This is a genomic window from Pseudomonas sp. Irchel s3a18 (genome assembly GCF_900187535.1).
Taxonomy (GTDB): domain Bacteria; phylum Pseudomonadota; class Gammaproteobacteria; order Pseudomonadales; family Pseudomonadaceae; genus Aquipseudomonas.
The window spans coordinates 55,209-107,687 of sequence record NZ_FYDV01000018.1; the positions used below are offsets into that span (position 1 = coordinate 55,209).

Annotated in this window: 48 protein-coding genes (1 of these 48 cut by a window edge); 24 read left to right on the top strand and 24 right to left on the bottom strand. The window is 60.3% G+C overall.

What is annotated here, in order from left to right:
- Both CKW29_RS21035 and pdxH read left to right on the top strand, forming a co-directional pair.
- Positions 1–419 carry the 3' portion of an OmpA family protein gene (locus tag CKW29_RS21035; RefSeq protein ID WP_095146791.1) on the top strand. 790 nt of this gene lie to the left of the window's left edge, so 419 of the gene's 1,209 nt are visible here — the last part of the coding sequence; the start codon falls outside the window, past its left edge; its stop codon occupies positions 417–419.
- 40 nt (positions 420–459) lie between these two features.
- Positions 460–1,107: a pyridoxamine 5'-phosphate oxidase gene (pdxH, locus tag CKW29_RS21040; RefSeq protein WP_095146792.1), complete on the top strand. Its 648-nt coding sequence runs from the start codon at positions 460–462 to the stop codon at positions 1,105–1,107.
- A gap of 5 nt (positions 1,108–1,112) precedes the next feature.
- Here the strand turns inward: pdxH and CKW29_RS21045 are convergent, their stop codons facing one another.
- Positions 1,113–1,349, bottom strand: a complete 237-nt coding sequence (locus CKW29_RS21045) for a hypothetical protein (protein WP_095077402.1) — start codon at positions 1,347–1,349, stop codon at positions 1,113–1,115.
- Between the two features lie 169 nt (positions 1,350–1,518).
- On the opposite strand from CKW29_RS21045, the gene CKW29_RS21050 reads away from it, so the two are divergent.
- The gene (locus CKW29_RS21050) at positions 1,519–1,983 is read left to right on the top strand and encodes a glycine zipper 2TM domain-containing protein (RefSeq protein WP_095146793.1); all 465 of its coding nucleotides are present in this window, start codon (positions 1,519–1,521) and stop codon (positions 1,981–1,983) included.
- 80 nt (positions 1,984–2,063) lie between these two features.
- On the opposite strand, the gene nhaA is transcribed toward CKW29_RS21050, so the two are convergent.
- Positions 2,064–3,251: a Na+/H+ antiporter NhaA gene (nhaA, locus tag CKW29_RS21055; protein WP_095146794.1), complete on the bottom strand. Its 1,188-nt coding sequence runs from the start codon at positions 3,249–3,251 to the stop codon at positions 2,064–2,066.
- A gap of 273 nt (positions 3,252–3,524) precedes the next feature.
- On the opposite strand from nhaA, the gene CKW29_RS21060 reads away from it, so the two are divergent.
- Positions 3,525–4,619, top strand: coding sequence for a PLP-dependent cysteine synthase family protein (locus tag CKW29_RS21060; RefSeq protein ID WP_095149040.1), 1,095 nt, complete (start codon positions 3,525–3,527; stop codon positions 4,617–4,619).
- A gap of 97 nt (positions 4,620–4,716) precedes the next feature.
- On the opposite strand, the gene CKW29_RS21065 is transcribed toward CKW29_RS21060, so the two are convergent.
- Positions 4,717–6,330 (bottom strand): NAD(P)/FAD-dependent oxidoreductase, encoded by a 1,614-nt coding sequence (locus tag CKW29_RS21065; RefSeq protein ID WP_095146796.1) that lies wholly within the window; start codon positions 6,328–6,330, stop codon positions 4,717–4,719.
- A 108-nt stretch (positions 6,331–6,438) separates the two neighbouring features.
- Positions 6,439–7,113, bottom strand: a complete 675-nt coding sequence (locus CKW29_RS21070) for a COG3650 family protein (protein WP_095146797.1) — start codon at positions 7,111–7,113, stop codon at positions 6,439–6,441.
- 183 nt (positions 7,114–7,296) lie between these two features.
- On the opposite strand from CKW29_RS21070, the gene CKW29_RS21075 reads away from it, so the two are divergent.
- Positions 7,297–7,644, top strand: a complete 348-nt coding sequence (locus CKW29_RS21075) for a hypothetical protein (RefSeq protein ID WP_256584929.1) — start codon at positions 7,297–7,299, stop codon at positions 7,642–7,644.
- 12 nt (positions 7,645–7,656) lie between these two features.
- Here CKW29_RS21075 and CKW29_RS21080 read toward each other — a convergent pair whose 3' ends face one another.
- On the bottom strand, positions 7,657–8,256 hold the full coding sequence (locus CKW29_RS21080; protein WP_095149042.1) for a short chain dehydrogenase: 600 nt from the start codon (positions 8,254–8,256) through the stop codon (positions 7,657–7,659).
- A 105-nt stretch (positions 8,257–8,361) separates the two neighbouring features.
- On the opposite strand from CKW29_RS21080, the gene CKW29_RS21085 reads away from it, so the two are divergent.
- Entirely contained in the window at positions 8,362–9,276 is a 915-nt protein-coding gene (locus tag CKW29_RS21085; protein ID WP_095149043.1) for a LysR family transcriptional regulator, read from the top strand.
- Here the strand turns inward: CKW29_RS21085 and CKW29_RS21090 are convergent.
- From CKW29_RS21090 to CKW29_RS21130, 9 genes are all read right to left on the bottom strand, one after another.
- Positions 9,267–9,770: a DoxX family protein gene (locus CKW29_RS21090; protein ID WP_095149044.1), complete on the bottom strand. Its 504-nt coding sequence runs from the start codon at positions 9,768–9,770 to the stop codon at positions 9,267–9,269. The two genes, CKW29_RS21085 and CKW29_RS21090, sit on opposite strands and share 10 nt — an antisense overlap.
- On the bottom strand, positions 9,767–10,543 hold the full coding sequence (locus CKW29_RS21095) for a DUF2063 domain-containing protein (RefSeq protein WP_095146802.1): 777 nt from the start codon (positions 10,541–10,543) through the stop codon (positions 9,767–9,769). The genes CKW29_RS21090 and CKW29_RS21095 overlap by 4 nt, the downstream gene beginning before the upstream one ends.
- Positions 10,540–11,433: a DUF692 domain-containing protein gene (locus CKW29_RS21100; RefSeq protein WP_371850801.1), complete on the bottom strand. Its 894-nt coding sequence runs from the start codon at positions 11,431–11,433 to the stop codon at positions 10,540–10,542. The genes CKW29_RS21095 and CKW29_RS21100 overlap by 4 nt, the downstream gene beginning before the upstream one ends.
- Positions 11,434–11,456: 23 nt before the next feature.
- On the bottom strand, positions 11,457–11,762 hold the full coding sequence (locus tag CKW29_RS21105) for a DUF2282 domain-containing protein (protein WP_095149045.1): 306 nt from the start codon (positions 11,760–11,762) through the stop codon (positions 11,457–11,459).
- 137 nt (positions 11,763–11,899) lie between these two features.
- On the bottom strand, positions 11,900–12,601 hold the full coding sequence (locus CKW29_RS21110; RefSeq protein ID WP_095146804.1) for an ABC transporter ATP-binding protein: 702 nt from the start codon (positions 12,599–12,601) through the stop codon (positions 11,900–11,902).
- On the bottom strand, positions 12,602–13,369 hold the full coding sequence (gene livG / locus CKW29_RS21115; RefSeq protein ID WP_095146805.1) for a high-affinity branched-chain amino acid ABC transporter ATP-binding protein LivG: 768 nt from the start codon (positions 13,367–13,369) through the stop codon (positions 12,602–12,604). It lies immediately after the preceding gene.
- Positions 13,366–14,622 carry a high-affinity branched-chain amino acid ABC transporter permease LivM gene (locus tag CKW29_RS21120; RefSeq protein WP_095146806.1) on the bottom strand — a complete coding sequence of 419 codons (1,257 nt, stop codon included), beginning with the start codon at positions 14,620–14,622 and terminating at the stop codon, positions 13,366–13,368. Before CKW29_RS21120 ends, livG begins: the two co-directional genes overlap by 4 nt.
- Positions 14,619–15,542: a high-affinity branched-chain amino acid ABC transporter permease LivH gene (livH, locus tag CKW29_RS21125; protein WP_095077387.1), complete on the bottom strand. Its 924-nt coding sequence runs from the start codon at positions 15,540–15,542 to the stop codon at positions 14,619–14,621. The genes CKW29_RS21120 and livH overlap by 4 nt, the downstream gene beginning before the upstream one ends.
- 230 nt (positions 15,543–15,772) lie before the next feature.
- Positions 15,773–16,900, bottom strand: a complete 1,128-nt coding sequence (locus CKW29_RS21130; protein WP_095146807.1) for a branched-chain amino acid ABC transporter substrate-binding protein — start codon at positions 16,898–16,900, stop codon at positions 15,773–15,775.
- 348 nt (positions 16,901–17,248) lie between these two features.
- Between CKW29_RS21130 and CKW29_RS21135 the strand changes: the two genes are divergently transcribed.
- Positions 17,249–17,554: a DUF2288 domain-containing protein gene (locus CKW29_RS21135; RefSeq protein WP_095146808.1), complete on the top strand. Its 306-nt coding sequence runs from the start codon at positions 17,249–17,251 to the stop codon at positions 17,552–17,554.
- Positions 17,555–17,805: 251 nt separating this feature from the next.
- Here the strand turns inward: CKW29_RS21135 and CKW29_RS21140 are convergent, their stop codons facing one another.
- Entirely contained in the window at positions 17,806–19,983 is a 2,178-nt protein-coding gene (locus tag CKW29_RS21140) for a hypothetical protein (RefSeq protein ID WP_095149046.1), read from the bottom strand.
- Between the two features lie 193 nt (positions 19,984–20,176).
- Between CKW29_RS21140 and CKW29_RS21145 the strand changes: the two genes are divergently transcribed.
- On the top strand, positions 20,177–21,073 hold the full coding sequence (locus CKW29_RS21145) for an NAD(P)-dependent oxidoreductase (protein ID WP_095146810.1): 897 nt from the start codon (positions 20,177–20,179) through the stop codon (positions 21,071–21,073).
- On the opposite strand, the gene CKW29_RS21150 is transcribed toward CKW29_RS21145, so the two are convergent.
- Positions 20,964–23,249 carry a bifunctional diguanylate cyclase/phosphodiesterase gene (locus tag CKW29_RS21150; protein ID WP_095146811.1) on the bottom strand — a complete coding sequence of 762 codons (2,286 nt, stop codon included), beginning with the start codon at positions 23,247–23,249 and terminating at the stop codon, positions 20,964–20,966. The two genes, CKW29_RS21145 and CKW29_RS21150, sit on opposite strands and share 110 nt — an antisense overlap.
- Positions 23,250–23,542: 293 nt before the next feature.
- On the opposite strand from CKW29_RS21150, the gene CKW29_RS21155 reads away from it, so the two are divergent.
- Positions 23,543–24,892 carry an MFS transporter gene (locus CKW29_RS21155; protein WP_095149047.1) on the top strand — a complete coding sequence of 450 codons (1,350 nt, stop codon included), beginning with the start codon at positions 23,543–23,545 and terminating at the stop codon, positions 24,890–24,892.
- Positions 24,893–25,013: 121 nt separating this feature from the next.
- Here the strand turns inward: CKW29_RS21155 and rapA are convergent, their stop codons facing one another.
- The gene (rapA, locus tag CKW29_RS21160; RefSeq protein ID WP_095146812.1) at positions 25,014–27,860 is read right to left on the bottom strand and encodes an RNA polymerase-associated protein RapA; all 2,847 of its coding nucleotides are present in this window, start codon (positions 27,858–27,860) and stop codon (positions 25,014–25,016) included.
- Positions 27,861–28,066: 206 nt separating this feature from the next.
- Here rapA and CKW29_RS21165 point away from each other — a divergent pair, with 206 nt between their 5' ends.
- The 3 genes from CKW29_RS21165 (at position 28,067) to ccoM (ending at position 28,971) form a co-directional block, all read left to right on the top strand.
- Positions 28,067–28,408, top strand: a complete 342-nt coding sequence (locus CKW29_RS21165) for an aspartate-semialdehyde dehydrogenase (protein WP_095146813.1) — start codon at positions 28,067–28,069, stop codon at positions 28,406–28,408.
- Between the two features lie 141 nt (positions 28,409–28,549).
- Positions 28,550–28,711: a hypothetical protein gene (locus CKW29_RS25805; RefSeq protein WP_007959203.1), complete on the top strand. Its 162-nt coding sequence runs from the start codon at positions 28,550–28,552 to the stop codon at positions 28,709–28,711.
- A gap of 143 nt (positions 28,712–28,854) precedes the next feature.
- The gene (ccoM, locus tag CKW29_RS26205) at positions 28,855–28,971 is read left to right on the top strand and encodes a cytochrome c oxidase subunit CcoM (protein WP_007926603.1); all 117 of its coding nucleotides are present in this window, start codon (positions 28,855–28,857) and stop codon (positions 28,969–28,971) included.
- A 594-nt stretch (positions 28,972–29,565) separates the two neighbouring features.
- Here ccoM and CKW29_RS21175 read toward each other — a convergent pair.
- Both CKW29_RS21175 and CKW29_RS21180 read right to left on the bottom strand, forming a co-directional pair.
- Entirely contained in the window at positions 29,566–31,041 is a 1,476-nt protein-coding gene (locus tag CKW29_RS21175; RefSeq protein WP_095146814.1) for an inorganic phosphate transporter, read from the bottom strand.
- Between the two features lie 377 nt (positions 31,042–31,418).
- The gene (locus CKW29_RS21180) at positions 31,419–31,619 is read right to left on the bottom strand and encodes a hypothetical protein (protein WP_095082718.1); all 201 of its coding nucleotides are present in this window, start codon (positions 31,617–31,619) and stop codon (positions 31,419–31,421) included.
- A gap of 715 nt (positions 31,620–32,334) precedes the next feature.
- On the opposite strand from CKW29_RS21180, the gene pcaR reads away from it, so the two are divergent.
- From pcaR to pcaC, 10 genes are all read left to right on the top strand, one after another.
- Positions 32,335–33,177 carry a pca regulon transcriptional regulator PcaR gene (gene pcaR, locus CKW29_RS21190; RefSeq protein ID WP_095082720.1) on the top strand — a complete coding sequence of 281 codons (843 nt, stop codon included), beginning with the start codon at positions 32,335–32,337 and terminating at the stop codon, positions 33,175–33,177.
- Positions 33,178–33,464: 287 nt separating this feature from the next.
- The gene (locus CKW29_RS21195) at positions 33,465–34,811 is read left to right on the top strand and encodes an MFS transporter (protein ID WP_095146816.1); all 1,347 of its coding nucleotides are present in this window, start codon (positions 33,465–33,467) and stop codon (positions 34,809–34,811) included.
- A gap of 214 nt (positions 34,812–35,025) precedes the next feature.
- On the top strand, positions 35,026–35,883 hold the full coding sequence (locus tag CKW29_RS21200; protein ID WP_095146817.1) for a CoA transferase subunit A: 858 nt from the start codon (positions 35,026–35,028) through the stop codon (positions 35,881–35,883).
- The gene (locus CKW29_RS21205) at positions 35,880–36,662 is read left to right on the top strand and encodes a CoA-transferase subunit beta (RefSeq protein WP_177452459.1); all 783 of its coding nucleotides are present in this window, start codon (positions 35,880–35,882) and stop codon (positions 36,660–36,662) included. Before CKW29_RS21200 ends, CKW29_RS21205 begins: the two co-directional genes overlap by 4 nt.
- On the top strand, positions 36,659–37,864 hold the full coding sequence (gene pcaF, locus CKW29_RS21210; protein ID WP_176465351.1) for a 3-oxoadipyl-CoA thiolase: 1,206 nt from the start codon (positions 36,659–36,661) through the stop codon (positions 37,862–37,864). Before CKW29_RS21205 ends, pcaF begins: the two co-directional genes overlap by 4 nt.
- Positions 37,865–37,903: 39 nt before the next feature.
- A complete protein-coding gene (gene pcaH, locus CKW29_RS21215) occupies positions 37,904–38,608 on the top strand; it encodes a protocatechuate 3,4-dioxygenase subunit beta (RefSeq protein WP_095146820.1) in 705 nt (234 codons plus the stop codon).
- Position 38,609: 1 nt separating this feature from the next.
- Positions 38,610–39,176, top strand: coding sequence for a protocatechuate 3,4-dioxygenase subunit alpha (gene pcaG, locus CKW29_RS21220; protein ID WP_095146821.1), 567 nt, complete (start codon positions 38,610–38,612; stop codon positions 39,174–39,176).
- A gap of 161 nt (positions 39,177–39,337) precedes the next feature.
- The gene (locus CKW29_RS21225) at positions 39,338–40,699 is read left to right on the top strand and encodes a 3-carboxy-cis,cis-muconate cycloisomerase (RefSeq protein ID WP_095146822.1); all 1,362 of its coding nucleotides are present in this window, start codon (positions 39,338–39,340) and stop codon (positions 40,697–40,699) included.
- A 12-nt stretch (positions 40,700–40,711) separates the two neighbouring features.
- On the top strand, positions 40,712–41,503 hold the full coding sequence (gene pcaD / locus CKW29_RS21230) for a 3-oxoadipate enol-lactonase (RefSeq protein ID WP_095146823.1): 792 nt from the start codon (positions 40,712–40,714) through the stop codon (positions 41,501–41,503).
- A 10-nt stretch (positions 41,504–41,513) separates the two neighbouring features.
- Positions 41,514–41,906: a 4-carboxymuconolactone decarboxylase gene (gene pcaC / locus CKW29_RS21235; RefSeq protein ID WP_095146824.1), complete on the top strand. Its 393-nt coding sequence runs from the start codon at positions 41,514–41,516 to the stop codon at positions 41,904–41,906.
- Between the two features lie 12 nt (positions 41,907–41,918).
- Here pcaC and CKW29_RS21240 read toward each other — a convergent pair whose 3' ends face one another.
- The 5 genes from CKW29_RS21240 to emhA form a co-directional block, all read right to left on the bottom strand.
- Positions 41,919–42,818 carry a polysaccharide deacetylase family protein gene (locus CKW29_RS21240; RefSeq protein ID WP_095146825.1) on the bottom strand — a complete coding sequence of 300 codons (900 nt, stop codon included), beginning with the start codon at positions 42,816–42,818 and terminating at the stop codon, positions 41,919–41,921.
- Positions 42,819–42,968: 150 nt separating this feature from the next.
- The gene (locus tag CKW29_RS21245; RefSeq protein ID WP_095149049.1) at positions 42,969–44,228 is read right to left on the bottom strand and encodes an OprD family porin; all 1,260 of its coding nucleotides are present in this window, start codon (positions 44,226–44,228) and stop codon (positions 42,969–42,971) included.
- Between the two features lie 348 nt (positions 44,229–44,576).
- The gene (gene adeC / locus CKW29_RS21250) at positions 44,577–46,037 is read right to left on the bottom strand and encodes an AdeC/AdeK/OprM family multidrug efflux complex outer membrane factor (RefSeq protein WP_095146827.1); all 1,461 of its coding nucleotides are present in this window, start codon (positions 46,035–46,037) and stop codon (positions 44,577–44,579) included.
- On the bottom strand, positions 46,034–49,201 hold the full coding sequence (gene emhB / locus CKW29_RS21255; RefSeq protein ID WP_095149050.1) for an efflux RND transporter permease subunit EmhB: 3,168 nt from the start codon (positions 49,199–49,201) through the stop codon (positions 46,034–46,036). The genes adeC and emhB overlap by 4 nt, the downstream gene beginning before the upstream one ends.
- A 3-nt stretch (positions 49,202–49,204) precedes the next feature.
- Positions 49,205–50,362, bottom strand: coding sequence for an efflux RND transporter periplasmic adaptor subunit EmhA (gene emhA / locus CKW29_RS21260; RefSeq protein WP_095082744.1), 1,158 nt, complete (start codon positions 50,360–50,362; stop codon positions 49,205–49,207).
- Positions 50,363–50,628: 266 nt separating this feature from the next.
- Between emhA and emhR the strand changes: the two genes are divergently transcribed.
- Together emhR and CKW29_RS21270 are read left to right on the top strand one after the other, a co-directional pair.
- Positions 50,629–51,279: an efflux system transcriptional repressor EmhR gene (gene emhR, locus CKW29_RS21265; protein ID WP_095146829.1), complete on the top strand. Its 651-nt coding sequence runs from the start codon at positions 50,629–50,631 to the stop codon at positions 51,277–51,279.
- 141 nt (positions 51,280–51,420) lie between these two features.
- Positions 51,421–52,305 carry a DMT family transporter gene (locus CKW29_RS21270; protein ID WP_095146830.1) on the top strand — a complete coding sequence of 295 codons (885 nt, stop codon included), beginning with the start codon at positions 51,421–51,423 and terminating at the stop codon, positions 52,303–52,305.
- Positions 52,306–52,479: the final 174 nt, after the last annotated feature.

Sequence of the window (52,479 nt, forward strand, 5' to 3'; positions counted from 1 at the left end):
GTGCGACCTCCGTGGCGTCGATCTTCAGCCTCGGCGGCTTGAAGCGTGATCGCCTGATGTTGCGTGGCATGGGTGACCTGATGCCGCGTGCCGCCAATGACAGTGCTCAGGGTCGTGCCTTGAACCGTCGCGTGGAAATCGTGCTGACCCAACGCACCACCATGTTGGCGTTGCTGAGCAAGTACAGCCAGCCGACCCCGCCAGCCGCTGAAATGGTTGCGACACAGAGCGCGAAGCCTGCGACCGCAGCGGTAACTGAGAAGAAAGCCGCACCCGTGAAGAAAACCGCTGCGACTAAAAAGGCTCCGGCCAAAAAAGCCGCACCTGCCAAGAAGCAGCCGGCCAAGACCACCACTGCGGCGAAAAAGCCGGTGACGCCGACGGCTGATGCAACGGCAAAGAAAGCCAGCGGCCAGTAATCAGGCCAGGCACTGATTGATCAAGCACAAGGAAAATGCGATGACCCGGGCTCTGGCGGATATGCGCCGCGACTACACCCGCGATGGTTTGACCGAGGCTCAGGCCCCGACCGAACCCTTCGCGTTGTTTCATCAGTGGTTTGCCGAGGCGGTGAAGACCGAGCAACCTCCGGTCGAGGCCAACGCCATGACCCTGGCCACTGTTGATGCGCAAGGTCGCCCGCATTGCCGGATCCTGCTGCTCAAGGGGCTTGATGATCAGGGTTTTACCTTTTTCACCAACTACGACAGTGCCAAGGGTCAACAACTGGCGGTCAACCCGTTTGCCGCCATGACCTTCTTCTGGCCGACCCTGGAGCGCCAGGTACGGATTGAAGGGCGTGTGGTGAAGGTGACGCCTCAGGAGTCCGATGCCTATTATCAGGTGCGGCCAATGGGCAGTCGCCTGGGCGCCTGGGCATCTCCTCAGAGCGAGGTGATCGCTGATCGCGCCGAACTGGAAGAGCTGCTCAAGGTTACCGAGCAGCGCTTCACTGATACTCAACCGCATTGTCCGGAACACTGGGGCGGCTATCGTTTGCTGCCTGAGCGTATCGAGTTCTGGCAAGGCCGTCCGAGCCGTCTGCACGACCGTTTGAACTACCGACTGCAAGACGGCGGCTGGGGCCGTGAGCGTCTGGCCCCCTGAATCCTCTACCGGGCTGGGTAGGTGGCTGCGGCCGCCTCCAGCCACTTCGGCAGGTCCCTGCGTTTGATCTTCTGCTGCCGGGCGTTGTCCAATTGTTGCAGCATGAAGACTTTTTTCTGTTCGTCGTTGCCCGCCAGCGCCAGTGCCAGGTCGCGGTCCATCCAGCGTTTGATCCGCACATACAGCCACCCGTGGAAGTACAGGCCGGCAACGGTGGTGACGACAATGATGAAGTAGTCCATGAAAGTCCTTGGGTATTGCGGCGCAGGTTCTGAAAATGACCGCTACTGTATGAGGCGTTCTCGGGTGCGGCTGTACGGGGCCTGAATGAAACCACTTTTATCCGGGCGGCGTCGTGACAGGCGTCAAGCTGCGGAGTTTAATGAATACTGATCCTTTGGAGTTGATGCTATGCGTAAGTCTGTTCTGTTGGTTGCTTCCTTTTCCACGATGGCGATGTTGCTCACGGGCTGCCAGTCCAGCCTGACGGGTGATTCCTATTCCCGTGACGAGGCACGTCGGGTGCAGACAATTCGCATGGGGACCATCGAAGCCCTGCGTCCAGTGAAAATCGAAGGCACCAAGACCCCAATCGGCAGCCTTGCCGGTGCGGCCGTTGGTGGCGTCGGCGCCAGTTCCATTGGTCAGGGCAATGGCAGCATTGTGGCCGGAATCATCGGCGCGGTCGCAGGCGGCTTGATCGGTTCGGCTACCGAAGAAGGCCTGACCCGTACCCAGGGTGTGGAAATCACCGTGCGTGAAGACGACGGCAGCATGCGTGCCTATGTGCAGCAGGTTCAGGAGAACGAAGTGTTCCGTGTCGGCGAGCGCGTACGTATTGCCAGTGTCGATGGCACCAGCCGCGTATCGCACTGAGTTCCTGGCGCTCAAAACAAAACCCCGATCAGGTGACTGGTCGGGGTTTTGTGTTTTCAGTTGCTTGCAACGCTAGCGGCTTACGAGGAAATCGCCGGGCTCTTGCGACTGGCCATGGCTGTTACCGTGTAACCGATCAGTGCGGCGAGGATCGAGCCGGTCAGGATGCCCATGCGGTCCATGCCAGCGTATTCGCTGCTGCCCGGCACGAAAGCCAGCGAGCCGACGAACAGGCTCATGGTGAAGCCGATACCGCAGAGAATCGCGACGCCCAGTACCTGACCCCAGTTGGCGCCGGCTGGCAGGGCGGCGATGCCGGTTTTCACGGCCAGCCAGGTCAGGCCGAACACACCGACGGTCTTGCCCAGCAGCAAGCCGATGGCGATACCCATTGGCACGAAGTGGGTGAAGCTTTCAACCGTGACGCCCGCCAGCGGCAGGCCGGCGTTGGCGAATGCGAATAGCGGCAGGATGCCATACGCGACCCATGGGTGCAGCGCGTGCTCCAGGCCCAACAGCGGTGATGGCTCGGCATTCCTGGTGCGCAACGGTATGCAGAATGCCAGGGTCACGCCGGCCAGCGTGGCGTGGACACCGCTCTTGAGCACGCAGACCCACAGGATCAGGCCTATGATCATGTACGGCCCCAGCTTGACCACCCCGAGGCGGTTCATCGCCACCAGCGCGGCAATACAGGCGGCGGCCAGCATCAACGACAGTGTCGAGAGGGCGCCTGAGTAGAAGATCGCAATGATGATGATCGCACCCAGGTCATCGATGATGGCCAGGGTCATCAGGAACAGCTTCAGCGACACCGGTACACGTTTGCCCAGCAGGGCGAGCACGCCCAGGGCGAAGGCGATATCGGTGGCGGTTGGAATCGCCCAGCCATCAAGGGCAGGAGGATTGTCCTTGTTGAGGAACCAGTAGATCAGTGCGGGTACGAGCATGCCACCAACGGCGGCGGCTCCCGGCAGTACGATCTGCGAGGGCTTGGACAAATGCCCTTCAAGGACTTCGCGCTTGACCTCAAGGCCGATCAGCAGGAAGAACAGCGCCATCAGCCCGTCGTTGATCCATAACAACAGGGGCTTGGCGATTTTCAAGGCGCCGATCTGGGCGACCACGGGGGTCTCCAGCAGGCCGTTGTAGAGCCAGGACAGGGGTGAGTTGTTGATGATCAAGGCAAGAACTGCAGCGGCAATCAATAACAGACCGCTGGCAGCTTCCAACTGAAAGAAACGCGTGAAAGTGCTACGCAGAGGCAAGGTCGCTCTCCATCTATAGATTCAAAAGGTGGAACACCCTAACCCGTACGGTTAGTTGTTAAAACAAAAGTTATATTCTTTTTTGTTATATACCGTTACAACAGTGCCTCGACAGAGCCTAGCAGTTGCCTGGTGTATTGAACCCCAGCTGTACCTGTGCGTTATGTAGGTTTTTTCCTAAGCTTGTGGGCTGAGCCCTTTGACGAGGCCAGACCGTGCCTGTTGTCACCGCCAGGTTTCCCTACGGCCAACCGATTCAACGAGAAAAAGACCATGAGCGACAACCGACAGTGGGCCCGCGAAGCCATCCGGATCATCGAAGCCGACTTCCAGCGCAGCGCCGACACGCATTTGATCCCCTTGCCGCTGCCAGGCCTGTCGGGGATCGAGTTGTACTTCAAGGACGAGTCCAGCCACCCCACGGGCAGCCTCAAGCATCGGCTGGCGCGTTCGCTGTTTCTGTATGCGCTGTGTAATGGCTGGCTCAAGCCGGGCGCGCCGGTGATTGAAGCGTCCAGTGGTTCGACGGCGATTTCCGAGGCTTACTTCGCGCGATTGCTGGGCCTGCCGTTCATTGCGGTGATGCCGGCAACGACGTCCCCGGAAAAGATTGCACAGATCGAGTTCTATGGCGGCAAAAGCCATCTGGTACAGGACCCGACACAGATCTACGCCGAGTCCGAGCGTCTGGCGCGCGAGCATGACGGGCACTTCATTGACCAGTTCACCTATGCCGAGCGTGCCACTGACTGGCGAGCCAACAACAACATTGCTGAGTCGATCTTTCAGCAGATGCGCTTCGAGCGTTATCCGGAGCCGAGCTGGCTGATTTCCAGTCCCGGTACGGGCGGCACCACGGCAACCCTGGGGCGTTATGTGCGTTATCGCCAGCACCGCACCCGTGTGTTGTGTGCCGATGCCGAGCGCTCAGTGTTCTTCGATTACTACCAGAGCGGCGATGCGAGCTTGCGCCTGGATTGCGGTTCGCGCATCGAAGGTATTGGCCGGCCACGGGTGGAAGCCTCGTTTATGCCGAAGGTGATCGATGCGATGGTCAAGGTGCCGGATGCCTTGTCGCTGGCGGCCATGCATTACCTGGCGCAGCGCCTGGGGCGGCATGTGGGCGGCTCCAGCGGGACCAACCTGATTGGTGCCCTGATGGCAGCGCAGCAGATGACGGAGGCAGGGGAGAGTGGTTCGATCGTGGCGATTCTGTGTGACAGCGGTGAACGCTATGCCACCACCTACTACGATCAGGACTGGTTGAAAGCGCAGGGGTACGAGTTGAGCGGTTTGATCGCGGCCGTTGCGGCCAGTGTCGAACGTGGCGAGCCGTTACCGACTTCAGTCCTGCGCGCCAATATCTGACAGCTCAACCGCCTACTCCTTGTGGGAGCAGGCTTGCCAGCGAAGAAGGATCACGCGGGTGATGGCTTCGCCAGCAAGCTTGCTCTTACAGGGAGGGTCAGGCTTCGATTCCGAGAATATCCCGCGCCACCGCTTCGGCGATGCGAATCCCGTCCACGCCTGCCGACAGAATCCCACCGGCGTAACCGGCGCCTTCACCGGCCGGGAACAGGCCTTTGACGTTCAGGCTCTGCATCGTTTCGTTGCGGGTGATGCGTAGCGGTGACGAGGTGCGGGTTTCGATCCCGGTCAGCACGGCGTCGTGCAGCGAGTAGCCGCGAATCTGCTTCTCGAACGCTGGCAAGGCTTCACGAATGGCTTCGATAGCAAAGGCTGGCAACGCCAGTGCCAGATCACCCAGCGCCACGCCGGGCTTGTAGGACGGCTCGACACTGCCCAGTGCCGTCGAAGGCTTGCCCGCAATGAAATCGCCGACCAGTTGGGCCGGTGCTTCGTAGTTGCTGCCACCGAGCACAAACGCGTGGGACTCCAGGCGCTCCTGCAATTCGATCCCAGCCAGCGGGCCGCCCGGATAATCGACTTCCGGGGTGATGCCCACCACGATCCCGGAGTTCGCATTGCGTTCGTTACGCGAATACTGGCTCATGCCGTTGGTGACCACGCGGTTCGGTTCCGACGTTGCTGCCACCACCGTACCACCCGGGCACATGCAGAAACTGTAGACAGAGCGACCGTTCCTGGCGTGGTGCACCAGTTTGTAGTCGGCGGCACCGAGCTTCGGGTGGCCGGCGTACTTACCCAGGCGCGCGCTGTCGATCAGCGATTGCGGGTGCTCGATACGGAAACCCACCGAAAACGGTTTGGCTTCCATGAACACGCCACGGCCGTGGAGCATGCGGAACGTGTCGCGGGCGCTGTGGCCGAGGGCCAGGACCACGTGCCGGGAGCGGATCTGTTCGCCACCGGCCAGCTCGATGCCGGTCAGTTGGCCGTCTTCGATCAGGACGTCGGTGACTTTCTGCTGGAAGCGCACTTCGCCACCCAGTGCACGAATCTGCTCGCGCATGTTTTCGACCACACCGGTCAGGCGGAACGTACCAATGTGCGGCTTGCTGACGTAGAGGATTTCTTCCGGCGCGCCGGCCTTGACGAATTCGTGCAGGACTTTACGGCCGTGGTGCTTGGGGTCCTTGATCTGGCTGTACAGCTTGCCGTCGGAGAACGTCCCCGCGCCGCCTTCACCGAACTGCACGTTGGATTCAGGGTTGAGCACGCTTTTGCGCCACAGGCCCCAGGTATCCTTGGTGCGCTGGCGTACTTCAGTGCCACGCTCGAGAATGATCGGCTTGAAGCCCATCTGTGCCAGCACCAGTCCGGCAAAAATCCCGCACGGGCCGAAACCGACCACCACCGGCCGCTCGTTCAGGTCCTCAGGGGCCTGACCGACCACCTTGTAGCTGACATCCGGCGCGGTGTTGACGTTACGGTCGTCGGCGAACTTGAGCAGCACCTTCGCCTCGTCGCGCACGTTGAGGTCGATGGTGTAGATGAAGCACAGTTCGGAGGACTTTTTCCGCGCATCGTAGCTGCGCTTGAACAAGGTGAAATCGAGCAGGTCATCACTGGCGATGCCCAGGCGCTGCACGATGGCAGGGCGCAGGTCTTCTTCGGGATGGTCGATCGGCAACTTGAGTTCGGTGATTCGTAACATGACAGGATCCGGTTCGCGGGCGCACCAATGCGCCAAGGCGTTTCACAAACCGTCGATTATAAGCCCCAATGGCCGGTTCCAGTGAGGCTAAAACAGCAGCTCGTCGAATCAGTCGCTGCGGGCACCGCCGAAATACGCACAACCACGCTGAACCTGGCCATTGACCCGCAATTCTGCGCTCATGGACTGGACGCTGGGCAGGGTCGGGTCAACGCAGCGTTGCGGGGCGATCCAGAGTTCGACGTGTTGGTTGTTGGCTTCGCTGCTGAGGTTGAAGCGGCCGTCACCAACTTGTTCTTCCAGGTAGGGCAAGGCCAGTGCCGGCTGCCCCGCGCGCTGGATGACCATGCCCTTGCCCGTCACGTTGACGCTCCATTCGGGGGTGTTGCCGCTGGCCCGCAGGATCAGGCGCTGGAAGTCGGGGTTGTCACAGGACGCACCCAGACGCTGCAGGCGATACAGTTGCTGGACGTCGAGTTGTGCCTGGTTGCCGGAGACAGTGGCCGAGGGCACCCGACCGCGCAGGTCGGCGAACACTTTGTGCTGGGTGCCGGCCAGTGTTGCCGCTTCCTGCAGGACGCTGGTGGCGCCCGCGTCATTGACGAGGTACTGGCGGTTTTCCTGGCACGGCGCAAACACCAGCTTGCCGTTGGCCATGCTGAGTTCGCCCTGCATGCGGGTCAGGCCGGCCGTGGAGGGCGCCTGCGGCGAACTCTGAAGCAACTGGCAACCGCCGAACAAGGGCAGCAGGGCGACAAACATCAGGGAACGGGCAGCGCGCATCGATGGCTCTCCAGGCAAGTGCCGCCACGTTACGCAGCCGCGCCGGCAATCACAAGGCCGGTGTGACTCGGGGCGAGTTTGAGGACGGTCTGCTGCAACATTCTGTGCATTGTTCGTGCATGGGGAAGACCGGGTGTGTCGGCTACCCTGTGATCAGTCTTTTCAATGTCTGCTGGGGTGGGAATGCGCTACAAGGTTTGGTTGTTGTTGCTGGCGATGGCGGTGACCACGTCCAGTCAGGCGATCGAGATTGATCTCTCATCGGCTAGGGACTTCATCAGGATGGAATTGCTGTTAAAGGATATCGACAGATCCAACCCCGACCTGGTGAGTTTGACTGTCACACTCTCTCCCCAAGCGGCGGAGCGTATGGAGAAAGTCTCTCGTGAGTCGATAGGCCAGCCATTGACCCTGCTGATCAATGGCCGGGTGATAACTACGGCGACCGTGCAATCAGTTCTTGGTGCGCAGCTCCAGGTCGCGATGTCGCGCGCCATCGCCAGGGATCTGTTACCCACGCTTCTGGACTGACGCAAGAGGGTCTCAGTTGACGTGAAAGGTCTGGCCGGTCTGCAAACCTTCCACGCTCTTGGCGTAGGCCAGCCCGACATCGGCCCCCGATACCGGCTTGTAACCCCGGAAATACGGGGCGTAGCTACCCATGGCTTCGACCAGCACGGTAGGGCTGACCGAGTTGACGCGCAGGCCACGGGGCAACTCGATGGCGGCGGCACGTACGAAACTGTCCAGTGCCCCGTTGACCAAGGCGGCCGATGCGCCGCTGCGGATCGGGTCATGGCTGAGGATGCCGCTGGTGAGGGTGAACGACGCGCCATCGTTGGCGTACTCGCGGCCGATCAACAGCAGGTTGACCTGGCCCATGAGCTTGTTTTGCAGGCCCAGGGTAAAGCTTTGTTCGCTCATTTCGTCCAGCGGGGCGAAGGTGACGCTGCCGGCCGCGCAGACCAGCGCGTCGAACTTTCCGGTTTTTTCAAACAGGGCACGGATCGATGCGCTGTCACTGATATCGACCTGGAAGTCGCCGCCGTTGCGACCGATGCGGATGATTTCGTGGCGCTGTGACAGTTCTTTGTCGACTGCCGAACCCACGGTACCGCTGGCGCCAATCAAGAGAATTTTCATCGTGCTGTTTCCTCGGGTAAGTAAACGAGGTTTTAGTCTAGAGTGGTTTTTTCTGTTGATAAGCGCACTAATAGGCAACCTTTGGTTTTCAAAAGGAAACAATCCATGAGTGAAATGGATGATCTGGCGGCCTTCGCGGTGTTGATCGACGCTGGCAGCTTCACCTTGGCGGCGCAGCAGCTAGGGTGCAGCAAGGGGCAGTTGTCCAAGCGCATCAGTCTGCTGGAAGCCCGATTCAATGTGGTGTTGCTGCAACGCACTACGCGGCGCCTGAGCCTGACGGCAGCGGGAGCGGCATTGTTGCCCCAGGCGCAGGCCCTGATGGTCCAGGTCGAGCGGGCGCGCCAGGCCTTGGCGAGGCTGAAGGACGACATGGCCGGTCCGGTACGCATCACCGTGCCGGTATCCTTGGGCGAGACGTTTTTCGATGGCCTGCTGCTGGAGTTCTCCCGGGAGTATCCCCAGGTCCAGATCGAGCTTGAACTCAACAACAGCTACCGCGACCTGTCCCGCGACGGTTTCGACCTGGCGATCCGCTCAGAGGTGGCCAACGACGAACGCCTGGTGGCCAGGCCGCTGTTGGCCTGGCACGAAATGACCTGTGCCAGTCCAGTCTACCTTGAGCAGTTCGGCGAGCCTCGGACGCCCGCAGACCTGGCCGAACATCGGTGCCTGCTCAACAGTCATTACAGCGGTCGGGAAGAGTGGCTGTACCACCAACAACATGAGTTGTTGCGAGTACGAGTGGGCGGACCCTTTGCCAGCAATCACTACAACCTGCTGAAGAAAGCCGCACTGGCCCATGCCGGCATCGCGCGGCTGCCTTCCTATCTGCTACAGGCGGAACTGGCGGATGGCCGCTTGTGCTGGCTGCTGCGCGACTACCAGACCCGCAGCATGCCGATGTACCTGGTGCACCCGTATCAGGGGGGCTTGCCCAGGCGCACGCAGGTGTTGGCCGACTACCTGATTGGCTGGTTCAAGCGCAGCGGCGAAGCGTTGGATAGCCTTCAGCGATAATGCCTGGCGATCAAGTGGTCGATCGACAGCTTGCCCGGGCCGGTGGCCATCAGGTACAGCAGGATCGCCGCCCAGGTGCCGTGGGTCGGGTAGGCATCGGGGTAAACGAACAGTTGAATGGTCAGGGTCATCCCCAGCAACGCCAGTGCGGAAAAACGCGTGGCGAAGCCCACCAGGATCAGGACTGGAAACAGGTGCTCGGCAAAGGCCGCCAGGTGCGCGGCGATTTCCGGCGATAGCAGGGGGACGTGGTACTCGCTCTGAAACAATGGAATAGTCGAGTCGGCGAGGTGCGGCGCACCGAGTTCAAAGGTGCCGTCGATCAGGTCGATCGCCAGCCCCTCGACCTTGGTTTGCCCCGACTTCCAGAACACCGCGGCAATGGAGAACCGCGCGATGAAGGCGATCAGTCCCTGTGGAATTCTACTGAGCCACTCGATGGCGCGTTCGACCAGGCGGGCAACAGGGTTGATGTGTTCGCGGTGGGTGTTCATGGCGATACCTTGTCGTGTTGTTGCAGATGGGTAATGGCGTTACGGCTGATCAGTAGCGCCAGGCATTGGCTCAGGTCGAATGCCGGTGTGACATCCAACGCGTGGATTGCGGCCTGCTCCAGGCAGTCACCGGCTTGCAGGCGCTCGATAAAGCGGGCAGCCCCTTGATCGATGGCGAACACCTCGACGTGCAGGCCGTTGCGCAGGATTAGGGCGCACTGCTCTCGGTAAGGGGTCAGGGAGGGCGGCGGCTGGTCGTCCTGATGGGCGCTCCACACGCTGACCAGTGCATAAGGCGAGCAGAGGGTGAACAGCGACGGGTGCAGCTGAAACCGCAGCTGCGCCAAGGTTTCGGGCTCATTCAGGGCGGCGGCGAGCTGCATCGGGTCAATGCAGCCGGCATCGGCCGCGTGATAGGCGTTGATCCGCAGCCGCTCCAGGCGGGCAACATCGGCCAGGTACGGCACGCTGGCCGCAGGTGCAAAACCCTGGATGAAGTCGGCAAAGTCATGGCCGTAATCATTGATCACGGCATGGCGCGGGGGAGCATCTTGAACATAGGTGCGCGCCATGGCCCGGAAAAACGCGTCACCGACCAGTTGCAAGACCACCGGAAAGCTGTCCGTGAGAACATTGATCAGCGAGCTTTGTACGTTGTTCCGATAGACCGCGAAGCGACTGTCGGGGGCGGCGCCGTTGCTGCTGAACAATCCGGATGGGCAGGCCAGCGATGGATCCAGCAGCGCGGCGGCGAAGGTGGCTTGATCGCTCATGGCCGGGCTCCGGCGCAACGCAGCAACTCATCCGCCTGACGGGCTTCGTCGCACAGGACAGACAACGCCGGGATCTGATGGTCGCGTTCGATCAGGGTGCCCACCGGGCCGACGCGTTCCAGTACCTGCTGATACAGGGTCCACACGGCGTTATCGATGGGGGCGCCGTGATCGTCGATCAGCAGGCGGTCCCCCAGGTTGTCGGTGTCTTCGGCAAACCCGGCCAGATGAATCTCTCCCACCGCGTGCAGTGGCAGGGCGTCGATGTAGGCCAGCGGGTCGCGCTGGTGATTGATGCAGGACACGTAGACGTTGTTTACGTCCAACAACAGGCCGCAACCGGTGCGGCGTACAACGGCGTTGATGAAATCGGTTTCGCTCAGGCTCGCGTGGCGCCATTGCAGGTAGGTGGCGGGATTCTCCAGCAACATTGGACGTTTCAGCCGGGTTTGCACCTGATCGATATGTTCGCAGACGCGGTTGAGGGTTGGTTCGTCGTAGGCCAGTGGCAGCAGGTCATTGAGAAACACCGGGCCATGGCTGGACCAGGCCAGGTGTTCGGAAAAGGAATGGGGTTGATAGCGCTCGATCAACCCGGCAAGGCGCTCGAGATGCCGGGTGTCGAGTGGGCCTTCGGCACCGATCGACAGGCCGACGCCGTGCAGCGACAGTGGGTATTGGTCGCGGATCAGGCCCAGGTAGTGATGAAAGGGGCCGCCGGCGACCATGTAGTTTTCAGCGTGGACCTCGAAGAAGCCGATGTCCGGTGATGAGTCGAGCACTTGGGTGAAGTGCTCGCTCTTGAGTCCCAGTCCGGCGCGGGGCGGGAGCAGGTTCGCGCCTGCCTGGGCAACGGGCCGGGTGGAGTGTGCAGGTGAGGTCGGCATCATCAGGGCTCAGGCAGGGACGGCGATTACGACTTGGCTTTGAAGGCGGCCAATTGACCAAAGCCGGTCGATGACGTGGAGCTGGCGGTCTTGTCGCAGGTGCCTTTTGGCACCAGCTTCCAGGCGTTGGCCTGGTGATCGACCTTCGAGGTACCGGCGCAGGTGGTGCCTGCACCTGCGGCGCAATCGTTCTTGCCTTTCATGGCAACGCCAAAGCATTTCTCCATGTCGTCGGCCGCGTGGGCGATGGTCGGCAGGGTGGCCAGGCTCAGCGCGGAACCCAGGGCCAGGGCCAGGGTGGCGGCAGACAGGGTACGAGTGGTAGCGGTCATGGTGTTTCTCCAGCAGTGAGTGGGTCAAGGAAGCGTCTGTGCTTGCTTATCCCAGTAGAGAAAGCTCACTGTGATTCGTTACAGCGCAGGCCAAAAAAAACGGCCCGAAGGCCGTTTTTTTGTCATGACAGCAGTGTTTAACCGCCCAGATACGCTTCGCGGACCTTCGGATCGGTCAGCAGCGCTTCGCCGGTACCTTGCATCACCACGCGGCCGTTCTCCAGAACGTAGGCGCGGTCGGCGATCTTGAGGGCCTGGTTGGCGTTCTGCTCGACCAGGAACACCGTCACACCATCCTTGCGCAGCTGTTCGATGATGTCGAAGATCTGCTGGATGATGATCGGTGCCAGGCCCAGTGACGGCTCGTCGAGTAGCAACAACTTGGGTTTGCTCATCAGCGCCCGGCCGATGGCGAGCATTTGCTGCTCACCGCCGGACATGGTGCCGCCCCGCTGGCTGAAGCGTTCCTTCAGGCGCGGAAACAATCCCAGGACCTTGTCCATCTGCTCCTGATAATCGCCTTTGTCGGTGAAGAACCCGCCCATGGCCAGGTTCTCTTCGACGGTCAGGCGGGAAAACACCCGGCGACCTTCAGGGACCACGGCGATGCTCTTGCGCATGATCTGCGCCGAGCTCTGGCCGACGAGTTCCTCGCCCATGTAGCGGATGCTGCCGCTGTGGGCTTGCGGCGAGCCGCAGAGAGTCATCAGCAGGGTCGACTTGCCGGCACCGTTGGCACCGATCAGCGTGACGATTTCGCCTTGGCGGATTTCCACGTTGACGCTGTGCAGGGCCTGGATCTTGCCATAGAAGGTGGAAACGTTTTCGAACTGCAGCATTTACGCTTCCCCCAGGTAGGCTTTGATCACTTCAGGATTGTCGCGGATCTCATCCGGCGTACCGTTGGCCAACGGTGTGCCCTGGTTGATCACGACGATATGGTCGGAAATGCTCATGACCAGTTTCATGTCATGTTCAATCAGCAGCACGGTGACGTTGTGCTCTTCACGCAGCATGCTGATCAGCGCCTTGAGGTCTTCGGTTTCCTTGGGGTTCAGGCCGGCGGCCGGTTCGTCGAGCATGAGGATCCGCGGACGGGTCATCATGCAGCGAGCGATTTCCAGGCGACGTTGCTGACCGTAGGCCAATGTCCCGGCGGTACGGTTGGCAAACTCTTTCAGGTTGACCTTCTCCAGCCAGTACTCGGCGAATTCCATGGCCTCGCGCTCGCTCTTGCGGAACGACGGGGTCTTGAACAGGCCGGACAGGAAGTTGGTGTTCAGGTGACGGTGCTGGGCGATCAAGAGGTTCTCGACCGCGGTCATGTCCTTGAACAGCCGCACGTTCTGGAAGGTACGCACCACGCCCTTGAGGGCGATCTTGTGGCCGGGCAGGCCTTCGATCGACTCGCCGTCCAGCAGGATGCTGCCGCCGCTCGGCTTGTAGAAACCGGTCAGGCAGTTGAACACCGTGGTCTTGCCGGCGCCGTTGGGGCCGATCAGTGCCACCACCTGTTTTTCCTTCACGGTCAGGGCCACGCCGTTGACCGCCAGCAGGCCGCCGAAGCGCATGCTCAGATTTTCGACTTTCAGGATCTCGCGGCTCATTTGCGCAGCTCCATGTGAGGACGTTGCATGGGCAGCAGACCCTGAGGACGCCAGATCATCATCAGCACCATCAATGCACCGAACATCAGCATGCGGTATTCACTGAACTCACGCATCATTTCCGGCAACAGGATCATCACGGTGGCGGCAAGCACGACGCCCAGTTGCGAGCCCATGCCGCCCAGCACCACGATGGCGAGGATGGTCGCCGACTCGATGAAGGTGAAGGACTCCGGTGTCACCAGCCCTTGGCGCGCGGCGAAGAAGCTGCCGGCAAAACCGGCGAAGCAGGCACCCAGGGTGAAGGCCGACAGCTTGATGATGGTCGGGTTCAGACCCAGCGCACGGCAGGCGATCTCGTCTTCACGCAGTGCTTCCCAGGCACGACCCAGGGGCATGCGCAGCAAGCGGTTGATGACGAACAGGGCAAACAGCGACAGCAACAACGCAATCAGGTAAAGGAAGATCACCTTGTTGATCGAGTTGTATTGCAGGCCGAAGTACTCGTGGAAGGTTTGCAGGCCTTCAGCAGCTTTGCGTTCGAAGGTCAGGCCGAAGAACGTTGGCTTGTCGATGTTGCTGATGCCGTTCGGACCGCCGGTGATGTCCGTCAGGTTACGCAGGAACAGACGGATGATCTCGCCGAAGCCCAGGGTCACGATTGCCAGGTAGTCACCGCGCAAGCGCAGCACCGGGAAACCGAGCAGGAAGCCGAAGGTGGCCGCCATCATCCCGGCGATCGGCAGACAGATCCAGAAGCTCAGACCGAAGTAGTGCGACAGCAGCGCATAACTGTAGGCGCCGACGGCATAGAAACCGACGTAACCGAGGTCCAGCAGACCGGCCAGGCCGACCACGATGTTCAGGCCCAGGCCGAGCATCACATAGATCAACACCAGGGTCGCGATATCCACCGCGCCACGGGAGCCAAAGAACGGCCATACCAGTGCACCAACGATCAACGCAATAATGATCCAGCGCTGGGTGGTTGGCAGGGTCAGGAAGTTACTGGCCTTGGCTGGCATGACCGGCATGCTCGGCGAGGCTTTCCACGCGGCGCTGATCTTCTGGTCGAACAGCACCCGCAGGAACATCAGCACCGAGCAGACGGCGATAGTGATCAAGGTGGTGTTGCTGGTGCCATGCACTTCGAGGTTGATGCCGACAATGGTCAGTTTCAGACCGAGTACCGGATACGCCACAGCCCAAACCAACAGTGCGCTGAAGAGCGCCTGCTTAAGATTCCTAGTCATACTTTCTCAACCTCCGGACGGCCCAGCAGGCCGGTTGGCCGGAACAACAACACCAGGACCAATAGTCCGAACGCCACGACGTCCTTGTATTGATCGCCGAAGATATCGGCACCAAAGGCTTCCGCCACCCCCAGTACCAGACCGCCAAGCATGGCGCCCGGAATACTGCCGATGCCGCCCAGTACCGCGGCGGTGAAGGCCTTGAGTCCGACCAGGAAGCCCGCGTTCGGGTTGATCACGCCGTATTGCATGCTCAACAGCACTGCGGCGATGGCCGCCAGCGCGGCACCGATGACGAAGGTCAGGGCGATGATGTTGTTGGTGTTGATACCCAGCAGGTTGGCCATCTTGATGTCCTCGGCGCAGGCACGGCAGGCGCGGCCCAGGCGAGAACGGGAGATGAACATCGTCAGGCCGAGCATGGCGATCAGGGTCACCACGAACACCACGATTTGCATGTAGGAAATCAGCACTTCGTGTGCGCCACCTGGCCCGATGGAGAAATTGCCGGGGATCAGGTTGGGGATGGATTTGTCCTTGGAGTCTTGCGCCAACAGAACAGTGTTCTGCAGGAAAATCGACATGCCGATGGCGGAAATCAACGGGATCAGACGGTTGCTGCCGCGCAAGGGGCGGTAGGCGATCCGTTCGATACTGTAGCCGTAGGCACTGGTGACAACGATGGTTGCGATGAAAGCGGCGGTCATCAACAGCGGAACGCTGTCGAGTCCCATCATGGTCAGTCCGGCAATGGCAATGAATGCCACATAGGAGCCGATCATGTAGACCTCGCCGTGGGCGAAGTTGATCATTCCAATGATGCCGTAAACCATCGTATAGCCGATGGCGATCAGGGCATACGTGCTGCCAACGGTCAGACCGTTAACCAGCTGTTGGAAAAAGTGATAGATGTCAGGCATTACAACGCTCCTAAAAACCTGATACGCATTTCACTGGTGGAGTCATTTTCCTGCTCAGGCCCCGTGGTTCTTCATCCACTTCGAGCGTGAGTTTTGCCAGCGAACCGCTGATGACGGTTTTGAGATTTTCAGGTGGGCAGACCCGCGGATCACGCAAGTGCGGCCCAAATCTTCGTAAAACAAAGCCCACGGCACGCCGTGGGCTTTATTGGCAGTCAGTCAGGCAAGCCTTACTGAGGCGAAGCTTCGGTTTTAGGTTTGTCGAAGTGCCACTCGTAAACCACGAACTTGAAGTCTTTCAGGTCGCCCTTGGCGTCGAAGCTCAGGTCGCCAGTCGGGGTTTTGAAAGTGCCTGCGTGGATGGCTTCCGCCACTTTGGAAGCATCTTCGCTCTTGGCGGCGGTGATACCGTCGGCGATGACTTTAACCGCCGAGTAGGACGGGAACACGAACGGGCCGCTCGGGTCTTCTTTCTTGGCTTTGAAGGCGTCAGCCAGGGCAACGTTGGCAGGATCCTGGTCGAAGGATTTCGGCAGGGTTACCAGCAGGCCTTCGGACGCGCCCTTGGCGATCTGCGAGATCGAATCGTTACCCACGCCTTCCGGACCCATGAACTTGGCTTTCAGGCCTTTTTCCTGGGATTGACGCAGGATCAGGCCCAGCTCCGGGTGGTAGCCGCCGTAGTAGACGAAGTCGACGTTGGCTTGCTTGAGCTTGGCGATCATCGAGGAGAAGTCTTTGTCGCCAGCGTTGATCCCTTCGAACACGGCAACCTTGACGCCCTTGCCCTCGAGGGTTTGCTTCACGGCCGAGGCGATGCCTTCACCGTACTGCTGTTTGTCGTGCAGGACGGCAACGATTTTCGGTTTAACGTGATCGGCGATGTAGTTACCAGCGGCAGGGCCCTGGGCGCTGTCCAGGCCGATGGTGCGGAACACCATTTTGTAACCACGGGAGGTGATGTCCGGGCTGGTGGCAGCCGGGGTGATCATGATCACGCCTTCGTCTTCGTAGATGTCCGAAGCCGGTTGAGTGGAGCTGGAGCACAGGTGACCGATCACGAACTTGATGCCGTCGTTGACCACTTTGTTGGCAACGGCCACGGCTTGTTTCGGATCACAGGCGTCATCGTATTCAACGGCGACGAGTTGCTTGCCGTTCACGCCGCCTTTGGCGTTGATTTGCTCGATGGCCATTTTGGCGCCACTGAACTGCATGTCGCCGTATTGGGCTACAGGGCCGGTTTTAGGGCCGGCGATGCCGATCTTGATGGTGTCAGCTGCGAACGAATGGCTGGCAACCCCGGCCAGAACCATAGCGGCAAACAGTTTGGAAATCTGCTTAGTAGCCTTATTCATAGTGCTCCACTCTTGCTGTTGTAATTTTTATAGTCCTGGCGCCGTAGCAGCAGAACCGGGTCAGATATCTTGGATATCCTCCGGAAATGCCCCCGGCAACTGTACCGGTACAGTGTAGAGCGCCAATTGTCGGCCTGGGAAGCTGGCGCCAGGGGGCAAAACCTGAGGGTGTCGCTTTTATGAAAGAAAAAGACAGAATTGCGGCGGGGTTTTCGCTGGACAGTCTGTTGATTCAGCGCATTCCTTGGCGTTCCGGCAGTTTTCAGTCAGTTACTCATTTGCATCCGGGTTTTTCTGCCGGGGCACCGACGTTATCATTCGCGTCGATTTCTTTACCGGACAGAGCCCATGAGTCAAGAACCTAGCACCCTCTATGCCAAGCTGCTTGGTGAAACCGCATCTATCCGCTGGAAGGAACTGGAACCCTTCTTTGCCAAGGGTGCCCTATTGTGGGTCGACGCTGATCTGGATCTGATCGTGGCGGCTGAAGCCATGGCAGAGGATCAACGAGAGAAAGTGGCTGCCTGGCTGGCCGCGGGGAAGGTTGCCGAAGTGTCTGCGACGCGGGCGCTGGATCTGGTCGAGCGTGATCCTGAACTCTGGGCGGTGGTGGTTTCGCCGTGGATCCTGATTCAGGAAAGGGCGCAACCTTGAAAGGTTGCACGCTATTGGTGCCCGGTGGGCGCTGAAAAAAGTGTGTAGCCGAGTAGCGTGATAGCACGGTGCCGTAGAGAAAGACCACAGAGGGGCCAGCATCACGGTGACGTAAACGTAACGGGAACAGTTTAGTAAGCAGCTAACGGCTGCTTAATTGTTTCTGGTGTGAGGGAAGGCGTTGGTCACGGGGTGAGTGCCAGGTCCCCTTCGCGGGCAGAGGAAGGGGGCGACTCGGTACCGAGCCTGTCTCAGCAGGTTTTGCCGGTGTGGTTGTTCAGCGAAATTACCTTGGTCTTGCCGATGCGGTGACGGTAGATTTCGCGCAGGTACTTGATGGCCTTTTTCACGCAATCGCGAGACAGGCGGATGTCGTTGATCGAGACGAACTTGTCCTTGTCGTTGATCAGCTCGCGGTACTTCTTCTCATACATCGGTTTGATCGCATACCAGTTGGTGTCGAGGATCTTCGCCGGATTTTCGAATTCGTTGAGCAAGTCGTCGATCATGGCTTCATCGAAGTCCTCATGGATGATGAAGTCCAGGATCGAGTTGTCCAGGGTGTCGTCGAAACGATACGGGTTGCGGGCAAAACACCGCTTGATGAAGGCCACGATCAGGGTCAGGAAATCGTCCGACAGACACGAGCTCTTGGCGATCAGGGTGGTCAACGACAGGTTGGCCGAGGCCCCGATTACCAGCGCATAACGCTTGAGCGTGGTGTTGGGGAAGAGGCTGTTGAGGTGGGTCTTCAACCGGTTCAGGTCCATGTAGGACAGTTTGTAGTCCTTGGGCAAGGAGACGATCGACACCACCGAGGAGCAGTTCTTGAAGAAGTGCAGGTCGTGCAGGGCAGCAGCGTCGTACCCCGAGTTCTTGTATTGCTCCAACGCGGCGCGATAGCGCTTGGATTCGATCGGCAACAGGCTGATGCCCTCGATCGCCTGGGTGACCTTGTTGAAGTGCGGCAGGTCGATGGAGCGGAAGAACAGGTCGTCGATGTTCAAGCGCTGCGGCTCTTTGTCGAACACCTTGAATTTGTCGCTGCTCGGCGCCGGTTGTTCCGGCACCACGGATTCCGCGTAGGCAATGGCCACGGGGCCGGCCAGACTCATGAACAGATCGTTGGCGTCCAGGCGAATGGTTTCGCCAATGTCGATGCCGGCCCGGCGGAAGTAGTTCTGGTCGTAGTCCGTGGTGACTGCCTGAGCCGTCAGAATGTTGAAAATCTGCTGGGAGATGTACTGGTTGGCGTGCTTCTCCATGGCATTGACATCAATGTTCTGGATGTTGCCGTCATCGTTCTCCTCGGCGTAACGCATGATGTCATTGGAGATCAGCATCATGGCGTTCCATGGGCGGATGCGCCCCATGACGCTGGCTTCGCTGCTGTCTTCGTTGGCGAAGTTGTAGGAGAAATCCCACTCTTCCGACAGGTACTTGCACAGCAGGCGGCCGGCGTTGATATGCAGGGCTTCCGACATTTCGCTGCGGTGATCGGAAATGTTCGGCAGTACGCAAATACCGCTGGTGAAGATCGGCTCGAAAACAAAGGAATGGCCGCTCTTGCTGTCGTGCTCGTCCATCGGCTTGGTGTCGAACGTCTTGTTCATGTACGAGTGCTGTTGGGCCAGGCCGAATTCCGAGGCCATGCCCGAACCGGTACCGCCACCGGCGCTGAAGATCGAGAAGTACAGGCGCGACTGGTTGGCCTTGATGCCGCAACTGTCGATCAGGTACGAATGGATCATCTTCCAGTCAGGGCTGGAGAAACGCTGGGTATCCTTGTTCAGGATGATCTTGGCCAGGTACTGGCCGAGGATCGGCGCATTACCGGCACCACCGGCATGGACTTCGGAAAGGTCCATGATTTTCATTTTGCTGTAATCGCGCAGGAACCCGCTTTTTTCGCCCTTGCGTGAAAAACGGATGCGTCCGGCGATGTCCTTGTCCAGGTCCCCCAGCATGACCAGGGGTTCGACCAGGAACACCGGCTTGGACGCCTTGCCTGCCCCCAGTCGCAAGTTGGTACGGATCCACTGCGCAGGGCTGTAGCCCTTGTCGGCGTAGGACTTGTCTTCGTTGTTGAACTCGTTGAGGTAGAACTTGCGGGCGTTGTACACCAACTCTGCCACGTCCAGCGCAATGTTCGAGCCGCAACGTCCCAGGCCGATCAGGCACACCGAAGGAAACTCCTGTTGGTGCTGCTCGGCATCGCCTTCCAGGTGTGGCGGCTGCGGGAACACCATGTTGCGCAGGCCGTCGAGGTTATCGAGGATGCGGTCGGTGTTGGTTTCGGTGAAATACAGGTACTGCTGAGTCGCAAGCGGGCGCGAGCTGGTCAATGGCTTCATGCCTGAGGGTCTGTCCATGGCGGCGGTGAGCGTCAGTTCGGATACCGCGGGGGCAGGATTGTTTTTAGAAGTCATTGTGCGCCATGTGCCTGGACTGATGGGTTCGGAGGTGAGATGTCTCTGGCTATTGCCCAGAGGCGTTCGCGACATTACGGCGCGGCGGTCTCTCCAGCGATAGGGGGCTAACCTGAGCCTCGCTAGGGGAATACTTTCCTAAGCCTTGTTGAATCGGCCACTATTCGGTGATCTTTAATCGAACAGAGGCAATTTGATGGCACTGTTACCTTCGCTGGCGTTCGCTGGAATCGGTCTGATGGGCTTGCCGATGTGTCGGCGCTTGTTGGCGGCGGGTTATCCGCTGACCGTGTGGAACCGCAATCCCGAGAAGTGCGCGCCTTTGGTCGAGGCCGGGGCACGGCAAGTCTCGACGCCAGCCGAGTTGTGTCAGCACGCGGATCTGGTGATGTTGTGCCTGGCCAACACCGACGTGGTGCGTGACGTGGTCTTCGGCATCGCAGGTGTGGCCAGTGGTGCGAAACCGGGCCAGCTGTTGGTGGACTTTTCCAGCCTGGAACCCACTGCCACACGGGAAATGGCTGAACAGCTGGCCAGTCGCACGGCTATGGGCTGGCTGGATGCGCCAGTGTCCGGTGGCGTCGCAGGTGCCGAAGCAGGAAGCCTGGCAATCATGGTCGGTGGTGAGTCGGCGGACGTTGAGCGGATTCGCCCGGTGTTGCAGAACCTTGGCCAGCGGGTGACGCACATGGGACCCGTCGGCGCGGGGCAGGTGACCAAGGCCTGTAATCAGATGATCGTGGCCTGCAATGCCTTGGTAATTGCCGAGGTGGTGGCGCTGGCCGAGCGTTCAGGCGTGGATGCGAGCCTGTTGGCTGAAGCCTTGAGTGGTGGGTTTGCCGACTCCAGGCCTTTGCAGATTCTGGCTCCGCAAATGGCTGAAAGCCGTTTTGAGCCGATCAAGTGGCACGTGCGAACCCTGCTCAAGGATCTGGATGGCGCGGTAAAGTTTTCCCGCGAGCAGGGTTCGGCGACACCGATCAGTGGACTGGCCGCCCAGTTGATGCGCTTGCATGGAGGTCAGGGCTATCTGGAAAAAGATCCTGCGACATTGATTCATCTGTATCGCGAGCCAGGCTCAAAGGGTTGAGGCTGTGAGCCTGTTTTCGCCGGTTGATTTCGTTCAGGACCGGTTGCAGTTGGGCCAACGGCACCGGGTGGCTGAGCAGGTAGCCCTGGACGAAATCGCAGCCGAAGCGCTCGAGGAACTGGTACTGCTCCAGCGTCTCGACGCCTTCGGTGACCACGGTTAACTGCAGGGTATGGGCCATGACGATAATGGCGTGGATGATCTCCATGTCCTGGGTGGAGCAGGGGGTGTCCTGGATGAACGAACGGTCGATTTTCAGGGTGTTCAACGGCAAGCGCTTGAGATAGGCGAGGGACGAGTAGCCGGTGCCAAAATCGTCGATTGACAGTGAAACCCCCAGCGCCCGAATCTGCCGCATCAGCGCCTGGGTGTTGGCGATATTGCCCATCAGTGCATTTTCGGTGACTTCCAGCTCCAGGCGTTGGGGGGCCACGCCGGCTGAGCGTAATGCGCTGTTGATTTCGTTGGCGAGTTCTTCGCGCCCCAGGCTCAGTGGCGAGCAATTGACTGCGATGTTCATTGTTTCGTGGCCATTGCGCAACAGATCGCCGAGATCCTCGCACGCCTTGCGCAGCACCCAGTTATCGAGCTCGGCGATCAGGCCGTTGGCTTCGGCAATGGCAATGAAGCGATCCGGAGCCAGTAGGCCGTGCACCGGATGCTGCCAGCGAATCAGCGCTTCGAGCTTGGTCACCCGGCCGGCTTTCAGGTCGAAGATAGGCTGGTAATGCAGCACTAGCCCGCTGTCATCGTGCAGTGCATTGCGCAGTTCTTCTTCAAGCTGCAATTCCATCGTGGCCCTGGTTTTCAGGTTGCTGCTGAAAAAGTGCAGGCCATTGCGGCCGTTGCCTTTGGATTGGTAGAGCGCCAGGTCGGCGTTTTTCAGGAGCTCTTCGCAGGTCTTGCCGTCTTCAGGAAACAGGCTGATGCCAATACTGGTGGTCATGACCATGTGTCGGCCAGCCAGCTCGATGGGGTCCTTCATTTTTTGCATGATGCGCTGGGCCATGTGCCGCGCTTCCTCGCGATCGTGCAGGTTGATGAGAATACAGAACTCATCGCCGCCAAACCGCGCCACCACGTCTTCGTGGCTACGGGTCGAAGCCTTGATGTGGCCGGCGATGACTTTCAGCAACTCGTCGCCGGCATCATGGCCCAGGCTGTCGTTGATGCGCTTGAAGTGATCGATATCCAGAAACATGATCGCCAGCATGCCGCCATGGGCGCTTTTCTCGATGAGTTTTTCGGCGAAGATCTGATTGAAGCCGCGACGGTTGATCAGGTTGGTCAGGGCATCGTAGTGCGCCACCTGCTGCAGCGACACGCGCGCCTGATCCAACTGGCCGAGCAATGCATTGACCCGGCGCAGGTCGTGTTCTTTGTGTTGCAGCTTTTTGTCGGCCAAGGCCGCGCTGATGCTGCTGCCGATCACCAGCAGGGCAATGACGGCAATGGTCAGCCCAAGTTGCATGTGGTCGTTGTTCACCGATTGCAGCGTTGGTGAGCCAGCGGGCAGCACCAGGCTCATGGACCACATGCCGGTGAAGTGTATGCTGACCATGCCTGCGCCCAGCAACAGGCTGGTGGTGTATTTGAGCAATTGATGGAATACGCCGTTGCCGTTGCGCAGGCAGTGGGAAAGCAGCAAGACGACGGCACTGGTCACGATGGCGATCGCGATCGACAACGCGAACAGCATTGGCTGGTAGTACATCTGGGCATCGGAGCGCATGGCGGCCATGCCCACGTAATGCATGGCGCAGATACCCAGGCCGATGCCGATGGAGGCCTTCATGTACTGCCAGGGATGTAGCTGGAGATCACTGAGGGTATCCATGGCCAGGAAGGCGGCAAGAAAGGCAATCAGCAGGGACATCAGGGTGATCGACAGCTCGTAGTGGAAGTCGATGGGGGGGTGAAACGCCAGCATGGCGATGAAATGCATCGCCCAGATTCCGCCCGCCAGGCAGGAAGTACCGACCCAGCGCCAGCGTCGTCGAGAGGCCGGGGTTTCGGCATGGCCAACGCGTTCGGCCATGTCCAGCGTGGCAAAGCAGGCAGCGCAGGCAACCAGATAGGCCAGCAGCACCAGAACCGTGTTATGACCACTGTTGAGTACAACCTGTGCACTGCTCTCTGGCAGTTCGGTCATGAAATGCAAGCCAAGCCACTCCATAGCACATCCCGTCTCTGAGTCATCCTGCCTGCGCCATGAACGCTGGCGAATGCATGGAGTATAGAGGTCATGCACGGTGCGCAAGCGATAGTGGCACATTGGCCCAAATGATTTTGTAATGGGTTTTAGAGCGATTGGACATAAATTGATTCATGCGCCAGGCCGGGCGCGATGAGTGGGTATCAGCCAGGCGAATAATGACAGACAGGTATCTTGCAGCTGACTAGATTGCAGGTTCCGGGCTCGAATGCTGCCGGCAATGAAGCCCCTATAACAATAAACGAGACGGACCCATGCAGAACTCGACCCAAGCGGCGAATGCCTGGCGCATTCTGTTCCTGCTGTTCCTTGCCAATCTGTTCAACTTTTTCGATCGCACCATTCCGTCCATTATCATCGAGCCGATCCGCATGGAATGGCACTTGAGCGACTTTCAGCTGGGGATCATCGGTACCGCATTCACTATCGTCTATGCCATTGCCGGTCTGCCCTTGGGGCGAATGGCCGATACCGGCTCGCGTAGCAAGCTGATGGGCTGGGGGCTGGCGGTGTGGAGTGGGCTGACGGCGGTTAACGGCCTGGTGGGAAGTTTCTGGAGTTTCCTGATTGTGCGCATGGGAGTCGGCATTGGTGAGGCCAGTTACGCGCCGGCTGCCAACTCATTGATCGGCGACCTGTTCCCGGCGCACCGGCGGGCACGGGCCATGGGCATCTTCATGCTTGGGCTGCCATTGGGGCTGTTGCTGGCGTTCTTTACCATCGGCTGGATGGTCAAGGCGTTCGACAGCTGGCGCGCGCCATTTTTCATCGCGGCGGTGCCGGGCCTGATGCTCGCGGTGTTCATGTTCTTCATCAAGGAGCCCAAGCGCGGTGCCGCGGAAACCGTGCACGTATCCCAGGAACCTGTGGATCGGCCGATTCGTCGGGTGCTGGCGATTCCGACCTTTCTCTGGTTGGTGATGGCGGGCTTGTGTTTCAACTTTGCCACCTATGCCTGTAACTCGTTTCTGGTGCCAATGCTGCAACGCTACTTCCAGTTGCCATTGCAGGATGCGGCAGTGGCCACGGGGATGATTGTGGGCGTTACCGGGTTGTTCGGCTTGACCCTGGGCGGCTGGGTGGCCGACAGGATTCACCAGCGAGTGGCCAATGGCCGGTTACTGTTTGCCGCCTTCAGCCTGGTCATCTCGACGCTGTGCACGGCCTGGGCGCTGCATGCCGGGCGTATTGAAATCGGTGTGTTCGTGGCCGTGTTCAGCCTTGGCTGGTTGTTTGCGTACAACTTCTATACCTGCGTCTACACGGCGATTCAGGATGTGGTCGAGCCGCGTCTGCGTGCGACGGCGATGGCCTTGTTCTTTGCCGGGCTGTACCTGTTGGGCGGCGGATTGGGGCCGGTGGTCGTGGGCGCTCTGTCTGACCACTTCGCCCAGGCCGCGATGCTTGCGGCCGGGGCCGGGCAGATGAGCGAAGCATTCAAGGCCGTCGGCCTGCACGATGCGATGTACCTGATCCCGGTGGCGTTGTTGCTGACGATGGTGTTTCTGGTCCTGGCGGCGCGTTGCTTTGTACGCGATGCCAAGCGGATGAAAGAAGGACTGGGGGCGGTGGTTGAGCCTGAGGGTTCAGCCGCGATTGCCTGATCGCCTTAGCGGGCAAGTTCACCAGCCCGTGCAGAGGGCATCAGCAACATCACAATAAACAAGCAGACAAAAAAAGGCCCGCATCGCTGCGGGCCTTTCGTTTGGCGGGGCGGGGGAGGGGTTAACCCGCTACCAGCACCCTGATCGCTTCCAGTCGCAGTGCGGCTTTGTCGAGCATGGCCAGGCCTTGCTCGCGCTGCTGGCGCAGGGCAACCAGTTCGCTGTCGCGCACGGTCGGGTTGACCGCTTGCAACGCGGTCAGGCGCGCCAGTTCTTCTTCGGTATCGGCAGCCAGGCGGCGTTGCGCTTCGGCCACGCGTTCGGCGTGACGTGGCGTGATCTTCTCTTCGCCTGCGTTGATCCGTGGCGTCAGTTGGTCGCGCTGGGCCTGGATGAACTTGTTGGCGCTGGCACGAGGCACGCTTTCGAGTTGATCGTTCAGGGTCTCGAAGGACACGCGGGACGACAGATCGTTGCCGTTGGTATCCAGCAGGCAGCGCAAGGCCGCCGGTGGCAGGTAACGACCCAACTGCAGCGAGCGCGGGGCAACCACTTCACTGACGTAGAGCAGTTCCAGCAACACGGTACCGGGCTTGAGTGCCTTGTTCTTGATCAGCGCGACGGCGGTGTTGCCCATCGAGCCGGACAACACCAGGTCCATGCCACCCTGAACCATCGGGTGCTCCCAGGTGATGAACTGCATGTCTTCGCGAGACAGTGCCTGGTTGCGGTCGTAGGTGATGGTCACGCCTTCGTCGTCACCCAGCGGGAAGCTGGCGTCGAGCATTTTCTCGCTCGGCTTGAGGATCAGGGCGTTTTCCGAGTGGTCCTCACTGTCGATGCCGAAGGCGTCGAACAGGGTTTCCATATAGATCGGCAGGGCGAACTGATCATCCTGCTCAAGGATCGCTTCAACCAGGGCATCGCCTTCGCCGGTGCCACCGGAGTTGAGCTCCAGCAGGCGGTCGCGGCCGCTGTGCAATTCCGCTTCCAGGCTTTCGCGGGTCGCGCGGGCCTCGTCGATCAGCGCTTGCCAGTCGCTGTCATCGGCTTCTTCGAGCAGCGGCAGCAGGCGCGGGCCGAACTGATGCTGCAAGGCGTTGCCGGTCGGGCAGGTATTGAGGAAGGCGTTCAGCGCTTCGTGATACCACTGGAACAGACGCTCTTGCGGGCTGGTTTCCAGGTATGGCACGTGCAATTCGATCACGTGCTTCTGGCCGATCCGGTCGAGACGGCCGATCCGCTGTTCCAGCAGGTCAGGGTGCGAAGGCAGGTCGAACAGCACCAGATGGTGGGAGAACTGGAAGTTGCGACCTTCACTGCCGATTTCCGAGCAGATCAGTACCTGGGCGCCGAACTCTTCGTCCGCAAAATAAGCGGCTGCGCGGTCACGCTCCAGGATGTTCATGCCTTCGTGGAACACGGTGGCCGGGATGCCCGAACGCACGCGCAGGGCGTCCTCCAGGTCCATCGCGGTTTCGGCGTGGGCGCAGATCACCAGCACTTTGGTGCGCTTGAGCATCTTCAGCTGGTCGATCAGCCACTCGACGCGCGGATCAAACTTCCACCAGCGCTCTTCTTCGCTGGCATCCGGCTGGGCCTGGAAGCTGACTTCCGGGTACAGCTCGGCATGTTCGCCCAGCGGCAGTTCGAGGTATTCGTCGGGGCACGGCAACGGGTACGGATGCAGCTTGCGCTCCGGGAAACCCTGCACGGCGGCGCGGGTGTTGCGGAACAGCACACGGCCGGTGCCATGGCGATCGAGCAGTTCGCGAACCAGGCGCGCACTGGCCTCGGCGTCGCCATCGTTGACGGCAGTCAGCAGCGCTTCGCCTTCGTCACCCAGGAAACCGTGGATGGTTTTATGTGCGGCCGGGGACAGGCGACCTTGGTCCATCAGCTCCTGGACGGCTTCGGCCACCGGGCGATAGTTCTCGCTCTCGGCACGGAAGGCGTTCAGGTCATGGAAACGGTTGGGATCGAGCAGGCGCAAACGCGCGAAGTGGCTGTCCTGCCCCAGTTGTTCCGGGGTGGCGGTCAGCAGCAGCACGCCGGGGATGGTCTCGGCCAGTTGCTCGACCAGCGAGTACTCCGGGCTGACCTGGTCTTCGTGCCACACCAGGTGGTGGGCTTCGTCGACTACCATCAGGTCCCAGCCGGCCGCGAACAGCGCGTCCTGGGCCTTCTCGTCGTCCACCAGCCACTCCAGCGCAACCAGCGCGAGCTGGGTGTCTTCGAACGGGTTGCCGGCATCGCTTTCGATGAAGCGCTCTTCGTCGAACAACGCAACCTGCAGGTTGAAACGGCGACGCATCTCCACCAGCCACTGGTGCTGGAGGTTTTCCGGCACCAGGATCAGCACGCGGTTGGCGCGACCGGAGAGCAGTTGGCGATGGATTACCAGGCCGGCTTCGATGGTTTTACCCAAGCCGACTTCGTCCGCCAGCAGTACCCGTGGCGCGATACGGTCAGCGACTTCACGGGCAATGTGCAACTGGTGGGCGATCGGTTGCGCACGTACGCCACCCAGGCCCCAGAGCGAGGATTGCAACTGGCGGCTGGTGTGTTCCAGGGTGTGGTAACGCAGCGAGAACCAGGCCAGCGGATCGATTTGCCCGGCGAACAGACGGTCGCTGGCCAGACGGAACTGGATGAAGTTCGAGAGTTGGGTTTCAGGCAGGGTCACCGCTTCGTTCTGCGCGTTGAGCCCGTGGTAGACCAGCAGGCCGTCGACGTCGTCGACTTCGCGCACGGTCATCTTCCAGCCTTCGAAGTGAGTGATGGTGTCGCCCGGCGAAAACCTCACGCGGGTGAGGGGCGCATTCCGTAGCGCATACTGACGAGTGTCGCCAGTGGCCGGGTAGAGCACGGTCAGCAAGCGACCGTCCTGTGCCAGAACGGTGCCTAAACCTAGCTCGGCTTCGCTGTCACTAATCCAGCGTTGCCCCGGTTGATACTGCTGCGCCATGCTGCCTGACTCCCGCCTTGAAAAAGCCGACTATCTTAACGGATCACTGCCTTCAGAGCCAAAGGACTCTCATAAAAACTACTAGTCTTACGGTAGCGCATCGAAGCGAATGGACATAAAGAGTGGCAACCGGCTCACAAGTTTGCGACCGATGGCTCAAGTCGTGACCCCAACAGCCGACAGCTTGCCCACAGGAGACCCTAAACATGCTGCCACCGATGCTTCCCTTGAGCGCCGTGCCGATCACCTCTCAGCAGGACCCGATCCGCCCGAAGCCGGACATTGCGCCGGTGGTGCCGGTGCAGGCGAGTTCCAGTGAAAGCACCATCGACTTGCAAAAGCACGATGGCGAGGAGTCGGCGCTGTTGTTGCGCGAAGAGCAGCGTCGCCAGCAGGCGCGCGACAAGCGTCGCCGCGAAGCCGAGGACGACCCGCAGGCACATCTGGCGGTCCCGGGCGATGAGTTGAATGCCGACAATACGGTGCCCGTGGTGCCGTTGATGGACGAATCGCCACGCCAGGGGGTGTGGGTCGACATCGAGGTCTGAAACCTGCACCTTTTTTGTTGTGCCTTGCAGGTGGCTGGTCTTCGTCGGTTTTTGACCGCATTATTGGCGAACCTTGAGCGGGCAGGGTGACGATGGTCGCCGCGCTACGCCTGTATTGAACCTGAAGATGTAAGCCACGCCATGAGCCAAGACGACAAGCTGATCGACCTCAACACCGAGCGTGCCAAGCGCGTGCATGACCTCAATGAAAAACGCCTGAACGAAGTACGCCAGGCGTTCGAGCAGGCCATGCCCTTGGGCAAGCCCAAGAAAAAGCCGAAAAACAAACCGAAAAAGCGTTGAACCACCTGGATTCGTTGATTCAGGTCAGTTATTTCCCCTCCTTTACGCCCAGTCTTGGGCGGCATTGATCCCGGTCAATTTTCTCCTGTGCCTGATTGGTTAACTTAGACCCATCGCAACGAGGCAAACGCAGGAGGCCAGTCATGTTTTTCGACAATGTGGTGATCGCCGGAGTGCTGACAGTCGGCCTCATGGTTCTGTTTTTTGCCGGGTTTGGTTTCTTTATCTGGAAAGATGCACATAAGCGCAAAAAGCCTTAGGTCTTTCTGGAAGCACGAGCACGCAAGGCATTTTGGGCAACTTCGGTTGCCCTTTTTTTTGCCTGCGGTTTAGGGTTTTGGTTGATTGACTGAGATAACCAGGCAGCCGATCCCTCTCATGTCGATGTCGCTTGTGGGAGCGGGCTTGCCCGCGAAGGCGGCCTGGCAGCCAACCATTCTCTTGCGGGTGTGGTGTACATATCCGTTGCTGCGGTTATGGCCGCTGGAGGTTTCGCTTTTACAGCGACTTACTTTTCCAAACGCCGAAAAGTAAGCAAAAGGCTTCGCCCCGAGCGTCCGGCCCCTCGCCGAGGCTCGGGGTTCCCTCGGCTCCGGCATTCCTCAGGGGCATCGCCCTCCGGTCGGCTTCGCTCGACCTCCATGCGATGTCCTCGACTGTGTCGAGGGGCGCTGCGCGCCATTCCCCTGATGAACGCCTGCGCTCGGCCTGCCGATGGGGCGGGTGGATCAAGATCAAAAGCCAAGCCAAGCCAAGCCAAGCAAAGCAAAGCAAAGCAAAGCGCTACTAAAGTGGTCACCCATAAAAAAGGCGCGACCTCCGGGGAGGGCGCGCCTTTTTTGTGCGGCTGTAAATCAGCTGCCCAGTGCCTTCGATGCCAGCCAGAACAGGCCGGCCGAGAGAGCCACTGTCGCCGGTAGGGTCAGGACCCAGGCCAGCAGGATGGTCTTAACGGTGCCGCCTTGCAGGCCGCTTTTGTTCGCGACCATGGTCCCGGCTACACCCGAGGACAGCACGTGGGTGGTCGATACCGGCAGGCTGAAGATGTTCGCCATGCCGATCATGCACGCCGCGGTGATCTGTGCCGACATGCCCTGTGCGTAGGTCATGCCTTGTTTGCCGATCTTCTCGCCGATGGTCAGTACCACGCGTTTCCAGCCAACCATGGTACCCAGGCCAAGAGCGAGGGCGACGGCCAGGATTACCCAGAACGGGGCATATTCGGTCGTGGCGGTCAGGTCTTTGCGCAGCTTGTCCAGGTCGGCCTTTTCACGGGCGTCCAGGTGAGGCAGCTTGCTGACTTTCTTTGCCGTGTCGTCAAGGCAGAGCAGATAGCGACGGACTTCGATGCGGCTTTCCTGCGGCAGCGAATGGTAGTCGGATACACCTTTGAGAGTGCTCAGCAGCGCGTTGATGGTCGGTTCGGTCTGTTGCGGGTTGCAACGGAACTTCTCCGGCAGATCATCCTTCACACCTTTGCCCAGGGCCAGGAACTCACCCAGGGTTTCGTGATTGCGCTGGTAGAACTGGTTCAGGTGCAAGGTGGCGTCGCGAGTCCGCTCGATCTGGTAGGTCGTGCTGTTCAGGTTGAGTACGAACTGCGCCGGTACGATACCGATCAGTACCAGCATGATCAGGCCGATGCCTTTCTGGCCATCGTTGGAGCCGTGCACAAAGCTCACTGCCATCGCCGAGATCACCAGGACCAGACGGTTCCAGAACGGTGGGTGCTTCTTGTCATCAATCTTGCGGCGCTGGTCCGGTGTCTTGTGCATCTTGGACAGCGGACGCCACCACTTGAGGCCAAGCAATACCAGGGCGGCAACGGCGAAACCGGCCATTGGCGAGACCACCAGCGAGGCGCCGATATCGATAGCTTTCTGCCAGTTAACACCGTCAACCAGTGGAATGTCGTTGATCAGGGCGTTTGCCAGGCCCACGCCCAGGATCGAACCGATCAGGGTGTGAGAGCTGGAAGCCGGGATACCGAAGTACCAGGTGCCCAGGTTCCAGGTGATGGCCGCAGCCAGCAACGAGAACACCATCGCCAGCCCGTGGCCGGTGTTCACATTGATCAACAGTTCTACCGGCAGCAAATGGACGATGGCATACGCCACGCCGACACCGCCCAGCAACACGCCAAGAAAGTTGAATACACCGGAAAAGAATACCGCCAGGTGGGGCGGCATGGCTTTGGTGTAGATAACAGTGGCAACCGCGTTAGCGGTGTCATGAAAGCCGTTGATGAACTCGAAGGCGAGGACAAAGGCCAGGGCGAGCAAGAGGCTCACAAGCACCCAAGCATCCAGTCCGCTGAATAAATCGATCATGAAGGTTTTCTGACCCGGTCATAAGGGGGCGCGATTATGCCAGAAAAGACAGGTAATCAATGCACTTGCTGCTCATCGGTAACATTCTTCAGTGGTTTTGTTTGTAACAAGACCTTAAGACCTAGCGCCGCCGTAGGTTTTCCAAGTCATTGATTTCATTGGGCCTAACGCGAGTTGGCCGACAGCACGCGGCTTCGGCGGGCAGCGAAAAACGCGGTATGAAATATCTGAAAGGAAGGTCAAGCCAGCACCCATCACCTCATCCGAAGGGGGGATGAGGTTGCCATCGCCTGCTTGTGGAGGGCGAATATCGAACACGGAACCTTTCAGTTCATGGCTGAAAGGATGCAGGTCCTGAAAGACTCAAGCCGACGAGACTAGGGCTCTTCGGCCTTGAGTTCTTGTTCCATCTTTTGCAATTCCTGGGTGAATGCCTGATCACGAATGCTGGCGCGTTTACGCCAGGGTTTGCGTTCCGGTTCGGGCTGGGCGGCGTAGGTGGTGACTTCCCCGCCGTAAACTTCCTTGTAGCGTTGTTCCTGGCGCTCAAGTTCCGCGCGCAGTTCGTCTTTCGTCACGGTTATACCTGATTCAAGTTGAAATGAACCCTGGTGAAACGCACGGCATGGGAGCTGTTGATTGCGGGCGTCATCATGACGGAGTCCACGAGGATCCTTGAGTCATGACGGCGCGCTGCTGACAGCATCGTTGTTGCAGGCGGCCACAGCACCAGAGAAGAATCACTGATGTAGCTTCAGTCTTATTGTTTCCTGCGAGCGCATTGTCTGCCCATTCGAAATGAGCGCCAGGCGCTTGCCAAGGGTAGTGGCAGTCAAGCCAGTGTTACCCGAGTGGTTGGCTTTCGTTAATTGAAAGAAAACCAGCTCACCACTGTGGCTATTATAGCGGCCAGGCAGCGAATGACTATCTCCAATAAGTTAAAAGTGTCTCGGATCGCTCAAGTGTTTTTTACTCGCGCTTATGTTGAATGAGTAAACAGTGGGTAATGTCTTTATGGGCTTTTTCCCTGACGCCATTAACAAGTCGGTTATGTTTGTACTCTGGCGCCAGGTTTGTCGGCGCAGTGCAACGGTGAAACCGTCTTGTCTGGAAAGGACCTGGGACGGCTCGTCAGGGTGGTGCTGGTTCACGGTGTTCCAGGCGTTCAGCGGTACCGGGTTGATTGCGATTATCGGCTGATGGTTCGATAATCGCCCAAAGTTGACTGCCTGTGGCTTGTGCCAAGGTCTGCGGCAGCCTGTAATAGCTGACGAACTCTGGGGAACGACCTGAATGAACGATCAATTGCGTAACTCCTTTGCTTCCGTCGCGCCGCCGATCGTCGCTTCGCCTGCCAAGCGGATCCAGGCGTTCACGGGTGATCCGGACTTCATGACATCGCTGGCCCGTGGCCTTGCGGTGGTGCAGGCTTTCCAGGAGCGCAAGCGGCACCTGACCATCGCGCAGATCAGCCACCGCACGGAAATTCCCCGCGCCGCGGTGCGTCGTTGCCTGCACACGCTGATCAAGCTCGGCTATGCCACCACCGATGGCCGCACCTATTCATTGCTGCCCAAGGTCCTGACCCTGGGCCATGCCTACCTGTCCTCGACCCCATTGGCCGTCTCGGCCCAGCCTTATCTGGACCGCATGAGCGAGCAATTGCACGAGGCTTGCAACATGGCCACGCTCGAAGGTAATGACATTTTGTACATTGCCCGTTCGGCGACCACCCAGAGGCTGATTTCCGTCGACCTGTCGGTTGGGGGGCGCCTGCCGGCTTATTGCACGTCCATGGGGCGGATTCTGCTGGCAGCGCTGGATGACGCATCGCTGCGCGAATACCTCGACCACGCCGACCTGCAAGCCAAGACCAGCCGTACCCTGCATACACCCGAGGCCTTGCTCGAGTGTTTGCAAGAGGTCCGCCAGCAGGGCTGGTGCATTGTCGACCAGGAACTGGAACAGGGCCTGCGTTCGATTGCCGTCCCGGTCTACGATGCGTCCGGCCAGGTACTGGCGGCGCTCAATGTGAGCACGCATGCCGGGCGTGTCAGTCGCAACGAACTGGAGCAGCGCTTTCTCCCCGGCTTACTGAATGCCAGCCGTGAGCTGAGTGCCCAGTTGTTTGCTTAAGCTGTTCGATAAACGCACAGAGTCGCGCTTGCTCAATTGACGCTGTTTCGCCTGCTTCATTAATGTCGCGCCAGCGCCATCCGGTGTCATGGGACTCAAGCCTGGCATCGGGCGGCGACCCAATAATAATGAAGAGGCCCCCTCATGCGCATGTCCCCAGCCTGTCACCGCACTCTCCGACCCGGCCATTGCCGCCCGGCCCACTGAGCCCGGTACCGTCCGTTTTTTTCGATGGCTGGCATTTGCCGGCCTGCGTCTGCCTGCGTTTCTTGCGTGGAATAACCATAATGAGCCAGTCTCAGTCTGCTGTCGGTAACTGCCTCGATGTGCAGTCCTTTATCAATGCCCAACCGCTGTCGCGCTATCAATGGCGAGTGGTGATCCTGTGCTTCCTAATTGTCTTTCTCGATGGCCTGGACACGGCGGCCATGGGCTTTATCGCGCCTGCCTTGTCCCAGGACTGGGGCATCGATCGCGCCAGCCTGGGGCCGGTGATGAGTGCCGCCTTGATCGGCATGGTCTTCGGCGCCCTGGGCTCCGGCCCCTTGGCGGATCGCTTCGGACGTAAAGTCGTACTGGTCGGTGCGGTGCTGGTGTTCGGTGCCTTCAGCCTGGCGTCGGCCTATAGCAGTAACGTCGAACAATTGCTGGTGTTGCGCTTCCTGACCGGCCTGGGCCTGGGCGCGGGCATGCCGAATGCCACCACGCTGTTGTCGGAATACACCCCCGAGCGCAAGAAATCCCTGCTGGTGACCAGCATGTTCTGCGGTTTCAACCTGGGCATGGCGGGGGGCGGTTTTATATCCGCCAAGCTGATCCCGGCATTCGGCTGGCACAGCCTGTTACTGATTGGCGGCATTTTGCCTTTGATCCTGGCGGTGGTGCTGTTGTTCTGGTTGCCGGAGTCGGCACGCTATCTGGTGGTGCGCAATCGCGGTACCGACAAAGTGCGCAAAGCACTGGCACCGATTGACCCTGCCGTCGTGGCGCAGGCATCGAGCTTCAGCGTGCCGGAACAAAAAACCGTCAGGGCCCGCAACGTGTTCGCGGTGATTTTCTCCGGCACTTACAGCGTCGGTACGCTGCTGCTATGGCTGACCTATTTCATGGGGCTGGTGATCGTGTACCTGCTGACCAGTTGGTTGCCGACGCTGATGCGTGACAGTGGCGCGAGCATGGAGCAGGCGGCGTTCATCGGTGCGCTGTTCCAGTTCGGCGGGGTATTGAGTGCGGTAGGGGTTGGCTGGGCGATGGACCGGTTCAATCCGCACAAGGTCATCGGCATCTTCTATCTGCTGGCGGGGGTATTTGCCTACGCGGTTGGGCAAAGCCTGGGCAGCATCACCGTGCTTGCGACGTTGGTATTGGTAGCCGGGATGTGCGTCAACGGCGCGCAATCGGCGATGCCGTCACTGGCGGCGCGTTTCTACCCGACTCAAGGCCGGGCCACGGGGGTGTCGTGGATGCTGGGAATTGGCCGCTTTGGCGCGATTCTCGGCGCCTGGATGGGCGCGACCTTGCTGGGGCTGGGCTGGAACTTCGAGCAGGTGCTGACAGCGCTGGTGATCCCGGCGGCCCTGGCGACAACGGCGGTGGTGATCAAGGGCATGGTCAGCCATGCGGATGCGACCTGAGCCGGACTTTTTGTGAATGGACTGGCCGTTTCGCCGGTAAGTCCGTTCCTGCACGGGGATCGGTAGGCAGGTAACAATATGTTCGATAAACGAACACTTAGTCGATTATCGGATTGTTTGGGTTTTTTTCACGGCTTAACCTTCAGGCAATCCGGCGCTGCCTATCGCGCCTTGTCCTCCACGTCGGTTTACTGATACTCGGGAGTCCACCCCCATGGCTGCAATCCTTTCGCTGCACGACGCAGTGAAGCAATTCGTGAATGACGGCGACACAGTCGCGCTCGAAGGCTTCACTCACTTGATTCCCACCGCAGCGGGTCATGAAATCATTCGTCAGGGCAAGAAAGACCTGACACTGGTGCGGATGACCCCCGACCTGGTCTACGACCAGTTGATCGGTGCCGGTTGCGCTCGCAAGCTGATTTTCTCCTGGGGCGGTAACCCGGGCGTGGGTTCGCTGCACCGCCTGCGCGATGCGGTCGAGAAGCAGTGGCCGCACCCGCTGGAGATCGAAGAACACAGTCATGCCGACCTGGCCAATGCCTACGTCGCTGGCGCCTCGGGCCTGCCATTCGCGGTACTGCGGGCCTACGCCGGTTCAGACTTGCCCAAGGTCAACCCGCTGATCAAGAGCGTCACTTGCCCGTTCACCGGTGAAGTATTGGCGGCAGTGCCGTCGGTGCGTCCGGATGTGACGGTGATTCACGCGCAGAAAGCCGACCGTCGGGGCAACGTTCTGCTCTGGGGCATTCTTGGCGTACAGAAGGAGGCAGCGTTGGCGGCCAAGCGCTGCATCGTCACCGTCGAAGAGATCGTCGACGACCTCAATGCCCCGATGAATGCCTGTGTACTGCCGACCTGGGCCCTGAGCGCGGTTTGCCACGTGCCTGGTGGTGCGCACCCGTCCTACGCTCACGGTTACACCGAGCGCGACAACCGTTTTTATCAAGCCTGGGACCCGATCGCCCGCGACCGCGAAACCTTCACCGCGTGGATTAACGAATACATCCACGGCAGTGCTGATTTCAATGAATTCCAGGCCAAGCTGGCCCGTGCTTCGGAGGCCCAATAATGACTTACTCCACCAATGAAATGATGACGGTGGCCGCCGCGCGCCGCCTGAAGAACGGTTCGGTGTGCTTCGTTGGCATCGGCCTGCCTTCCAAAGCGGCCAACCTGGCCCGCCTGACGTCCTCGCCGGATGTGGTGCTGATTTACGAATCGGGGCCGATCGGTGCCAAGCCGAGCGTATTGCCGCTGTCCATCGGCGACGGCGAACTGGCCGAGACCGCTGATACCGTGGTGCCGACCGGCGAGATCTTTCGCTACTGGCTGCAGGGCGGGCGCATTGACGTCGGTTTCCTCGGCGCGGCCCAGGTCGACCGTTTCGGTAACATCAACACCACGGTGGTCGGTGACTACCATCAGCCCAAAGTGCGCCTGCCGGGTGCGGGTGGTGCGCCGGAGATCGCCGGTTCGGCAAAGAGCGTGCTGATCATTCTCAAGCAGTCGGCCCGTTCGTTCGTCGACAAGCTCGATTTCATCACTTCGGTCGGTCATGGCGAGGGCGGTGATTCACGCCAGCGCCTGGGGCTGCCCGGTGCCGGCCCGGTCGGGATCATCACCGACCTGTGCATCATGGAACCGGAAGCCGGCACCCATGAATTCGTAGTCACGGCGTTGCACCCGGGGGTGACCCGCGAGCAAGTGATCGCCGCCACCGGTTGGGCCATCCGTTTTGCCGAGCAGGTGCAGCAGACAGCGGCGCCGACCGAGATTGAATTGGTTGCGCTGCGCGATCTGGAAGCGCGCACCGCCGCCGCCCACGGCCAGGCACCAGGAGAAGCATGATGCGCGAAGTGTATATCTGCGACGCGATTCGCACCCCCATCGGCCGTTTTGGCGGTGGCTTGTCAGCGGTCCGCGCCGATGACCTGGCCGCGGTGCCGATCAAGGCACTGATGGCGCGTAATCCAGGCGTTGACTGGAACGCAGTGGATGAGGTGTTCCTCGGCTGTGCCAACCAGGCCGGCGAAGACAACCGCAACGTCGCGCGCATGGCGTTGCTGTTGGCCGGCTTGCCGCACAGCATTCCCGGGGTCACCCTCAACCGCCTGTGTGCTTCGGGCATGGACGCGATCGGTACCGCGTTCCGGGCCATTGCCAGTGGCGAAATGGAGCTGGCGATTGCCGGTGGCGTCGAGTCGATGTCCCGCGCCCCGTTCGTGATGGGCAAGGCAGATGCGGCGTTTTCGCGCAACATGAAGCTGGAAGACACCACCATCGGCTGGCGCTTCATCAACCCTTTGATGAAAGCCCAGTACGGCGTCGATGCGATGCCTCAGACCGCTGACAACGTGGCGGACGATTATGGGATTTCCCGCGCGGATCAGGACGCCTTTGCCCTGCGCAGCCAGCAACGCACGGCCGTCGCGCAAGCGGCGGGTTACTTCGCTGAAGAAATCGTCCCGGTACGCATTGCTCACAAGAAGGGTGAGAGTGTGGTCGAGCAGGACGAACATCCGCGAGCGGACACGACTCTGGAAACCCTGGGCAAGCTCAAGCCGGTCAATGGCTCGGACAAGACCGTCACTGCCGGCAACGCTTCGGGCGTCAACGACGGCGCCGCGGCGCTGATTCTGGCTTCGGGCGACGCGGTGAAGAAGCACGGCCTGACCGCCCGGGCGAAAGTCCTGGGCATGGCCAGCGCCGGTGTTGCCCCCCGTGTCATGGGCATTGGCCCGGTACCGGCGGTGCGCAAGCTGGTCGAGCGCCTGGGTGTGGCGGTCAGTGATTTCGATGTGATCGAACTCAATGAGGCCTTTGCCAGCCAAGGGTTGGCGGTGTTGCGTGAGTTGGGGCTGGCCGATGACGCGGAGCAGGTCAACCCGAACGGTGGCGCCATCGCGCTGGGGCATCCGTTAGGCATGAGTGGTGCGCGGTTGGTGCTGACGGCACTGCACCAGTTGGAAAAGACCGGTGGCAAGAAAGGCCTGGCGACCATGTGTGTCGGCGTTGGCCAAGGTCTGGCGCTGGCGATCGAACGGGTCTGACGCCGCTGTGAACATCGAATAAGAATCGAGGACTGCTTCATGACTGACAAGCCTGGTTACCTTCGCCCGCAAGCGGGCACCCAGCCGGAGTATCTGCATCCGGCGTATCAATCGACGAACCTTCGTTCGCCGTCCAAACCACTGGTATTCCTACCGCATTCGCTGTCGGAAATCACCGGCCCGACCATCGGTGCCGAGTCCGTGAATGAGCAGGACAACGACCTGACGGCTCAGCATGCGGGGGCCCCCCTGGGTGAGCGGATCATCATTCACGGTCGTGTGCTGGACGAAAACGGCTTGCCGGTACCGGGGATCCTGGTGGAAATCTGGCAGGCCAATGCGGCCGGTCGCTATAACCATGCCCGTGACCTGCATGACGCGCCGCTGGACCCGAACTTCACCGGTACCGGCCGTACCGTCACCGATGCCAATGGTGCCTACCAGTTCCAGACGATCAAACCCGGTGCGTACCCTTGGGGCAACCACCACAATGCCTGGCGCCCGGCCCATATCCATTTTTCGCTGTTCGGGCCGAGCATTCTGACGCGCCTGGTGACCCAGATGTATTTCCCGGGCGACCCGTTGCTGGCCTATGACCCGATCTACAACTGCGTACCCGACACCCGTGCCAAAGAGCGCTTGATCGCCAGCTTCGACCTGGAAAAAACCATCCCTTCCCATGCCCTCGGTTATCGTTGGGACATCGTTTTGCGCGGCCGCGATGCCACGCCGATGGAGAAATAAGATGACGCTGACTGCAACGACGTCCCACACCGTAGGGCCGTACTACCACATTGGATTGACCTGGCTGAACCGTGAAAACCTGACCGTCGAACACACCCTTGGCGAGCGGGTAGTCATCACCGGGCAAGTGGTCGATGGCAATGGCGAGTTCGTCAACGATGCGATGCTGGAGGTTTGGCAGGCCAACGCCGCCGGCAAGTATGACCATCCCGAAGACGATCAGGACAAACCCCTGGATCCGAACTTCATGGGCTTCGGTCGAGTGCCGGTGGATGCCCAGGGGCGGTTCCGCTTCACCACGATCAAGCCGGGTACCGTGCCCGGACTCAAAGGCAGTACCCAGGCGCCCCATCTGGTGGTGCTGGTATTTGCCCGTGGCCTGGTCAAACACCTGCTCACCCGGATTTACTTCGAGGGCGAGCCGGCTAACGTCGCGGACCCGTTGCTCGAATGCGTACCGGCCGAGCGCCGCAGTACATTGCTGGCGAAGCAGGATGCGACAGGCGTATATCAGTGGAACGTGATCCTGCAAGGCACTGATGCCGAGACGGTGTTCTTCGACTACTGAGTGAAAGCGCTGTTGTGGGGAGGGAGCGGTACGTGACGGTAATGATGGTAGTCGCGTTCCTGTTCAGTTTGCGTTTACCAAAGCAGGCTGCGTACCTGCACCACGATCTTTAAGCTGTTGGCGCGCGCCTGCATCGGGCGCGCGCCGCGTAAGGAATCCCTATGCAACGACCGGGCAATCAACTGTTCGACGCCTATTTCACTGCCCTGACCATGCGTGAAGTGTTCAGCGATCAGGGGCGGGTGCAGGCCATGCTCGACTTCGAGGCGGCATTGGCCCGGGCTGAGGCGCGGGTCGGACTGATTCCACCGTCAGTCGTTGCCCCTATCGAAGCGGCTTGTCGGGCAGGGCTCTATGATTTTTCTGCCTTGGGCGAGGCGATTGTCTGCGCAGGCAATTCGGCCATTCCCCTGGTCAAGGCACTGGGCAAGCAGATCGCGGTGCATGACGCGGACGCTGAGCGGTATGTGCATCTGGGAGCCACCAGCCAGGACGTGATGGACAGTGGCCTGGTGCTGCAAGTGCGCAGCGCCTTGTGCCTGATCGAAGCCGACCTGGCACGCCTCGGCGCCGCGCTGGCGACCCAGGCCCGACGTCACATCGCCACGCCACTGGCCGGGCGCACCTGGCTGCAACATGCGACGCCGGTCACGCTGGGGATGAAAATCGCCGGCTGGCTGGGTGCGGTAACCCGTAGCCAGCAACGGCTGCAAGCCCTCAAGCCGCGGCTGTTGGTGCTGCAGTTCGGTGGCGCCAGTGGTACCCTGGCAGCCTTGGGCGAACAGGCGATGCCGATTGCCGAGGCGCTGGCTCAGGAGCTGCAACTGACCCTGCCGGAACAACCCTGGCATACCCAGCGTGACCGCCTGGTGGAGTTCGGCGCTGCCCTGGGATTGATTGCCGGCAGCCTCGGCAAGCTGGGTCGCGACATCAGCCTGTTGATGCAGACCGAAGTGGCGGAAGTATTCGAGCCTTCGGCTCCGGGCAAGGGCGGTTCCTCGACCATGCCGCACAAACGCAATCCGGTGGGCGCTGCGGTGCTGATCAGCGCGGCCACGCGCGTGCCCGGCCTGCTCTCGACCCTGTTCAGCGCCATGCCGCAAGAGCATGAGCGCAGCCTGGGGTTGTGGCATGCCGAGTGGGAAACCCTGCCGGAGATCTGCTGCCTGGTGTCCGGTGCCTTGCAGCAAGCGTTGCTGCTGGCCGAAGGTCTGGAGGTCGACACCCAGCGCATGGCCACAAACCTGGACTTGACCCAAGGGCTGGTCCTGGCGGAAGCGGTGAGTATCGTGCTGGCCCAACGCATCGGACGCGAGCAAGCGCATCACCTGCTGGAGCTGTGCTGCAAACGCGCCGTGACCGAGCAGCGACATCTGCGGACGGTGCTGGGGGATGAACCCCGGGTGACAGCCGAGCTGTCCGGGGCGCAACTCGATCAATTAATGAACCCTGCGCATTACCTCGGCCAGGCGAAAACCTGGGTCGAGCGTGCGTTGGCCGAACATCTGGCATTGATTGTCTGAAGGAGAATTTCCGTGGCATTTGTACCACTCGCCGATGGCGAACTGCACTACCAGCTCGACGGTCCAGAGCATGCGCCGGTATTGGTGTTGTCCAACTCCCTGGGCACCGACCTGCACATGTGGGACGCGCAGATTCCCGCGTTTGCCGAACACTTTCGGGTGTTGCGTTTCGACACACGCGGCCATGGCCGTTCGCTGGTCACTCCGGGCCCCTACAGCATCGAACAATTGGGGCGCGATGTGCTGGCCTTGCTGGATGCCTTGCACATCGAGCGCGCGCACTTTTGTGGCCTGTCCATGGGCGGCCTGATCGGTCAGTGGCTGGGGATCAACGCCAGCTCGCGCCTGCTCTCGCTGGTGGTGTGCAATACGGCGGCGAAAATTGGTGAGTCCTCGATCTGGGACCCGCGCATCGAAACCGTGTTGCGCGATGGCCCCGCGGCGATGGTAGCCCTGCGTGATGCCTCGATTGCCCGCTGGTTTACCCCGGACTTTTCCCAGGCGCATCCGGCGGTGGCCAAGCAGATCACTGACATGCTGGCGGCCACCTCGCCACAGGGTTACGCGGCCAACTGTGCTGCGGTTCGTGATGCCGATTTCAGTGAGCAACTGTCTTCGATCAAGGTGCCGCTGCTGGTGATCGCCGGTACCGAAGATGCGGTCACGCCGCCCTCGGGCAGCCACTTCATCCAGGAGCGCGTGCAGGGCGCGGAGTACGCCGAATTCTATGCCGCGCACCTGTCCAACGTTCAGGCCGGTAGTGCGTTCAGTGAGCGTGTGCTGACCTTTCTGTCAGGTCATTGAGGGGATATCCGTGGACGAGAAACAACGTTATGCCGACGGCATGCAAGTGCGTCGCGCGGTGCTGGGTGATGCCCATGTCGACCGCAGTCTCGAGACCCTGAACGAGTTCAATTCGGAGTTTCAGGAAATGATCACCCGGCATGCCTGGGGTGACATCTGGACCCGCCCGGGCTTGCCGCGGCACACCCGCAGCCTGGTGACCATCGCCATGCTGATCGGCATGAACCGTAACGAAGAGCTGAAGTTGCACCTGCGTGCGGCCGCGAACAATGGCGTCACCCGCGCCGAGATCAAGGAAGTGCTGATGCAGAGTGCGATCTACTGCGGCATTCCGGCAGCCAATGCGACCTTCCACCTGGCGGCATCGGTGTGGGACGAGCTGGGTGTCGAGTCCCGGGAGTAAGTGCGTACCGGCTCAATGGGGGTTGCGGCCCCAGATCCAGTTCCACGCCCCCGGTAAGCGCGCGGGCTCGTCCGAATTGCGCAGCGTGCGAGTCATGGCCGCACGCTGCAACGCCGTCGAATCATCGTAGAAGGGCTTGGCGTCTACGCGCACGCTTGTCTGTTGCGCACTGTCGAGCAGAATCTGCAGGTACTCCTCCATGTGCCGGGCCGTGTAGCGATTGAGGTCGTGAAAGGTCACCACCACCGGGATGACGCCATCCACGGTCGGCAACTCACCGTTGGCGATTCGTTCGCGGGTTTCCGACAGCTGCCGCACCAGATTGGCGCGCCTGCGGGGGCTGGCAGTGATGCCCCAGACCTTGCCGTCATTGGCGCTCAAGTCAGTCAGCAGCACTTGCAAGCCATGCTGTTGATAGGCGGCGAAGGTGCGTTTGTCATAACTCCAGAAGGGCGGACGGACCAGCGTCGGCGGTGTGCCGGTGAGCGACGCGATGTCGGCGCAGCCCCAGGTGAGCGCCTGCTCGAGTTCTTGTGGATCAAGGGAACGATGATTGGTGTGCCACGGCGTGGCAGTGTGGAAGCCCAGGATGTGGCCGGCCGCATGTTCACGGAGCATGGTTTTGCGACCCCGTTCGCTGCCACCGGCCCGTGGGGCCCGTGTCTGTACGAAGAACACCGCCTTGATGCCCGGTTGAATCGGGTTGTTGGCCAACACCTCGAGTATCGCACGTGACGGATTGGCCCAGCCGGATGCGCTGGGGCCATCGTCGAAGGTCAGCAGGAAACGGATCGGCGGTGATGCCTGTAAGCGCTGCTCGGTCTGCGGCGTCAGGGCGATCGGCGGGCCGATACAGCCACTGAGGCCGAGCGCAAGGGCGAGGGCAGACACAAAGCAGAGGATCGATTTCATAGTGTTGACGTGACCGGCGACAGATCAGGAAGGGGGCAACCTGTTGGCGCACAGTCATTTACCGCGCGCCAAGGCAGTCGTTCCCGGGAAAGTCCCCATAGGAACGTCACGACACTGAACGGTTCAGCAGGTCGAGGACATTATATCGAGTCAGAGCAGGCTGATGGGGTAGCTGATGATCACACGGTTTTCGTCGAACTCGTTGTTGCTGTAGTCCCGGCGCAGGGTCGAGTTGCGCCACCTGAGGTTGAGGTTTTTCAGGCTGCCGCTTTGTACCGTATAGCCGAGCTCACTCTCGCGGCCCCATTCCTTGCCATCGGTGACGGTTGCGGTGTGAACGTTGTCGCCGCTGATGTAGCGGTTCATCAGGGTCAGGCCGGGGAGGCCGACGGCGGCGAAGTTGTAGTCGTGGCGCAGTTGCCAGGACGTTTCCCTGGCGTTGTCGTAGCTTGAGTTGAAGCTGTCGTTGGCCAGCGTTCCACCACTGGTGCCGTTGACCCGCATCCACGCGCTGTCGCCGGTGAGCTTCTGCAAGCCGAGGTAGACAGTGCTGCCGCCGTATTTGGCCGAGAACATTCCGGACCAGGTCTTGTTGTCGAGATCACCGGCCCGGGCGCTGCCCTCTTCCTGGCCATGAAAGAACCATAGGTTGGCCCCCAGGGTCCAGTCGCCCACGGGTTGACTGTGGATCAGGTTGAGGAATTGCTGGCTGTAGATGTCCTTGAGTTCAGCATTCCACGCGGCGATTTGCGTGCGCTTTTCATTGAAACTGTACTCGGCGCCTGCGAAGTTGAAGCGGTCGGAGGTGACGGTTGCTCGGCCACTCATCGACATATCGCTCATGCTGCTGTCGTCACGCGGACTGTTGGCGCGCAACTGCCCGCCGTACAGCGTCAGGCCGTCGATCTCCTTCGAAGTGAGTTGGCCGCCGCGAAAGGTTTGTGGCAATGAACGGCCATCGTCCGAACGCAGAATCGGCAGCACCGGCATCCATTCGCCGACCTTCAGTTCTGTCTGCGACAGCCTGGTCTTGAACGCCACGTTGGTGCGCCCGAAGTTGTCGGCTGGCCGGCCATCGTGGTCCAGCGGCAGCAACTGTGTACCGGCGGTGCCTTTGCCGCCATCGAGCTTCACTGAGTACAGCCCCAGCACATCCATGCCGAAGCCGACGGTGCCCTGGGTGAACCCGGACTTTGCATCGAGGATGAAGCTTTGCGTCCACTCTTCGGCCTTGCCCTGAGCCTTGGTCGGGTTGGTGAAGTTGCGGTTGATGTAGAAGTTACGCAGGTTCAGATTGACCTTGGCGTCTTCGACAAAACCAGACTCCTGGGCCATGGCGGGCAGGGCCGTGCCGGTCATGGCGATGGCGATCAGGCCGGGAAACAAATACGGCGTGGTGGAGGGCGTCATGGGTTCGGGTTTCTCTTATTGTCAGGGATGAGGCGAGGCAATGCCGCAACCCGGGGGTTGCAGACAAACAATCGAATCGGGGGTAAACGAAGGGAATCAGCCGGACGGGGCAGGGCGCGGGAGCATGGTGTCGAACCTGATGTCATGGGTGTTGTACGACAAATGGTGCGGGGGATGGGCGCAGAGGTTCAATCGGCGAAACGGGCTTTTGGGCGATTATCGAACGAAGGATGGATCAGGTTTTTGAGGGCGGGGGGATGTGCTCGCGAAAGCTTCAGGCCAGGCAACTCAGCTTCCCGAGGTCAACAAAAAGCCCACCAAAAGGTGGGCTTCGTGTTTACGCGCTGATCAGAACATCTTCAGCTTCGGTGCTTCTTCTTTCACCGGCTCGTTCTTCGCGGTCTGGGCGTTCCAGCCCCCGCCGAGCGCTTTGTACAGGTTTACTTCGCTGACCAGTTGCGACAGGCGATCGGTGATCAGCGACTGTTGCGCACTGAACAACTGACGCTGGGCATCGAGGAAGGTCAGGTTGCTGTCGACACCAATGCGGTAGCGACGCTCGGCCAGGCGGTAGTAGTCCTGGTTGGCCTGTACGAAGTCACGCTGGGCCTGCAACTGCTGGTTGAAGGTCTGACGCGCCGCGAGGCCATCGGACACTTCCTGGAAAGCAGTCTGAATCGACTTCTCATACTGCGCGACGGTGATGTCTTTCTGGATTTTCGAGTAATCCAGGCTGGCACTCAACGCACCGGCGTTGAAGATCGGCAGGTTGATTTGTGGCTGGAACAACCAGGTGCCCGAACCGCCTTTGAACAGGCCGGACAGGTCCGGGCTCAGGCTGCCGGCATTGGCCGTCAGGCTGATGCTCGGGAAGAACGCTGCCCGTGCCGCGCCAATGTTGGCGTTGGCGGCCTTGAGGTTGTGCTCGGCGGCAAGGATGTCCGGACGGCGTTGCAACAGGTCCGACGGCAGGCCCGGCGGCAATTCGCTGAGCAGGTCGTCGTCCAGTGGCTTGGCCGCGGTCAGGTTGGCCGGCACGCCGGTACCGAGCAGCAGCGTCAGGTTGTTTTCGTCCTGGGCGACCAAGCGTGTGTACTTGGCCAGTTGCACCCGGGCGTTTTCCACCGACGTACGCGATTGGCTCAAGTCCAGCGCCGAGGCCACGCCGACTTCGTTGCTGCGCGCGGTAAGGCGGTAGCTTTCTTCGAAGGTGGCGAGGGTGTCCTGGGTCAGCTTGAGCAGTTCTTTGTCGGCCTGCCAGGTCAGGTAGGCGTTGGCCACACTGGCCACCAGGCTGATCTGGGTGCTGCGACGCGCTTCTTCAGTGGCGAAGTAAGCTTGCAGCGCCTGTTCGTTCAGGCTGCGAATGCGACCGAACAGGTCGAGTTCATAAGCGCTGACGCCCAGGGTCGCCGAGTAGGAACTGTTGATGCTCGAATCACCGGTTTGCGAGGCATCTGCCGGGAGCCGCTGACGGCTACCGCTGCCATTGGCCGAAACCGCCGGGAACAGGTCGGCGCGGGAAATGCGGTATTGAGCCGCATAGGCGTCGATGTTCAGGGCCGCGACACGCAGGTCGCGGTTGTTTTCCAGTGCGGTCTGGATCAGCTGTTGCAGGGCCGGGTCATGGAAAAACTGCTTCCAGCCCTGTTCGGCCGCAGCCTGGCCTGCCGCCTGGGCCGGCGTGTAGGCCGGCCCCTGTGGGTATTGCCCGGCCACGGGGGCTTCGGGCTGCTGATACTCGGGAATCAGCGAGCAGCCACCGAGCACGAACGCGGCGATGGCTAAGGAGAGTAGCGACTTGCTCATTGGCCAGCCTCTTTAGGAGTTTCGGTTGCGTCGTCATCCTGGTCCGCAATCTTGCGTTGACCCATCGCCGACACGGTGACAAAGAACAGTGGTACCCAGTAGATCGCCAGGACCGTGGCCGTGATCATACCGCCGATCACCCCGGTGCCGATGGCATGCTGGCTGCCGGAGCCTGCACCGGTGGAGATGGCCAGTGGCACCACACCCAGGACGAACGCGAGCGAGGTCATGATGATCGGGCGCAGACGCATCCGGCAGGCTTCAATGGCGGCATCCCTCAGGCTGCGCCCTTGTTCATGCAGCTCCTTGGCGAATTCGACAATCAGAATGGCGTTTTTCGCCGCCAGGCCGATGGTCGTCAACAGGCCCACCTGGAAGTACACGTCGTTGGACAGGCCGCGCAGGCTGGTGGCGAGCAGGGCACCGATGATCCCCAGCGGTACCACCAACATCACCGCGATCGGAATCGACCAGCTTTCGTACAACGCAGCCAGACACAGGAACACCATCAGCAGCGACAAGGCGTACAGCGCCGGAGCCTGGGAACCGGACAGGCGCTCCTCGTAGGACAGGCCGGTCCAGGAAATGCCGACACCGGCCGGCAGTTTCTTGGCAATGGCTTCGACTTCGGCCATGGCCTCACCGGTGGAGTAACCCGGGGCCGGGGCACCGAGGATCTCCATGGCTTCTACACCGTTGTAACGGGCCAGCTTCGGCGAGCCATAGATCCACGTGCCCTTGGCGAATGCCGAGAACGGAACCATGGTGCCTTTGCTGTTGCGCACGTACCACTTCTGCAGGTCCTCGGGGCTCATGCGCGCACCCGGTTGACCCTGGATGTAGACCTTCTTCACCCGACCACGGTCGATGAAGTCGTTGACGTAGCTACTGCCCAAGGCAATCGACAAGGTGTTGTTGATTTCGGTCAGCGTGACGCCCAGGGCGCTGGCCTTCTCATCGTCGATTTCCAGTTGGTACTGCGGCTCATCGTTCAGGCCGTTCGGACGCACCTGCGCCAGCACTTTGCTCTGCGCGGCCATGCCGAGGAACTGGTTGCGTGCCTCCATCAGCTTCTCGTGACCGATACCGGCGCGGTCCTGCAGGAACACGTCGAAACCGGTGGCGTTGCCCAGTTCCAGTACCGCCGGTGGCGCGAACGCGAACACCATGGCGTCACGGAACGTGAAGAAGTGCTGTTGGGCCCGGGCCGCGACCTTGAACACGCTGTTGTCGGCGTTACGCTCGTCCCATGGCTTGAGCATGATGAACGCCATGCCCGAGCTCTGGCCACGACCGGCGAAGTTGAAGCCGTTGACGGTGAACACCGAGGCAACCGCATCGCCTTCACCGCCCTCGCTGCCTGGACGCAGCAGGAACTCGCGCATCTCGTCCACGACCACTTGGGTACGCTGGGCGCTGGAACCGGCCGGGGTTTGTACCTGGGCGAAGAGTACGCCCTGGTCTTCTTCGGGCAGGAACGCGGTTGGAATGCGGGTGAACAGCCAGATCATGCCGACGATGATGATGATGTAGGCCAGCAGGTACGGGGCCTTGTGCGTGAGAATGTTGCCCACGCCGCGCTCATACCCGCGCACGCCGCGGTCGAAGTTGCGGTTGAACCAGCCAAAGAAGCCGCGTTTCGGTACGCCGTGCTCGCCTTTCGGAATGGCCTTGAGCATGGTGGCGCAGAGTGCCGGGGTGAAGATCAGGGCCACCAGGACCGAGAGGGCCATGGCCGACACGATGGTGATCGAGAACTGCTTGTAGATCACACCCGTGGAGCCGCTGAAGAACGCCATCGGCAGCAGTACCGCCGACAGAACCAGGGCAATACCGACCAGTGCGCCCTGGATCTGGCCCATGGACTTCTTGGTGGCTTCCTTGGGTGACAGGCCTTCTTCGCTCATGACCCGTTCGACGTTTTCCACCACGACGATGGCGTCGTCCACCAGCAAGCCGATGGCCAGGACCATACCGAACATGGTCAGGGTGTTGATGCTGAAGCCGAACGCCGCGAGGATCCCGAACGTACCCAGCAGCACTACGGGTACGGTCATGGTGGTGATGACGGTCGCGCGGAAGTTTTGCAGGAACAGGAACATCACCAGGAACACCAGTACGATCGCTTCGACCAGGGTCTCAACCACACCCTTGATCGATTCGGTCACCACCGGCGTGGTGTCGTACGGGAACACCACTTCCATGCCTTCAGGGAAGAATGGCTTGAGGTCTTCAATGGTTTTGCGCAGGGCCTTGGCCGTGTCAAGGGCGTTGGCGCCGGTCGCCAGCTTCACCGCCAGACCGGAAGCCGGGGCGCCGTTGAACTGGGCATTGATGCTGTAGTTCTCACCGCCAAGGCCGACGTCGGCGACATCCTTCAGGCGAACCTGGGAGCCGTCTTTGTTGACCTTGAGCAGGATTTCCTTGAACTGCTCGGCTGTTTGCAGGCGGGTCTTGCCAATGATCGTGGCATTCAACTGAGTGTCGGGCAGGGCTGGCAAGCCACCGAGCTGACCGGAAGAAATTTGCACGTTCTGGGCGGCAACGGCGTTTTTAACGTCAACCGGGGTCAGGTTGTAGTTGTTCAACCTGGCCGGGTCGAGCCAGATCCGCATGGCGTACTGGGCACCGAACACCTGGAAGTCACCGACACCCGCTGTCCGCGAGATCGGGTCCTGCATGTTGGACACGATGTAGTTGGACAGGTCGTCCTTGGTCATGCTGCCGTCGCGCGAAACCACGCCGATCACCAGCAGGAAGTTTTTCACTGCCTTGGTCACGCGGATGCCCTGTTGCTGCACTTCTTGCGGCAGCAGCGGGGTCGCCAGGTTCAGTTTGTTCTGGACCTGGACCTGTGCGGTATCGGAGTTGGTACCTTGCTCGAAGGTCGCGGTGATGGTCATGGTGCCGTCGGAGTTACTTTCCGAGGACACATAACGCAGGTTGTCGATGCCGTTGAGCTGCTGCTCGATCACCTGGACCACGGTGTCCTGCACGGTCTGCGCAGACGCACCCGGGTAGGTCACGGAGATGGCGATCGCCGGTGGGGCGATGCTCGGGTACTGGTTGATCGGCAACTTGAGGATCGATAGAGCCCCGACCAGCATGATCACCAGGGCAATTACCCAGGCGAAAATCGGACGGTCGATAAAGAATTTCGACATGGTTTACTCCCCTTTGCCGCCCGCAGCTTTGTTTGTTACCTGTGCGGTGGCCGGGTTTTTCGGGGCTACGTTAGTCGCTTCGCTGACTTTGACCTCAACGCCGGGCTTGACGTATTGCAGGCCTTCGGTGATCAGTCGGTCGCCAGCCTTGAGGCCATCTTCGATCAGCCATTGGTTGCCAACGGTGCGGCTGGCCTTGAGCTGACGCAGTTCAACCTTGTTGTCCGGGCCGACAACCAGCGCAGTGGGGGTACCTTTGAGATCACGGGTCACGCCTTGTTGCGGGGCCAGGATCGCAGCGCTGTTCACGCCGGCTTGCAGCTGGGCGTGCACGAACATGCCCGGCAGCAGGGTGTGGTCAGGGTTGGGGAACACGGCGCGCAGGGTCACGGAACCGGTGGCCTGGTCAACCGTGACTTCGGAGAACTCCAGCTTGCCCTGTTGCTTGTACTGGCTGCCGTCCTCAAGGGTCAGCTTGACCATGGCGGCGTTATCGCCAGCCTTTTGCAGGCGACCGCTTTCCAGCTCACGGCGCAATTCGAGCAGTTCGACCGAGGACTGGGTGACGTCGACGTAGATCGGGTCCAGTTGCTGGATCACGGCCATGGCGTCGGTCTGGCCATTGTTTACCAGCGCCCCTTCGGTAACGCTGGAGCGGCCAATGCGGCCGGTCAACGGTGCCAGCACCTTGGTGTAGCGCAGGTTGATCTGGGCCGTTTGCAGGGAGGCTTCCGATTGCAGGCGGTTGGCCAAGGCGGTGTCGTACTCCTGGCGACTCACGGCTTGCTCGTCGACCAGTTGTTTGTAGCGATCGGAAATCGACTTGGTCGATTGCAGGTTGGCTTGCGCACTGGCCAGGGTCGCCTGATAGACCGAAGGGTCGATCTGGTAGAGCTGCTGGCCTTCCTTGACGTCGCCGCCTTCCTTGAACAGACGCTTGAGAATGATGCCATTGACCTGTGGACGAACTTCCGCGATTCGGTAGGCCGTGGTCCGGCCCGGCAGTTCGGAGGTCAGGGTAAAGGCTTGGGTTTGAAGGGTAACGACACCGACCAGAGGGGCTTGCGCGGCAGGGGCCGCCTCTTCCTTTTTACATCCGCTGAGCAGGGCTGCCAGGGCGACGGCAGTGACCAGAGCGGTAACAGCTGGCTTGAATTGCATGAAGATCCTCGGGTCAGGCACGCACAGTGCGCACTAGAAAGGTGGAAAGGTAAAAAAATGGCGCTGAGTGGATAAGTAGCTTGCTAAGGAATATACTTACGTTCATGGTTGTTTGTAAATACCTTGGCTGCTTGCCCATTTGGTTACGAAAGCTGTTTCAAGGCGTGAATTGTAGGCCGGGGAAGCGACCCGAAAGAGGTCACCCCACATTTGTTCAGATGATGTTCAGGCATCGCTGAAGCATTCCTGATTGAGGTTTTACTGCCATGGTCCGTCGCACCAAAGAGGAAGCTCAAGAAACCCGAAGCCAGATACTCGAAGCGGCAGAAAAAGCCTTTTACGAGCGGGGCGTTGCACGCACCACGCTGGCGGACATCGCGACTCTGGCCGGCGTGACGCGGGGAGCCATCTACTGGCATTTCAGCAACAAGGCGGACCTGGTCCAGGCCATGCTCGACAGTTTGCATGAGCCGCTGGCCGAGATGGCCCGGGCCAGCGAAAGCGAAGAGGAAGAAGATCCGCTGGGCTGCATGCGCAAGCTGCTGATTCATTTGTTTCATCAAGTTGCCTTGGACCCAAAGACCCGACGCATCAATGAGATTCTGTTTCACAAGTGTGAATTCACTGATGAAATGTGTGATCTGCGCCAGCAACGTCGCACGCTCAGTCTGGAATGTAATGCGCACATCGGGCTGGCACTGCGTAATGCGGTCAATCGCGGCCAATTGCCGGAAAACCTCGATACGGCCCGTGCTGCGGTGAGCATTCACGCCTACATCGATGGCATTCTGTACCAATGGCTGTTGGCTCCTGACGCCTTTGAGTTACACACGGAAGCCGAACGCTGGGTCGACAGCGGTCTGGAAATGCTGCGCTTGAGCCCCAGCCTGCGCCTGAAAGACAACCTGCATAATTGAGCCCGCTGGTGTCACCCGGAGGATGGCATCGTCATCGCTTCGTTCGTCCTGCGGCGATGGGGTGCTTTTATATACGCACACACGCCGGCTTGATAGGTAGCGGGCTTCGTATTTTGTAGGGAATTTGTGTCGAGTGTGTGAATGAGTGCCAGCCAGCCATTGTCCAACGCCGCCGAACAACCTATCAAAGGCATCCTGCTGATTTGCCTGGCGGTCCTGCTGTTTGCCAGCCATGACACCCTGTCCAAATACCTCTCGGGGTTTTACCCCATCGTTATGGTGGTCTGGGCACGTTATGTGGTGCATACCCTGTTGATGCTGGTGGTGTTTGTGCCGCGCAGCGGTTTTTCCGCAGTGGTGCGCACCAAGCGCCCGGGGCTGCAATTCCTTCGTGCGATGTGCCTGATTGGCACCAGCCTGTTTTTTACCACGGGGCTGCGCTATATCCCGCTGGCGGAAGCCACCGCCGTGAACTTCCTTGCGCCGCTGCTGGTGACCGCATTGTCGGTACCGCTGTTGGGCGAGCACGTGACCCGAAGGCAGTGGATGGCCGTGCTTGGCGGGTTTGTTGGCGTGCTGATCGTGATTCGCCCGGGCGGCGCGCTGTTTACGCCGTCCATTATATTGCCGCTGTGTTCGGCGCTGTGTTTTGGTTTCTATCAGTTGTTGACCCGCAAGCTCACCGGCATTGATAGCCCGACCACCAGCAACTTTCTCACCGGTATCATCAATAGCCTGATCATGAGCGCATTGCTGCCGTTTTTCTGGAGCACGCCAACCTTGACCCACGGCTTGTTCATGATCGGCCTGGGCACTTGCGGCATGCTCGGCCACATGCTGTTGACCCAGTCGTTCCGCCACGCCGCACCGGCCATGCTGGCGCCGTTCAGCTATGGGCAGATCCTGTTTGCCGGGTTGTATGGTTTCCTGATTTTTGATCACACCCCCGATCGCTACGCGATAGTCGGCATCGCGGTCATCTGCCTGAGCGGTCTGTCGGTGGCATGGGGGCAGCGCAAGGCCTAGCCGGGTCAGGATCACTCCAGACACAAAAGCCCCCGGCTCTGGCGAGTCGGGGCTAATGAGATGGTCAGCCTGACCGAGAAGCCCTGCAGGTTTACGCTTGCAGGGCTTTTCTCGTTTTCGGACGGAGGATCTCTCATGAATACGATGACGCTTCTCGGTATCGACATCGGCAAA

What these genes read in the sequence shown, in the direction of transcription:
- pdxH (WP_095146792.1), top strand. Translation starts at nt 460, where the DNA reads ATGACCCGGGCTCTGGCGGATATGCGCCGCGACTACACCCGCGATGGT.
- CKW29_RS21045 (WP_095077402.1), bottom strand. Translation starts at nt 1,349, where the DNA reads ATGGACTACTTCATCATTGTCGTCACCACCGTTGCCGGCCTGTACTTC.
- CKW29_RS21050 (WP_095146793.1), top strand. Translation starts at nt 1,519, where the DNA reads ATGCGTAAGTCTGTTCTGTTGGTTGCTTCCTTTTCCACGATGGCGATG.
- CKW29_RS21060 (WP_095149040.1), top strand. Translation starts at nt 3,525, where the DNA reads ATGAGCGACAACCGACAGTGGGCCCGCGAAGCCATCCGGATCATCGAA.
- CKW29_RS21065 (WP_095146796.1), bottom strand. Translation starts at nt 6,330, where the DNA reads ATGTTACGAATCACCGAACTCAAGTTGCCGATCGACCATCCCGAAGAA.
- CKW29_RS21070 (WP_095146797.1), bottom strand. Translation starts at nt 7,113, where the DNA reads ATGCGCGCTGCCCGTTCCCTGATGTTTGTCGCCCTGCTGCCCTTGTTC.
- CKW29_RS21075 (WP_256584929.1), top strand. Translation starts at nt 7,297, where the DNA reads ATGCGCTACAAGGTTTGGTTGTTGTTGCTGGCGATGGCGGTGACCACG.
- CKW29_RS21080 (WP_095149042.1), bottom strand. Translation starts at nt 8,256, where the DNA reads ATGAAAATTCTCTTGATTGGCGCCAGCGGTACCGTGGGTTCGGCAGTC.
- CKW29_RS21085 (WP_095149043.1), top strand. Translation starts at nt 8,362, where the DNA reads ATGAGTGAAATGGATGATCTGGCGGCCTTCGCGGTGTTGATCGACGCT.
- CKW29_RS21090 (WP_095149044.1), bottom strand. Translation starts at nt 9,770, where the DNA reads ATGAACACCCACCGCGAACACATCAACCCTGTTGCCCGCCTGGTCGAA.
- CKW29_RS21095 (WP_095146802.1), bottom strand. Translation starts at nt 10,543, where the DNA reads ATGAGCGATCAAGCCACCTTCGCCGCCGCGCTGCTGGATCCATCGCTG.
- CKW29_RS21100 (WP_371850801.1), bottom strand. Translation starts at nt 11,433, where the DNA reads ATGATGCCGACCTCACCTGCACACTCCACCCGGCCCGTTGCCCAGGCA.
- CKW29_RS21105 (WP_095149045.1), bottom strand. Translation starts at nt 11,762, where the DNA reads ATGACCGCTACCACTCGTACCCTGTCTGCCGCCACCCTGGCCCTGGCC.
- CKW29_RS21110 (WP_095146804.1), bottom strand. Translation starts at nt 12,601, where the DNA reads ATGCTGCAGTTCGAAAACGTTTCCACCTTCTATGGCAAGATCCAGGCC.
- livG (WP_095146805.1), bottom strand. Translation starts at nt 13,369, where the DNA reads ATGAGCCGCGAGATCCTGAAAGTCGAAAATCTGAGCATGCGCTTCGGC.
- CKW29_RS21120 (WP_095146806.1), bottom strand. Translation starts at nt 14,622, where the DNA reads ATGACTAGGAATCTTAAGCAGGCGCTCTTCAGCGCACTGTTGGTTTGG.
- livH (WP_095077387.1), bottom strand. Translation starts at nt 15,542, where the DNA reads ATGCCTGACATCTATCACTTTTTCCAACAGCTGGTTAACGGTCTGACC.
- CKW29_RS21130 (WP_095146807.1), bottom strand. Translation starts at nt 16,900, where the DNA reads ATGAATAAGGCTACTAAGCAGATTTCCAAACTGTTTGCCGCTATGGTT.
- CKW29_RS21135 (WP_095146808.1), top strand. Translation starts at nt 17,249, where the DNA reads ATGAGTCAAGAACCTAGCACCCTCTATGCCAAGCTGCTTGGTGAAACC.
- CKW29_RS21140 (WP_095149046.1), bottom strand. Translation starts at nt 19,983, where the DNA reads ATGACTTCTAAAAACAATCCTGCCCCCGCGGTATCCGAACTGACGCTC.
- CKW29_RS21150 (WP_095146811.1), bottom strand. Translation starts at nt 23,249, where the DNA reads ATGGAGTGGCTTGGCTTGCATTTCATGACCGAACTGCCAGAGAGCAGT.
- CKW29_RS21155 (WP_095149047.1), top strand. Translation starts at nt 23,543, where the DNA reads ATGCAGAACTCGACCCAAGCGGCGAATGCCTGGCGCATTCTGTTCCTG.
- rapA (WP_095146812.1), bottom strand. Translation starts at nt 27,860, where the DNA reads ATGGCGCAGCAGTATCAACCGGGGCAACGCTGGATTAGTGACAGCGAA.
- CKW29_RS21165 (WP_095146813.1), top strand. Translation starts at nt 28,067, where the DNA reads ATGCTGCCACCGATGCTTCCCTTGAGCGCCGTGCCGATCACCTCTCAG.
- CKW29_RS25805 (WP_007959203.1), top strand. Translation starts at nt 28,550, where the DNA reads ATGAGCCAAGACGACAAGCTGATCGACCTCAACACCGAGCGTGCCAAG.
- ccoM (WP_007926603.1), top strand. Translation starts at nt 28,855, where the DNA reads ATGTTTTTCGACAATGTGGTGATCGCCGGAGTGCTGACAGTCGGCCTC.
- CKW29_RS21175 (WP_095146814.1), bottom strand. Translation starts at nt 31,041, where the DNA reads ATGATCGATTTATTCAGCGGACTGGATGCTTGGGTGCTTGTGAGCCTC.
- pcaR (WP_095082720.1), top strand. Translation starts at nt 32,335, where the DNA reads ATGAACGATCAATTGCGTAACTCCTTTGCTTCCGTCGCGCCGCCGATC.
- CKW29_RS21195 (WP_095146816.1), top strand. Translation starts at nt 33,465, where the DNA reads ATGAGCCAGTCTCAGTCTGCTGTCGGTAACTGCCTCGATGTGCAGTCC.
- CKW29_RS21200 (WP_095146817.1), top strand. Translation starts at nt 35,026, where the DNA reads ATGGCTGCAATCCTTTCGCTGCACGACGCAGTGAAGCAATTCGTGAAT.
- pcaF (WP_176465351.1), top strand. Translation starts at nt 36,659, where the DNA reads ATGATGCGCGAAGTGTATATCTGCGACGCGATTCGCACCCCCATCGGC.
- pcaH (WP_095146820.1), top strand. Translation starts at nt 37,904, where the DNA reads ATGACTGACAAGCCTGGTTACCTTCGCCCGCAAGCGGGCACCCAGCCG.
- pcaG (WP_095146821.1), top strand. Translation starts at nt 38,610, where the DNA reads ATGACGCTGACTGCAACGACGTCCCACACCGTAGGGCCGTACTACCAC.
- CKW29_RS21225 (WP_095146822.1), top strand. Translation starts at nt 39,338, where the DNA reads ATGCAACGACCGGGCAATCAACTGTTCGACGCCTATTTCACTGCCCTG.
- CKW29_RS21240 (WP_095146825.1), bottom strand. Translation starts at nt 42,818, where the DNA reads ATGAAATCGATCCTCTGCTTTGTGTCTGCCCTCGCCCTTGCGCTCGGC.
- CKW29_RS21245 (WP_095149049.1), bottom strand. Translation starts at nt 44,228, where the DNA reads ATGACGCCCTCCACCACGCCGTATTTGTTTCCCGGCCTGATCGCCATC.
- adeC (WP_095146827.1), bottom strand. Translation starts at nt 46,037, where the DNA reads ATGAGCAAGTCGCTACTCTCCTTAGCCATCGCCGCGTTCGTGCTCGGT.
- emhB (WP_095149050.1), bottom strand. Translation starts at nt 49,201, where the DNA reads ATGTCGAAATTCTTTATCGACCGTCCGATTTTCGCCTGGGTAATTGCC.
- emhA (WP_095082744.1), bottom strand. Translation starts at nt 50,362, where the DNA reads ATGCAATTCAAGCCAGCTGTTACCGCTCTGGTCACTGCCGTCGCCCTG.
- emhR (WP_095146829.1), top strand. Translation starts at nt 50,629, where the DNA reads ATGGTCCGTCGCACCAAAGAGGAAGCTCAAGAAACCCGAAGCCAGATA.
- CKW29_RS21270 (WP_095146830.1), top strand. Translation starts at nt 51,421, where the DNA reads ATGAGTGCCAGCCAGCCATTGTCCAACGCCGCCGAACAACCTATCAAA.